Source organism: Bacillus sp. AF23 (genome assembly GCF_020861455.1).
GTDB classification, from domain to species: Bacteria; Bacillota; Bacilli; order Bacillales; family Bacillaceae; genus Bacillus; species Bacillus halotolerans.
This window is the reverse complement of record NZ_JAJHVY010000015.1, coordinates 403,700-461,012: the sequence shown is the minus strand read 5'-3', so window position 1 is coordinate 461,012 and position 57,313 is coordinate 403,700. Positions and strand designations below refer to the sequence as shown.

Annotated in this window: 65 protein-coding genes (2 of these 65 cut by a window edge); 64 read left to right on the top strand and 1 reads right to left on the bottom strand. The window is 42.7% G+C overall.

Annotation, left to right across the window (positions count from 1 at the left end):
* From recG to ftsY, 9 genes are all read left to right on the top strand, one after another.
* On the top strand, positions 1 to 201 hold the final stretch of the coding sequence (gene recG, locus LNN34_RS07570; RefSeq protein ID WP_044155924.1) for an ATP-dependent DNA helicase RecG. The gene continues 1,848 nt to the left of window position 1, outside the view; 201 of the gene's 2,049 nt are visible here — the last part of the coding sequence; its start codon lies beyond the left edge, outside the window; it ends in the stop codon at positions 199 to 201.
* 107 nt (positions 202 to 308) lie between these two features.
* Positions 309 to 875 carry a transcription factor FapR gene (gene fapR, locus LNN34_RS07565; RefSeq protein WP_024121372.1) on the top strand — a complete coding sequence of 189 codons (567 nt, stop codon included), beginning with the start codon at positions 309 to 311 and terminating at the stop codon, positions 873 to 875.
* A gap of 13 nt (positions 876 to 888) precedes the next feature.
* Complete coding sequence (plsX, locus tag LNN34_RS07560; RefSeq protein WP_059335803.1) at positions 889 to 1,887, top strand: phosphate acyltransferase PlsX; 999 nt, start codon at positions 889 to 891, stop codon at positions 1,885 to 1,887.
* Positions 1,888 to 1,905: 18 nt separating this feature from the next.
* Entirely contained in the window at positions 1,906 to 2,859 is a 954-nt protein-coding gene (gene fabD, locus LNN34_RS07555; RefSeq protein WP_229043054.1) for an ACP S-malonyltransferase, read from the top strand.
* Positions 2,852 to 3,592 (top strand): 3-oxoacyl-[acyl-carrier-protein] reductase, encoded by a 741-nt coding sequence (gene fabG / locus LNN34_RS07550; RefSeq protein ID WP_024121375.1) that lies wholly within the window; start codon positions 2,852 to 2,854, stop codon positions 3,590 to 3,592. Before fabD ends, fabG begins: the two co-directional genes overlap by 8 nt.
* 83 nt (positions 3,593 to 3,675) lie before the next feature.
* On the top strand, positions 3,676 to 3,909 hold the full coding sequence (gene acpP / locus LNN34_RS07545; RefSeq protein WP_003154310.1) for an acyl carrier protein: 234 nt from the start codon (positions 3,676 to 3,678) through the stop codon (positions 3,907 to 3,909).
* 139 nt (positions 3,910 to 4,048) lie between these two features.
* Positions 4,049 to 4,798 (top strand): ribonuclease III, encoded by a 750-nt coding sequence (gene rncS / locus LNN34_RS07540; RefSeq protein ID WP_010334220.1) that lies wholly within the window; start codon positions 4,049 to 4,051, stop codon positions 4,796 to 4,798.
* Positions 4,799 to 4,898: 100 nt separating this feature from the next.
* A complete protein-coding gene (gene smc, locus LNN34_RS07535; protein ID WP_229043053.1) occupies positions 4,899 to 8,459 on the top strand; it encodes a chromosome segregation protein SMC in 3,561 nt (1,186 codons plus the stop codon).
* Between the two features lie 19 nt (positions 8,460 to 8,478).
* Complete coding sequence (ftsY, locus tag LNN34_RS07530; protein WP_044155917.1) at positions 8,479 to 9,468, top strand: signal recognition particle-docking protein FtsY; 990 nt, start codon at positions 8,479 to 8,481, stop codon at positions 9,466 to 9,468.
* 39 nt (positions 9,469 to 9,507) lie between these two features.
* Here ftsY and LNN34_RS07525 read toward each other — a convergent pair whose 3' ends face one another.
* Positions 9,508 to 9,993 carry an Ig-like domain-containing protein gene (locus tag LNN34_RS07525; RefSeq protein ID WP_044155916.1) on the bottom strand — a complete coding sequence of 162 codons (486 nt, stop codon included), beginning with the start codon at positions 9,991 to 9,993 and terminating at the stop codon, positions 9,508 to 9,510.
* 176 nt (positions 9,994 to 10,169) lie between these two features.
* Here LNN34_RS07525 and LNN34_RS07520 point away from each other — a divergent pair, with 176 nt between their 5' ends.
* From LNN34_RS07520 to tsf, 55 genes are all read left to right on the top strand, one after another.
* Positions 10,170 to 10,502, top strand: a complete 333-nt coding sequence (locus LNN34_RS07520; RefSeq protein WP_044155914.1) for a putative DNA-binding protein — start codon at positions 10,170 to 10,172, stop codon at positions 10,500 to 10,502.
* Positions 10,503 to 10,515: 13 nt separating this feature from the next.
* The gene (gene ffh, locus LNN34_RS07515) at positions 10,516 to 11,856 is read left to right on the top strand and encodes a signal recognition particle protein (protein ID WP_044155913.1); all 1,341 of its coding nucleotides are present in this window, start codon (positions 10,516 to 10,518) and stop codon (positions 11,854 to 11,856) included.
* Positions 11,857 to 11,961: 105 nt separating this feature from the next.
* Entirely contained in the window at positions 11,962 to 12,234 is a 273-nt protein-coding gene (gene rpsP, locus LNN34_RS07510) for a 30S ribosomal protein S16 (RefSeq protein ID WP_003220815.1), read from the top strand.
* Positions 12,234 to 12,479: a KH domain-containing protein gene (locus tag LNN34_RS07505; RefSeq protein ID WP_024121381.1), complete on the top strand. Its 246-nt coding sequence runs from the start codon at positions 12,234 to 12,236 to the stop codon at positions 12,477 to 12,479. The genes rpsP and LNN34_RS07505 overlap by 1 nt, the downstream gene beginning before the upstream one ends.
* Positions 12,480 to 12,600: 121 nt before the next feature.
* Positions 12,601 to 12,987 carry a YlqD family protein gene (locus LNN34_RS07500; RefSeq protein ID WP_044155912.1) on the top strand — a complete coding sequence of 129 codons (387 nt, stop codon included), beginning with the start codon at positions 12,601 to 12,603 and terminating at the stop codon, positions 12,985 to 12,987.
* 4 nt (positions 12,988 to 12,991) lie between these two features.
* Positions 12,992 to 13,516: a ribosome maturation factor RimM gene (gene rimM, locus LNN34_RS07495; RefSeq protein WP_044155911.1), complete on the top strand. Its 525-nt coding sequence runs from the start codon at positions 12,992 to 12,994 to the stop codon at positions 13,514 to 13,516.
* Positions 13,513 to 14,244, top strand: coding sequence for a tRNA (guanosine(37)-N1)-methyltransferase TrmD (gene trmD / locus LNN34_RS07490; RefSeq protein WP_024121384.1), 732 nt, complete (start codon positions 13,513 to 13,515; stop codon positions 14,242 to 14,244). Before rimM ends, trmD begins: the two co-directional genes overlap by 4 nt.
* Positions 14,245 to 14,382: 138 nt before the next feature.
* Positions 14,383 to 14,730: a 50S ribosomal protein L19 gene (gene rplS / locus LNN34_RS07485; protein ID WP_010334229.1), complete on the top strand. Its 348-nt coding sequence runs from the start codon at positions 14,383 to 14,385 to the stop codon at positions 14,728 to 14,730.
* Between the two features lie 144 nt (positions 14,731 to 14,874).
* Entirely contained in the window at positions 14,875 to 15,723 is an 849-nt protein-coding gene (ylqF, locus tag LNN34_RS07480) for a ribosome biogenesis GTPase YlqF (RefSeq protein WP_010334231.1), read from the top strand.
* A gap of 70 nt (positions 15,724 to 15,793) precedes the next feature.
* Positions 15,794 to 16,561, top strand: coding sequence for a ribonuclease HII (locus LNN34_RS07475; RefSeq protein ID WP_059335800.1), 768 nt, complete (start codon positions 15,794 to 15,796; stop codon positions 16,559 to 16,561).
* A gap of 29 nt (positions 16,562 to 16,590) precedes the next feature.
* Complete coding sequence (locus LNN34_RS07470) at positions 16,591 to 18,321, top strand: hypothetical protein (protein ID WP_229043072.1); 1,731 nt, start codon at positions 16,591 to 16,593, stop codon at positions 18,319 to 18,321.
* Positions 18,318 to 18,599, top strand: coding sequence for a FlhB-like flagellar biosynthesis protein (locus LNN34_RS07465; RefSeq protein WP_229043052.1), 282 nt, complete (start codon positions 18,318 to 18,320; stop codon positions 18,597 to 18,599). The genes LNN34_RS07470 and LNN34_RS07465 overlap by 4 nt, the downstream gene beginning before the upstream one ends.
* A 173-nt stretch (positions 18,600 to 18,772) precedes the next feature.
* Positions 18,773 to 19,930, top strand: coding sequence for an ADP-forming succinate--CoA ligase subunit beta (gene sucC, locus LNN34_RS07460; RefSeq protein WP_019714397.1), 1,158 nt, complete (start codon positions 18,773 to 18,775; stop codon positions 19,928 to 19,930).
* Positions 19,931 to 19,958: 28 nt separating this feature from the next.
* The gene (sucD, locus tag LNN34_RS07455) at positions 19,959 to 20,861 is read left to right on the top strand and encodes a succinate--CoA ligase subunit alpha (protein ID WP_024121388.1); all 903 of its coding nucleotides are present in this window, start codon (positions 19,959 to 19,961) and stop codon (positions 20,859 to 20,861) included.
* 60 nt (positions 20,862 to 20,921) lie between these two features.
* Positions 20,922 to 21,821, top strand: coding sequence for a DNA-processing protein DprA (dprA, locus tag LNN34_RS07450; protein WP_059335799.1), 900 nt, complete (start codon positions 20,922 to 20,924; stop codon positions 21,819 to 21,821).
* Positions 21,822 to 22,009: 188 nt separating this feature from the next.
* Entirely contained in the window at positions 22,010 to 24,085 is a 2,076-nt protein-coding gene (gene topA / locus LNN34_RS07445) for a type I DNA topoisomerase (RefSeq protein WP_044155905.1), read from the top strand.
* A gap of 75 nt (positions 24,086 to 24,160) precedes the next feature.
* A complete protein-coding gene (gene trmFO / locus LNN34_RS07440) occupies positions 24,161 to 25,468 on the top strand; it encodes an FADH(2)-oxidizing methylenetetrahydrofolate--tRNA-(uracil(54)-C(5))-methyltransferase TrmFO (protein ID WP_024121391.1) in 1,308 nt (435 codons plus the stop codon).
* A 67-nt stretch (positions 25,469 to 25,535) separates the two neighbouring features.
* Positions 25,536 to 26,450, top strand: a complete 915-nt coding sequence (gene xerC / locus LNN34_RS07435) for a tyrosine recombinase XerC (protein WP_059335797.1) — start codon at positions 25,536 to 25,538, stop codon at positions 26,448 to 26,450.
* A gap of 12 nt (positions 26,451 to 26,462) precedes the next feature.
* Positions 26,463 to 27,008: an ATP-dependent protease subunit ClpQ gene (clpQ, locus tag LNN34_RS07430; RefSeq protein WP_014663962.1), complete on the top strand. Its 546-nt coding sequence runs from the start codon at positions 26,463 to 26,465 to the stop codon at positions 27,006 to 27,008.
* A 16-nt stretch (positions 27,009 to 27,024) separates the two neighbouring features.
* The gene (gene hslU, locus LNN34_RS07425) at positions 27,025 to 28,428 is read left to right on the top strand and encodes an HslU--HslV peptidase ATPase subunit (RefSeq protein ID WP_229043051.1); all 1,404 of its coding nucleotides are present in this window, start codon (positions 27,025 to 27,027) and stop codon (positions 28,426 to 28,428) included.
* Positions 28,429 to 28,466: 38 nt separating this feature from the next.
* The gene (gene codY, locus LNN34_RS07420; protein WP_003220850.1) at positions 28,467 to 29,246 is read left to right on the top strand and encodes a GTP-sensing pleiotropic transcriptional regulator CodY; all 780 of its coding nucleotides are present in this window, start codon (positions 28,467 to 28,469) and stop codon (positions 29,244 to 29,246) included.
* A gap of 382 nt (positions 29,247 to 29,628) precedes the next feature.
* A complete protein-coding gene (gene flgB / locus LNN34_RS07415; RefSeq protein ID WP_044155900.1) occupies positions 29,629 to 30,018 on the top strand; it encodes a flagellar basal body rod protein FlgB in 390 nt (129 codons plus the stop codon).
* Positions 30,018 to 30,470, top strand: coding sequence for a flagellar basal body rod protein FlgC (flgC, locus tag LNN34_RS07410; protein WP_044155899.1), 453 nt, complete (start codon positions 30,018 to 30,020; stop codon positions 30,468 to 30,470). Before flgB ends, flgC begins: the two co-directional genes overlap by 1 nt.
* A 10-nt stretch (positions 30,471 to 30,480) precedes the next feature.
* The gene (gene fliE / locus LNN34_RS07405) at positions 30,481 to 30,801 is read left to right on the top strand and encodes a flagellar hook-basal body complex protein FliE (protein WP_024121395.1); all 321 of its coding nucleotides are present in this window, start codon (positions 30,481 to 30,483) and stop codon (positions 30,799 to 30,801) included.
* A 45-nt stretch (positions 30,802 to 30,846) separates the two neighbouring features.
* Entirely contained in the window at positions 30,847 to 32,457 is a 1,611-nt protein-coding gene (gene fliF / locus LNN34_RS07400; RefSeq protein WP_059335795.1) for a flagellar basal-body MS-ring/collar protein FliF, read from the top strand.
* 12 nt (positions 32,458 to 32,469) lie between these two features.
* Positions 32,470 to 33,486, top strand: a complete 1,017-nt coding sequence (fliG, locus tag LNN34_RS07395; protein WP_003231981.1) for a flagellar motor switch protein FliG — start codon at positions 32,470 to 32,472, stop codon at positions 33,484 to 33,486.
* Positions 33,479 to 34,231: a flagellar assembly protein FliH gene (gene fliH / locus LNN34_RS07390; RefSeq protein WP_229043050.1), complete on the top strand. Its 753-nt coding sequence runs from the start codon at positions 33,479 to 33,481 to the stop codon at positions 34,229 to 34,231. The genes fliG and fliH overlap by 8 nt, the downstream gene beginning before the upstream one ends.
* Positions 34,228 to 35,544 carry a flagellar protein export ATPase FliI gene (gene fliI, locus LNN34_RS07385; RefSeq protein ID WP_229043049.1) on the top strand — a complete coding sequence of 439 codons (1,317 nt, stop codon included), beginning with the start codon at positions 34,228 to 34,230 and terminating at the stop codon, positions 35,542 to 35,544. The genes fliH and fliI overlap by 4 nt, the downstream gene beginning before the upstream one ends.
* Positions 35,545 to 35,547: 3 nt before the next feature.
* Positions 35,548 to 35,991: a flagellar export protein FliJ gene (gene fliJ / locus LNN34_RS07380; protein WP_229043048.1), complete on the top strand. Its 444-nt coding sequence runs from the start codon at positions 35,548 to 35,550 to the stop codon at positions 35,989 to 35,991.
* Between the two features lie 11 nt (positions 35,992 to 36,002).
* Positions 36,003 to 36,617, top strand: a complete 615-nt coding sequence (locus tag LNN34_RS07375) for a MotE family protein (RefSeq protein WP_106294753.1) — start codon at positions 36,003 to 36,005, stop codon at positions 36,615 to 36,617.
* 11 nt (positions 36,618 to 36,628) lie between these two features.
* Positions 36,629 to 38,095, top strand: a complete 1,467-nt coding sequence (locus LNN34_RS07370) for a flagellar hook-length control protein FliK (RefSeq protein WP_229043047.1) — start codon at positions 36,629 to 36,631, stop codon at positions 38,093 to 38,095.
* Positions 38,092 to 38,517: a flagellar hook assembly protein FlgD gene (flgD, locus tag LNN34_RS07365; protein ID WP_024121401.1), complete on the top strand. Its 426-nt coding sequence runs from the start codon at positions 38,092 to 38,094 to the stop codon at positions 38,515 to 38,517. Before LNN34_RS07370 ends, flgD begins: the two co-directional genes overlap by 4 nt.
* A 21-nt stretch (positions 38,518 to 38,538) precedes the next feature.
* Entirely contained in the window at positions 38,539 to 39,333 is a 795-nt protein-coding gene (gene flgG / locus LNN34_RS07360; RefSeq protein WP_024121402.1) for a flagellar basal body rod protein FlgG, read from the top strand.
* Between the two features lie 39 nt (positions 39,334 to 39,372).
* Positions 39,373 to 39,588, top strand: coding sequence for a flagellar FlbD family protein (locus LNN34_RS07355; protein ID WP_010334253.1), 216 nt, complete (start codon positions 39,373 to 39,375; stop codon positions 39,586 to 39,588).
* Entirely contained in the window at positions 39,585 to 40,007 is a 423-nt protein-coding gene (gene fliL / locus LNN34_RS07350) for a flagellar basal body-associated protein FliL (RefSeq protein ID WP_044155887.1), read from the top strand. The genes LNN34_RS07355 and fliL overlap by 4 nt, the downstream gene beginning before the upstream one ends.
* A 33-nt stretch (positions 40,008 to 40,040) precedes the next feature.
* Positions 40,041 to 41,039: a flagellar motor switch protein FliM gene (fliM, locus tag LNN34_RS07345; protein WP_010334255.1), complete on the top strand. Its 999-nt coding sequence runs from the start codon at positions 40,041 to 40,043 to the stop codon at positions 41,037 to 41,039.
* Positions 41,029 to 42,165: a flagellar motor switch phosphatase FliY gene (fliY, locus tag LNN34_RS07340; RefSeq protein ID WP_044155886.1), complete on the top strand. Its 1,137-nt coding sequence runs from the start codon at positions 41,029 to 41,031 to the stop codon at positions 42,163 to 42,165. The genes fliM and fliY overlap by 11 nt, the downstream gene beginning before the upstream one ends.
* 26 nt (positions 42,166 to 42,191) lie before the next feature.
* The gene (cheY, locus tag LNN34_RS07335) at positions 42,192 to 42,554 is read left to right on the top strand and encodes a chemotaxis protein CheY (RefSeq protein ID WP_010334256.1); all 363 of its coding nucleotides are present in this window, start codon (positions 42,192 to 42,194) and stop codon (positions 42,552 to 42,554) included.
* A gap of 14 nt (positions 42,555 to 42,568) precedes the next feature.
* Positions 42,569 to 43,228 (top strand): flagella biosynthesis regulatory protein FliZ, encoded by a 660-nt coding sequence (fliZ, locus tag LNN34_RS07330; RefSeq protein ID WP_229043046.1) that lies wholly within the window; start codon positions 42,569 to 42,571, stop codon positions 43,226 to 43,228.
* On the top strand, positions 43,221 to 43,886 hold the full coding sequence (gene fliP, locus LNN34_RS07325) for a flagellar type III secretion system pore protein FliP (RefSeq protein WP_024121406.1): 666 nt from the start codon (positions 43,221 to 43,223) through the stop codon (positions 43,884 to 43,886). The genes fliZ and fliP overlap by 8 nt, the downstream gene beginning before the upstream one ends.
* Positions 43,887 to 43,900: 14 nt before the next feature.
* The gene (fliQ, locus tag LNN34_RS07320) at positions 43,901 to 44,170 is read left to right on the top strand and encodes a flagellar biosynthesis protein FliQ (RefSeq protein WP_010334259.1); all 270 of its coding nucleotides are present in this window, start codon (positions 43,901 to 43,903) and stop codon (positions 44,168 to 44,170) included.
* A gap of 7 nt (positions 44,171 to 44,177) precedes the next feature.
* Complete coding sequence (fliR, locus tag LNN34_RS07315) at positions 44,178 to 44,957, top strand: flagellar biosynthetic protein FliR (protein WP_024121407.1); 780 nt, start codon at positions 44,178 to 44,180, stop codon at positions 44,955 to 44,957.
* Positions 44,957 to 46,039 carry a flagellar biosynthesis protein FlhB gene (flhB, locus tag LNN34_RS07310; RefSeq protein WP_059292779.1) on the top strand — a complete coding sequence of 361 codons (1,083 nt, stop codon included), beginning with the start codon at positions 44,957 to 44,959 and terminating at the stop codon, positions 46,037 to 46,039. The genes fliR and flhB overlap by 1 nt, the downstream gene beginning before the upstream one ends.
* A gap of 32 nt (positions 46,040 to 46,071) precedes the next feature.
* Complete coding sequence (flhA, locus tag LNN34_RS07305; RefSeq protein ID WP_044155881.1) at positions 46,072 to 48,105, top strand: flagellar biosynthesis protein FlhA; 2,034 nt, start codon at positions 46,072 to 46,074, stop codon at positions 48,103 to 48,105.
* Complete coding sequence (flhF, locus tag LNN34_RS07300) at positions 48,105 to 49,202, top strand: flagellar biosynthesis protein FlhF (protein WP_059292778.1); 1,098 nt, start codon at positions 48,105 to 48,107, stop codon at positions 49,200 to 49,202. Before flhA ends, flhF begins: the two co-directional genes overlap by 1 nt.
* Complete coding sequence (locus tag LNN34_RS07295; RefSeq protein WP_229043045.1) at positions 49,193 to 50,089, top strand: MinD/ParA family protein; 897 nt, start codon at positions 49,193 to 49,195, stop codon at positions 50,087 to 50,089. Before flhF ends, LNN34_RS07295 begins: the two co-directional genes overlap by 10 nt.
* Position 50,090: 1 nt before the next feature.
* Positions 50,091 to 51,158 (top strand): protein-glutamate O-methylesterase CheB, encoded by a 1,068-nt coding sequence (gene cheB, locus LNN34_RS07290; RefSeq protein ID WP_229043044.1) that lies wholly within the window; start codon positions 50,091 to 50,093, stop codon positions 51,156 to 51,158.
* Positions 51,159 to 51,163: 5 nt separating this feature from the next.
* Positions 51,164 to 53,179 carry a chemotaxis protein CheA gene (gene cheA, locus LNN34_RS07285; RefSeq protein WP_059352913.1) on the top strand — a complete coding sequence of 672 codons (2,016 nt, stop codon included), beginning with the start codon at positions 51,164 to 51,166 and terminating at the stop codon, positions 53,177 to 53,179.
* 21 nt (positions 53,180 to 53,200) lie between these two features.
* Positions 53,201 to 53,671, top strand: a complete 471-nt coding sequence (cheW, locus tag LNN34_RS07280; protein WP_024121414.1) for a chemotaxis protein CheW — start codon at positions 53,201 to 53,203, stop codon at positions 53,669 to 53,671.
* An 18-nt stretch (positions 53,672 to 53,689) separates the two neighbouring features.
* A complete protein-coding gene (gene cheC, locus LNN34_RS07275) occupies positions 53,690 to 54,319 on the top strand; it encodes a CheY-P phosphatase CheC (protein WP_024121415.1) in 630 nt (209 codons plus the stop codon).
* Entirely contained in the window at positions 54,316 to 54,816 is a 501-nt protein-coding gene (gene cheD / locus LNN34_RS07270) for a chemoreceptor glutamine deamidase CheD (protein ID WP_044155874.1), read from the top strand. Before cheC ends, cheD begins: the two co-directional genes overlap by 4 nt.
* A gap of 22 nt (positions 54,817 to 54,838) precedes the next feature.
* A complete protein-coding gene (sigD, locus tag LNN34_RS07265; RefSeq protein WP_010334270.1) occupies positions 54,839 to 55,603 on the top strand; it encodes an RNA polymerase sigma-28 factor SigD in 765 nt (254 codons plus the stop codon).
* Between the two features lie 29 nt (positions 55,604 to 55,632).
* Positions 55,633 to 56,154 (top strand): hypothetical protein, encoded by a 522-nt coding sequence (locus LNN34_RS07260; RefSeq protein ID WP_059335789.1) that lies wholly within the window; start codon positions 55,633 to 55,635, stop codon positions 56,152 to 56,154.
* Positions 56,155 to 56,297: 143 nt separating this feature from the next.
* Entirely contained in the window at positions 56,298 to 57,038 is a 741-nt protein-coding gene (gene rpsB / locus LNN34_RS07255; protein WP_024121418.1) for a 30S ribosomal protein S2, read from the top strand.
* 99 nt (positions 57,039 to 57,137) lie between these two features.
* Positions 57,138 to 57,313: the 5' portion of a translation elongation factor Ts gene (tsf, locus tag LNN34_RS07250; protein WP_024121419.1), read on the top strand. 706 nt of this gene lie beyond the right edge of the window; the window shows 176 of its 882 coding nt (coding positions 1–176); it begins with the start codon at positions 57,138 to 57,140; its stop codon lies beyond the right edge, outside the window.

Sequence of the window (57,313 nt, the reverse complement as noted above, 5' to 3'; positions counted from 1 at the left end):
GATTTCTTTGGAAAAAAACAAAGCGGAATGCCTGATTTTAAGGTGGCGGACATGGTTCATGATTACAGAGCGCTTGAAACGGCAAGGCAGGACGCTGCAAATCTGGTGGCTTCGGAAGCGTTCTGGAACGACCCTGAATATGGGGCGCTAAGAGAGCATTTGCTGAAAAGCGGAGTCATGGACGGGGAAAAATTGAGCTGAGGCAAGAAGTTTTTGGTGTTTAGCCAGAAACAATCATTGCATTCCAATCTATGAAATTATATACTACTATTAGTACCTAGTCTTAATTTGCCGGATGGTGTTTAGATATGAGAAGAAATAAGAAAGAACGCCAGGAATTACTTCAGCAGACGATCAAAGCAACCCCATTTATTACAGATGAAGAATTAGCGGGAAAATTCGGAGTTAGCATACAGACGATTCGTTTGGACCGCTTGGAGCTTTCCATACCGGAGCTGAGAGAAAGAATTAAGAACGTGGCAGAGAAAACGCTTGAAGATGAAGTGAAGTCCCTGTCACTAGACGAAGTCATCGGAGAAATTATTGACCTTGAGCTGGATGATCAGGCGATTTCTATTTTAGAAATAAAACAGGAGCATGTATTCAGCCGGAATCAAATTGCAAGAGGACACCATTTATTTGCTCAGGCGAATTCTTTGGCCGTTGCAATTATAGATGACGAATTGGCGCTGACTGCAAGTGCAGACATCCGCTTTACCAGGCAGGTAAAGCAGGGTGAGCGCGTCGTTGCGAAAGCGAAAGTGACGGCGGTTGAGAAAGATAAAGGAAGAACGGTTGTCGAAGTGAACAGCTATGTTGCAGAGGAAATTGTTTTTTCTGGACGCTTTGACATGTACCGTTCAAAACATTCATAAAGGTGGAGCATGCATGAGAATAGCTGTAGATGCAATGGGAGGAGACCACGCTCCCAAAGCTGTTATTGACGGAGTTATGAAGGGTATAGAGTCATTTGATGATCTTCATATTACACTTGTCGGTGACAAGACAACAATAGAATCGTATTTAACAACATCATCAGATCGCATCACGGTGCTGCACGCAGATGAAGTGATTGAGCCTACGGACGAACCGGTCCGCGCCGTGCGGAGAAAAAAGAACTCTTCTATGGTTCTGATGGCGCAGGAAGTTGCAGAAGGCAGAGCTGACGCCTGCATTTCAGCAGGAAATACCGGCGCGTTAATGACAGCCGGCCTGTTTATTGTGGGAAGAATTAAAGGAATTGACCGCCCTGCGCTTGCACCGACACTGCCAACTGTATCAGGCGGCGGATTTCTGCTCCTTGATGTCGGCGCCAATGTAGATGCCAAGCCTGAGCATCTCGTTCAATACGCCATTATGGGTTCTGTTTATTCCCAGCAAGTCCGAGGCGTGACTTCACCGAGAATCGGTCTTTTGAATGTCGGAACAGAAGATAAAAAAGGAAACGAATTGACGAAGCAGACGTTCCAATTATTAAAAGAGGCAAACATCAACTTTATCGGAAACGTGGAAGCACGGGACCTTTTAGACGATGTAGCAGATGTCGTAGTAACGGACGGATTTACCGGGAATGTTACACTCAAAACGCTTGAAGGCTCTGCGATGTCCATTTTTAAAATGATGAGAGAAGCGCTCACGTCAAACTTTACATCTAAGCTTGCGGCCGCTGTGCTGAAGCCGAAGATGAAGGAAATGAAAATGAAAATGGATTATTCCGAATACGGCGGAGCAAGTCTTTTCGGTTTGAAAGCGCCGGTAATCAAGGCACACGGCTCTTCTGATGCCCGTGCGGTTTACCATGCGATCCGCCAAGCCAGAGAGATGGTCAGCCAAAACATGGCTGCGCTCATTCAGGAAGAAGTAAAAGAAGAAAAAACAGATGAATAGTCTGGAGGTTTTTACATCATGAGTAAGATTGCATTTTTATTCCCTGGTCAGGGATCTCAATTTATCGGCATGGGGAAAGAGCTTTATGATCAGGTTCCAGCTGCAAAACGTCTGTTCGATGAAGCGGACGAAACATTGGAAACAAAGCTTAGCTCACTGATTTTTGAAGGTGATGCCAAAGAATTAACCCTTACATACAATGCGCAGCCTGCTTTGCTGACGACTAGCATTGCTGTGCTTGAAAAGTTTAAAGAATCAGGCATTACACCTGATTTCACAGCCGGACACAGCCTTGGAGAATATTCTGCACTGGTGGCGGCTGGCGCAATGAGCTTTAAAGACGCTGTTTATACTGTCAGAAAACGCGGTGAGTTCATGAACGAAGCGGTGCCGGCCGGAGAAGGAGCGATGGCTGCCATTCTCGGCATGGATGCCGACGCATTGAAACAAGTAACCGATAAAGTCACTGAGGATGGCCACCTTGTGCAGCTTGCCAACCTCAACTGTCCCGGACAAATCGTTATTTCCGGAACGGCAAAAGGAGTAGAGCTTGCATCTGAACAGGCAAAAGAGAACGGCGCTAAACGTGCGATCCCGCTTGACGTAAGCGGTCCGTTCCATTCTGAACTGATGAAGCCTGCCGCTGATAAGCTGAAGGAAGTCTTGGACTCCTGTGAACTGAAAGACGCAGGCGTGCCGGTGATCTCAAATGTTTCTGCAGATGTGATGACAGATAAGGCAGACATTAAAGAGAAACTCATTGAGCAGCTGTACTCCCCGGTTCGTTTTGAGGAAACTGTTAACAAGCTGATCGCAGAGGGTGTTACGACGTTTATTGAAATCGGTCCCGGCAAAGTGCTTTCAGGCCTTGTGAAAAAAGTAAACAGACGCTTAAAAACCATTGCCGTATCAGACCCGGAAACGATTGAACTGGCAATTCAAACGCTTAAGGAGGAGAATGAGAATGCTTAATGAAAAAACAGCTGTTGTCACTGGCGCATCCCGCGGAATCGGCCGTTCAATCGCCCTTGACTTGGCCAAAAACGGTGCAAACGTTGTCGTTAACTACTCAGGCAGCGAAGCGAAAGCAAATGAAGTCGTAGATGAAATCAAATCAATGGGCAGAAAAGCAATTGCTGTCAAAGCCGATGTATCAAATCCTGAAGATGTACAAAACATGATAAAAGAAGCGATTTCTGTTTTCTCTACAATTGACATTCTAGTGAACAACGCCGGAATTACAAAAGACAATCTCATCATGAGAATGAAAGAAGATGAGTGGGATGATGTTATTAACATTAACCTGAAGGGTGTTTTCAACTGCACGAAAGCTGTGACAAGACAAATGATGAAGCAGCGTTCAGGCCGGATTATTAACGTATCGTCTATCGTCGGCGTCAGCGGAAATCCTGGACAAGCCAACTACGTGGCTGCAAAAGCAGGTGTGATCGGCTTAACAAAGTCTTCAGCTAAAGAGCTCGCAAGCCGCAACATCACAGTTAATGCGATTGCGCCTGGATTTATCTCAACTGATATGACAGATAAGCTTGCCAAAGACGTTCAAGATGAAATGCTGAAACAAATTCCGCTCGCTCGCTTTGGCGATCCCGGAGATGTCAGCAGCGTCGTCACGTTTCTTGCTTCAGAGGGAGCGCGTTACATGACAGGCCAGACGCTTCATATTGACGGCGGAATGGTAATGTAAGTTTTTTCTCGAAAATTTCATCATAGTTACTCTAGTTTTTTAAAAACGAATCCACTATAATACTTGAGGGGAGGTGAATTGCTATGGCAGATACATTAGAGCGTGTAACGAAAATCATCGTAGATCGCCTTGGCGTTGATGAAGCAGACGTCAAACTTGAAGCTTCTTTCAAGGAAGACTTAGGTGCTGATTCCCTGGATGTAGTTGAGCTTGTTATGGAACTTGAAGACGAGTTTGATATGGAAATTTCTGACGAAGATGCTGAAAAGATTGCAACAGTCGGCGACGCTGTGAACTACATACAAAACCAGCAATAAGCTGATGCTAAAAGTCCCGCTGAAATGCGGGGCTTTAGCCCTTTATTCGTGCAGTTATTACAGCATGCCGCTTTTACGCGCGCTGTATCCGGTTTAGTCAGAGAAGCGCGGTGAACCTGATGTGCCTATGGAGGTTACTATGTCAAAACACTCACATTATAAAGATAAGAAAAAGTTCTATAAAAAAATAGAACAATTTAAAGAGTTTCAAGAACGGATCTCGGTTCACTTTCAAAATGAAAAGCTTTTGTATCAAGCATTTACACATTCATCTTATGTGAATGAGCATCGGAAAAAGCCGTATGAAGATAATGAAAGGCTTGAATTTTTAGGTGACGCTGTTTTGGAACTGACGATCTCCAGATTCTTATTTGCCAAGTATCCGGCTATGAGTGAAGGAGATTTGACGAAATTGAGAGCCGCGATTGTATGCGAACCGTCTCTCGTTTCATTGGCTCACGAACTGTCATTCGGCGATCTTGTCCTATTAGGGAAAGGCGAGGAAATGACGGGCGGCAGAAAACGTCCTGCACTTTTGGCGGATGTCTTCGAAGCATTTATCGGAGCCTTGTATCTTGACCAGGGATTAGAGCCGGTCGAAAGTTTCTTAAAAGTCTATGTGTTCCCTAAAATAAACGATGGTGCTTTTTCTCATGTGATGGATTTTAAAAGCCAGCTGCAGGAATACGTGCAGCGGGACGGCAAGGGCTCGCTGGAGTATAAAATATCCAACGAAAAAGGACCTGCCCATAACCGTGAATTCGAAGCCATCGTATCTCTAAAAGGTGAACCACTCGGAGTCGGAAACGGCCGTTCAAAGAAAGAAGCCGAACAGCACGCTGCTCAGGAAGCTCTAGCTAAATTGCAAAAACACCATACGAAACAATAAAATCCCCCTGAGTTATAAGGGGGATTTCAGTATGTTTGCCGTCTTATTTCATCCATGTTTATGATAAAATTGAAATACTTATTACATAAGGAGGATCGCTATGTTCCTCAAACGTTTAGACGTTATAGGATTTAAATCATTTGCAGAACGGATTTCCGTTGATTTTGTAAAAGGCGTCACTGCGGTTGTCGGCCCGAACGGAAGCGGAAAAAGCAATATCACAGACGCTATTCGCTGGGTTCTTGGAGAACAATCAGCACGTTCCCTTCGCGGCGGGAAAATGGAAGATATTATTTTTGCCGGCAGTGATTCGAGAAAACGGTTAAATCTTGCCGAAGTTACACTTACGCTTGATAATGACGATCATTTTTTGCCGATTGACTTCCATGAGGTCAGTGTCACAAGACGTGTGTACAGATCTGGCGAGAGTGAATTTTTAATTAACAATCAGCCGTGCCGCTTAAAAGATATTATTGATTTATTTATGGACTCAGGACTTGGAAAAGAAGCATTTTCGATTATCAGCCAAGGGAAAGTGGAAGAAATCCTGAGCAGCAAAGCGGAGGATCGCCGCAGTATCTTTGAAGAAGCAGCAGGGGTGCTCAAATACAAAACGAGAAAGAAAAAAGCAGAAAACAAGCTGTTTGAAACCCAGGATAATTTAAACCGGGTAGAAGATATATTACATGAGCTGGAAGGCCAGGTTGAACCTCTTAAAATACAGGCCTCAATTGCGAAAGACTACCTGGAGAAAAAGAAAGAGCTTGAGCACGTTGAAATTGCGCTGACCGCTTACGATATTGAAGAGCTGCACGCCAAATGGTCAAGCCTTCAGGAGAAAGTGCAAGCCGCTAAAGAAGAAGAGCTCGCTGAATCGTCTGCTATCACAGCAAAAGAAGCGAAAATTGAAGATGCGCGAGACAAAATTCAAGCGCTCGATGAATCAGTGGACGAGCTCCAGCAAGTCTTGCTTGTGACAAGTGAGGAGCTTGAAAAGCTGGAAGGGCGCAAAGAAGTACTGAAAGAACGCAAAAAAAACGCTGTGCAAAACCGAGAGCAGCTTGAAGAAGCCATCGTACAGTTTCAGCAAAAAGAAGCTGTGCTGAAAGAAGATCTTGCGAAGCAGGAAGCTGTTTTCGAAGCGCTTCAGACAGAAGTGAAAGATTTAAAAGCACAGGTGAAGGAAAAGCAGCAGGCTCTCAGTCTTCATAATGAAAATGTCGAAGAGAAAATTGAACAGCTGAAAAGCGATTACTTTGAGCTGTTAAACAGCCAGGCGTCGATTCGCAATGAGCTCCAGCTGCTTGATGACCAGATGTCCCAATCAGCCGTTACCCAGCAGAGGCTAGCTGATAATAATGAAAAGCATCTGCAGGAACGGCGCGATATTTCCGCCCAAAAAGCTGCATGTGAAACCGAGTTTGCCCGCATAGAGCAGGAGATTCACAGCCAAGTCGGCGCGTATCGTGAAATGCAGGTCAAATACGAGCAGAAAAAGCGTCAATATGAGAAAAATGAATCTGCTCTTTACCAAGCATACCAATACGTCCAGCAGGCGAGATCGAAAAAAGACATGCTTGAGACGATGCAGGGAGATTTCTCCGGCTTTTATCAAGGTGTTAAAGAGGTGCTGAAAGCGAAAGAGCGGCTTGGCGGTATTCGCGGGGCAGTCCTTGAGCTGATTTCAACAGAACAAAAGTATGAAACGGCCATTGAAATAGCACTCGGAGCTTCAGCACAGCATGTCGTAACCGATGATGAACAGTCCGCCCGTAAAGCGATTCAATATCTGAAACAGAATTCGTTCGGCCGGGCGACATTTCTGCCGCTTTCTGTCATCAAAGACCGTCAGCTTCAAAGCAGGGACGCGGCAACTGCGGAGCAGCACCCGTCATTTCTCGGGGTTGCCAGTGATCTTGTCACATTTGATCCTGCGTATCGCCGTATCATTCAAAACCTGCTTGGCACCGTTCTGATTACAGAGCATTTAAAAGGCGCAAATGAGCTTGCGAAGCTGCTTGGACACCGTTACCGCATTGTTACTCTCGAGGGCGATGTCGTGAATCCTGGAGGTTCAATGACGGGGGGCGCCGTTAAAAAGAAAAACAATTCCCTGCTAGGAAGAAGCCGGGAACTAGAGGATGTCACCCAGCGGCTCGTTGAGATGGAAGAAAAAACAGCGCAGCTTGAACAAGAGGTCAAAACCCTTAAGCAATCCATTCAGGAGATGGAGAAAAAACTGGCTGAATTAAGAGAGGCCGGGGAAGGCTTAAGAGTAAAGCAGCAGGATGTGAAAGGCCAGCTGTATGAGCTTCAAGTCGCTGAGAAGAATATCAATACTCACTTAGAGCTCTATGATCAAGAGAAATCAGCTCTGTCAGAAAGCGATCAAGAGAAGAAAGCGCGCAAACGCGAGCTGGAAGAAAAGCTTTCTTCCGTATCCGAAAAGATGAAACAGCTTGAAGAGGATATTGATAGACTGACAAAACAAAAACAGACACAGTCCTCTACAAAAGAGTCTCTCTCCAATGAGCTGACTGAGCTGAAGATCGCAGCAGCGAAAAAAGAGCAAGCATGTAAGAGCGAAGAGGACAACCTCGCTAGATTAAAGAAAGAGCTCCAAGAAACAGAGCTTGCTTTAAAAGAGACGAAAGAGGACCTAAGCTTCTTAACGTCAGAAATGTCATCAAGCACAAGCGGCGAAGAAAAACTGGAAGAGGCCGCGAAACATAAATTGAATGACAAAACAAAAACAATTGAATTGATTGCGTTAAGGCGTGACCAGAGGATCAAACTTCAGCAGGGGCTTGATACGTATGAGCGCGAGCTGAAAGAAATGAAGCGCCTGTATAAACAAAAAACAACGCTCTTAAAAGACGAAGAAGTAAAACTAGGCCGAATGGAAGTCGAGCTTGATAATTTGCTGCAATACTTGCGGGAAGAATACAGCTTGTCCTTTGAGGGAGCTAAAGAGAAATACCAGCTTGAAACAGATCCCGAGGAAGCACGAAAGCGCGTGAAGCTGATTAAACTCGCAATAGAAGAGCTTGGATCGGTAAACCTCGGAAGCATAGATGAGTTTGAGAGGGTTAACGAACGCTATCAATTCTTGTCAGAACAAAAAGAAGATTTAACAGAAGCAAAAAATACCCTGTTCCAAGTGATTGAGGAAATGGACGAAGAGATGACGAAACGCTTTAACGACACATTCGTCCAAATCCGCTCTCACTTTGATCAAGTCTTCCGCTCCTTATTCGGAGGAGGACGAGCGGAATTAAGGCTCACCGATCCGAATGATCTGCTGCATTCCGGAGTGGAAATTATCGCGCAGCCGCCGGGGAAAAAACTGCAAAACTTAAACCTTTTGTCTGGCGGAGAGCGTGCGCTTACTGCTATTGCGCTCTTATTCTCAATTTTAAAGGTGCGCCCTGTGCCGTTTTGTGTTTTAGACGAGGTAGAAGCCGCGCTTGACGAAGCAAATGTGTTCCGGTTTGCGCAGTATTTGAAAAAATACAGTGCGGATACCCAGTTTATTGTGATTACCCACAGAAAAGGCACAATGGAGGAAGCTGATGTGCTTTACGGAGTGACGATGCAGGAATCCGGTGTTTCTAAGGTCATCTCAGTGAAGCTGGAAGAGACAAAAGAATTCGTTCAGTAACGAGGAAAGAGGTTATAAGATGAGCTTTTTTAAAAAATTAAAAGAGAAAATCACAAAACAGACAGATTCCGTATCTGAAAAGTTTAAGGACGGCCTTGAAAAAACGAGAAACTCCTTTCAAAACAAAGTGAATGATCTCGTGTCCCGTTACCGTAAAATTGATGAGGACTTCTTCGAAGAGCTTGAAGAGGTCCTGATCAGTGCTGATGTCGGTTTTACAACGGTTATGGAGCTGATAGACGAGCTCAAAAAAGAAGTGAAACGCAGAAATATTCAAGATCCGCAGGAAGTGCAGTCTGTTATTTCTGAGAAGCTGGTGGAGATTTATAACAGCGGAGACGAACAAATTTCTGAGCTGAACATTCAGGAAGGTCGTTTAAATGTCATTCTCCTAGTCGGCGTAAATGGAGTCGGCAAAACGACAACGATCGGAAAGCTTGCTCATAAACTAAAGCAAGAAGGAAAGTCTGTTGTACTCGCTGCCGGAGACACTTTCAGAGCAGGAGCGATTGAACAGCTTGAAGTATGGGGAGAACGTACGGGTGTGCCTGTCATTAAGCAGGCGGCCGGCAGCGATCCTGCGGCTGTCATCTATGATGCTGTTCACGCTGCCAAAGCGAGAGAAGCCGATGTATTGATTTGTGATACGGCAGGGCGTCTTCAAAATAAGGTAAACCTGATGAAGGAGCTCGAAAAGGTGAAGCGCGTTATCGAAAGAGAAGTGCCTGAAGCGCCTCATGAGGTGCTGCTCGCCCTTGATGCCACCACTGGACAAAACGCAATGGCACAGGCGAAGGAGTTCTCTAAAGCAACAAACGTTACAGGAATTGCTTTAACAAAGCTTGACGGCACTGCAAAAGGCGGCATTGTCCTTGCAATTCGCAACGAGCTTCATATTCCGGTTAAATTAGTCGGTTTAGGAGAAAAAGTTGATGATCTTCAGGAGTTTGACGCTGAATCTTACGTATACGGGCTCTTTTCAGATTTAGTGGAAAAAGCGGAGGATTAAAAAGACAGACAGCCCCCAAAAGCCTTGGGGGCTGTTTTGTTATCGTCTCACTTGATAGGCGAAATGATAAAGGCTGTTATCAGTGGATAGCAATCTCGCATCACCTGAATAAACCCTGAATGGAATAATGTCATAGTAATGGACGGAAACAGATGTGTAATACGTGTAGTATCCAGCAGCAGGTCCTAAATACATCGGAACGTTAAACTTTCCGTTTTCATCAGTTGTTCCCGCAGCTGTCTGTGTTGTATTCCCGACTTTTGTATCTGCTTCAAAGCTGACTGGTGTGTTTGGCACTGGCGCTCCTTTTTCGTCGAGCAATGTACCGCTTATCGTAATATTGTACTTGACTCGCCAAAATTGGCCCTGTCCGTAATTGATTTTACCGTACACGCCTCCGTCCGTGCTAATATTTGAGATGGAGGCCTTATAAGGGGCTCCGGCCGCAGCTGCTTGCTGGGCGGGAAAAATAAATGGTAACACGGCAGCCAAGCATAACATAACCAATAAACCGATTTTTTTCATGAGAATCCTCCTTTAAAATAGGATCATATACAATATCGGAATAAATCAGATGATGTTTGGATAATATTGGAAAAAGTGATCGTTGCTTTGACAAGATAAAAACTTGACACTCACATTAAAACCATGTAAACTAAGTTATCGTAAAGGGATTTGACTTAACAAAGGGGAGAGCTCATATGTCGCTCGAAAAGACAACGAGAATGAATTATCTGTTTGATTTTTATCAGTCGTTGTTGACGTCTAAACAGAAGAGCTATATGTCTCTTTATTATTTGGACGATTTCTCCCTTGGCGAAATAGCCGAAGAGTATGAGGTTTCAAGACAAGCTGTTTATGATAACATCAAACGAACAGAAGCGATGCTTGAACAATATGAAGAAAAGCTGCTCCTTTTGAAAAAGTTTCAGGAGCGTAAAGAGATGTTTAATAAGCTGAAGGAGCTTGCTTCCGGTACTGAAGAAAAGGAAGAAATTACAGCTCTGATTGAAGCGCTTGAGAAATTAGATTAGGAGGCGGCAAACTATGGCATTTGAAGGATTAGCCGACCGACTGCAGCAGACGATTTCTAAAATCCGCGGAAAAGGGAAAGTCAGCGAACAAGATGTAAAAGATATGATGCGTGAGGTTCGTCTTGCGCTGCTTGAGGCTGACGTTAACTTTAAAGTAGTCAAGGATTTTGTCAAAAAAGTAAGTGAACGCGCTGTAGGCCAAGACGTCATGAAAAGTCTGACGCCCGGCCAGCAGGTCATTAAAGTCGTTAAAGAGGAACTGACTGAGCTGATGGGCGGCGAAGAGAGCAAAATCGCCGTTGCGAAGCGGCCGCCGACTGTTATTATGATGGTCGGTCTCCAGGGTGCCGGTAAAACGACAACGAGCGGTAAGCTTGCAAATCTGCTGCGCAAAAAGCATAATCGCAAACCGATGCTGGTTGCTGCCGATATTTACCGTCCTGCTGCAATCAAGCAGCTGGAAACGCTAGGCAAGCAGCTCGACATGCCTGTTTTTTCCCTTGGTGATCAGGTCAGCCCTGTAGAAATAGCCAAGCAGGCTATCGAAAAAGCCAAGGAAGAACACTATGATTATGTCATTTTGGATACAGCAGGCCGTTTGCATATCGACCATGAGCTTATGGATGAACTCACCCAAGTGAAAGAAATCGCGAATCCGGAAGAAATCTTTCTGGTTGTCGATTCAATGACCGGGCAGGATGCCGTGAATGTAGCCAAAAGCTTTAACGAACAGCTCGGTTTAACCGGTGTTGTGTTAACGAAGCTTGATGGAGACACGCGCGGGGGTGCTGCACTTTCCATTCGTGCGGTGACAAACACGCCGATTAAATTCGCCGGTTTAGGCGAAAAACTTGATGCATTAGAAGCATTCCATCCTGAACGCATGGCATCAAGAATTCTCGGCATGGGTGACGTGTTAACATTGATTGAAAAAGCTCAGGCAACCGTCGATGAAGACAAGGCCAAAGAGCTGGAACAAAAAATGAGAACAATGAGCTTCACATTGGATGATTTTCTGGAGCAGCTCGGACAGGTCAGAAACATGGGGCCTTTGGATGAGCTTCTGCAAATGATGCCGGGTGCAGGTAAGATGAAAGGCTTGAAAAATATTCAAGTTGATGAAAAGCAGCTGAATCATGTGGAAGCGATCATTAAATCGATGACCGTTCTTGAAAAAGAACAGCCGGATATCATTAATGCCAGCCGGCGCAAGCGGATTGCGAAAGGAAGCGGGACGTCCGTGCAGGAAGTCAACCGTCTGCTTAAGCAGTTTGACGAAATGAAAAAAATGATGAAGCAGATGACAAACATGTCAAAAGGAAAGAAAAAAGGATTTAAGTTACCTTTTATGTAATCGGTTATACATGATAAAACCGTTGTTAAGAAAAAACACTTTACAAACACTTTTATCATTGTTAATATACTATCTTGTTGAAATATTTTCGGAGGTGCTAGTAAAATGGCAGTAAAAATTCGTTTAAAACGTATGGGAGCAAAAAAATCTCCTTTCTATCGTATTGTTGTAGCAGATTCTCGTTCACCGCGTGACGGCCGTTTCATCGAAACAGTCGGCACTTACAACCCGGTTGCAAAACCAGCGGAAGTAAAAATCGATGAAGAGCTTGCTCTTAAATGGCTTCAAACTGGAGCGAAACCATCTGATACAGTTCGCAACTTGTTCTCTAGCCAAGGAATCATGGAAAAATTCCACAACGCTAAACAAGGCAAGTAATGACTGATCAACACTTGGAAGATTTGATTGTCACGATTGTGACGCCGCTTGTTGATCATCCAGATGACATTCGGGTCATAAGAGAAGAAACCGATCAAAAGATTGCGCTGCGCTTATCTGTTCATAAGTCAGATACCGGTAAAGTTATCGGGAAGCAAGGCCGGACTGCAAAAGCGATTCGAACAGCTGTATTTGCAGCTGGCGCACAGTCTTCTAAGAAAGTTCAATTTGAAATATTTGACTAAAAGGGAGAGGGCCGGCACCTCCCCTTTTTTTACACGCAAAAAACGGGTAAACTGATAGAAGATAAGACAAGATAGAAAAGTCTGGTCTTGAAAAAGTTTTAAAAGCAGGGAGCTTGGTGCGATGCAAATTATTCACCGTGTAGTCGTTATGCAAGTCTTAACCGAGCGCAGCAAAGAAAAGCTTTTATCTACTTTCACAGAAAAGAAGCAAATGCTTGAACGAGAATGCAGCCAGCTCTATTTTCAGCTTAGAAAACATGAAAAAGAACAGCAGAACCCAGATGTAATTGAACAATTTAAAAAGGCAATAGAAAAACGAAAAGATAATATGAAAATGATCGATTTTCAAATTACCCAAGTACATACATTACCGCTTGGCAGTGAAATGAAAGAAAAGGAAATCGATGCGCTGCTGACCATTGAAGTCGGAGATGACTGGCATGAGAAAACAGCAGCAAACACCATCGTCATAAAAGACGGAACAGTAATTGAAATTCGCCAGAGGTGATCATATGACAAAGCGATGGTTTAATGTCGGTAAAATTGTAAATACCCACGGAATTAAAGGTGAGGTGCGGGTCATTTCAAAAACGGATTTTGCCGAAGAACGGTACAAGCCGGGCAACACGCTGTATTTGTTTATGGACGGACGCCAAGAACCGATAGAGGTAACGGTAAACACGTACAGGCTGCATAAGCAATTTCATCTGCTGCAGTTTAAAGAAAGACAAAGCCTGAATGAAGTAGAGGAACTGAAAAACGCCATCATCAAAGTTCCTGAAGAGGATTTGGGTGAGCTGAATGAAGGAGAATTTTATTTCCACGAAATTATCGGCTGTGAAGTTTTTACCGAAGAAGGCGAACTGATCGGAAAGGTGAAAGAAATTTTAACACCGGGAGCCAATGATGTATGGGTAATCGGTCGTAAAGGTAAAAAAGACGCGCTGATCCCTTACATTGAATCAGTCGTCAAACAGATTGATGTCAGCGAAAAGAAAATTGAGATTCAACTCATGGAAGGATTAATAGACGAATGAAAATCGATTTTTTGACGCTGTTTCCTGAAATGTTTGAAGGGGTGCTCGGTTCATCCATTCTTCAAAAAGCCCAAGAAAAAGAAGCAGTGCAGTTCCAGATCGTCAATTTCCGGGAGTATTCTGATAACAAGCATAATACAGTGGATGATTATCCTTACGGCGGCGGAGCAGGTATGGTTCTGAAGCCTCAGCCTGTTTTTGACGCGGTTGAGGATCTGGCCTCAAAAGCCGACAGTCCGCCGCGCGTTATCCTTGTCTGCCCGCAAGGTGAGCGTTTCACCCAAAAAAAAGCCGAGGAATTGGCAAAGGAAGAGCATTTGCTGTTTATCTGCGGCCATTATGAAGGCTATGATGAGCGAATCCGCGAGCATTTGGTGACAGATGAAATATCAATTGGCGACTTCGTTCTGACAGGCGGTGAGCTGCCTGCGATGATGATTGCTGACAGTGTCGTCAGGCTGCTTCCGGGTGTGCTTGGCAAAGAGGCTTCCCACATAGAGGATTCGTTCAGTACGGGGCTCTTGGAGCATCCGCATTATACAAGACCGGCAGATTATAAAGGTTTAAAAGTGCCTGAAACACTTCTATCAGGAAACCATGCTAAAATCAAAGAATGGCGGAATAAAGAATCGATCAGAAGAACCTATTTAAGACGCCCGGATCTTCTGAAAGACTATCCGCTTACAGAGCAAGAAAGAAAATGGATTTCTGAATGGGAAAAAGAATAGATTTTATTGCATAGGCTATGAAATTGTGATAAGATACTACTTGTGGCTTGAACGGGCTTATCCGTTTAAGCTTGAAAACGATGTTCCGCTGTGCCGGGTTTTGTGGCCAAGAGCATCTGTTGGAAGGAGTTGAAAACGATGCAAAAACTAATTGAAGATATCACAAAAGAACAGCTTCGTACTGATCTTCCTACGTTCCGTCCTGGTGACACTTTACGTGTACACGTAAAAGTTGTTGAGGGTAACCGTGAGCGTATCCAGATCTTTGAAGGTGTTGTGATTAAGCGTCGTGGTGGTGGAATCAGCGAAACGTTCACAGTTCGTAAGATTTCTTACGGTGTTGGCGTTGAACGTACTTTCCCTGTACACACACCAAAAATCGCGAAAATCGAAGTTGTACGTTACGGTAAAGTACGCCGTGCTAAGCTTTACTACCTGCGTGAACTTCGCGGAAAAGCGGCTCGTATTAAAGAAATCAGACGATAATGATAACGAACGAAAAGAGCTTGTTACCAGTAACAAGCTCTTTTTTTATACAGAATTTGAAAATGCCGGTCAGGCATCGTAAAATACATAAAGAACAACTAAGAATCTTGCACACTCAGAAGATAAAGGCGGTGTTCGTGTCACATGACAATCCAATGGTTCCCTGGCCATATGGCAAAGGCAAGACGGGAAGTAACCGAAAAATTAAAATTAATCGATATTGTATATGAATTGGTAGATGCCAGAATCCCGATGTCATCAAGAAACCCAATGATTGAAGACATCTTAAAAAATAAGCCGAGAATTATGCTGTTAAATAAAGCTGACAAAGCAGATGCGGCAGTCACACAGCAGTGGAAAGAGCACTTTGAGAACCAAGGAATCCGCTCTCTGTCCATTAATTCTGTAAACGGCCAAGGATTAAATCAAATTGTTCCGGCTTCAAAAGATATCCTGCAGGAGAAATTTGACCGGATGAGAGCAAAAGGTGTAAAGCCAAGAGCGATCCGGGCGCTGATCATCGGCATTCCGAACGTCGGAAAATCAACGCTTATCAACCGGCTGGCAAAGAAAAACATTGCGAAAACCGGAGACAGACCCGGTATCACAACATCTCAGCAATGGGTCAAAGTCGGGAAAGAATTAGAGCTTTTAGACACTCCGGGGATTTTATGGCCTAAATTTGAGGACGAGCTTGTCGGGTTGAGGCTGGCAGTCACGGGTGCTATTAAAGACTCGATTATCAATCTTCAGGATGTTGCCGTGTTTGGCCTCCGTTTTCTCGAAGAACATTATCCTGAACGGCTTAAAGAACGCTACGGGCTCGATGAGATACCTGAAGACATCGCGGAGCTGTTTGATGCAATAGGTGAAAAACGCGGCTGCCTCATGAGCGGTGGGCTTATTAACTACGATAAAACGACTGAAGTGATCATTCGTGATATCCGCACAGAAAAGTTCGGGAGGCTGTCATTCGAACAGCCGACGATGTAAAGACGCGCAGAAATGCGGGTCTTTATTTTTTCCTGACAGGACCGATACATACAGTAAGGGAGAAGAGAAAGTGAATACATTAACCGTAAAAGACATTAGAGACCGTCTGCAAGAGGTAAGAGATGACCAGGACCCATTTCTTGCCCAGTGTGAAAATGATCCGAGAAAAAGCGTACAAGCGCTTGTAGAGCAATGGCTGAAAAAGCACGCAAAGGAAAAAGCGCTAAAAGAACAGTGGGTGAATATGACCTCCTATGAAAGGCTTGCGAGAAACAAGGGGTTTCGTTTTATTGCAGGAGTAGACGAAGTAGGCCGGGGCCCATTGGCAGGACCGGTTGTCGCCAGCGCAGTCATCCTGCCTGAGGAATGCGAAATACTTGGGCTCACAGACTCAAAAAAGCTTACAGAAAAAAAGCGTGAGGAATATTACGATCTCATTATGAAAGAAGCTGTGGCAGTCGGCATAGGAATTGTAGAAGCAGCTGTTATTGATGAGATCAATATTTATGAAGCCTCAAAATTGGCAATGGTCGAAGCAATCCGCGATTTGTCCGATACACCCGATTATTTGCTCGTTGACGCGATGACACTGCCGCTCGATACGTCTCAGTCTTCAATTATAAAAGGTGATGCCAAGAGCGTGTCTATCGCAGCAGGTGCGTGTATTGCGAAAGTAACGAGAGACCGGATGATGAGCGCATACGCCGAAAAGTATCCGCAGTACGGCTTTGATAAAAATAAAGGCTATGGGACAAAAGAGCATCTTGAAGCGCTCGCAGCTTATGGACCGACCGACTTGCACCGGAAAACTTTCGCTCCTGTTCAATCTTACAGATAATCTAATGGACAAGGAGGCACCTTTTGAAAATGAACATACGAAATGATGTACAGCAGGCGCTCAAAAACCTTTTTGGAAACACTGCAGCTCCGCAGGAAACATCACATACAACCGACGAATCAAATGCCGTAAAGCGTCTCCTTTTAGGGAAAGTGCTTCGTTTATTAGGGGACCAGCATGCACTGATCCAAGTAGGGAATCAAACGATTCAAGGCAAACTTGAAACCCAGCTTCGTCCTCAGGCGTATTACTGGTTTTCCTACGAAAAAAAACCAGCGGAACAGACAGGCCGTCTCCAGGTTGTGCAAAGCTTTGACCAAAATCCCAAAACCATTCAGGATGCAGCGGGCAAGCTTCTAAACGCTATTTCAGTGAAGCCGTCAAACGCATCCCTTATGATGGCTGGCGCAATGCTGAAAAGCAAAACACCCATCACAGAAAATGATATCAAAACAGCCGTCCGCTGGATGGACACGCTGCCTGCGACAGACACAAAAAAAGCCATCGAAACAGTTTTATTTGCCTTAAAGCGGGATCTCCCCGTTCACCCCGATGTTTTGAGCGGAGTTCATGCTGTCAAATCGCCTGTACCGCTCCATCAGCACCTATCTCAGCTGATTCAGGCTATTCATCAAAATCCTCAGCCGAGCCAGGCGCTGACAAAGCTAAAAGAAGCCGTTACGGCACTTTTTAATAGCGAAACAGATGTCCATGCAGAACGTCTTATCGAGAAGCTTATCTCGTTAACGGATCATAACAGATCTGCCTCTTCAGTCAGTACAGCTGGAAACCGGGAGCTTAGCGCAGCAGACGGCTCCGCAGGAAAGGCAAACTGGGCGCCTGCAAACCCGCAGGAGCAGCAGCGAAACACACGAGACGGTGCCGCTAAAACTGTCTCAGACATTTCAATGAAAGAAGCAGGAAGGCTGCTGGCCACTCTGACGGAAGCTGCGGATAAAAACGGCAATCCAATCGTAAAAGAAGCAGCGAATTGGATAAAGGCTGTTGTTTCCTCTAGTCAAAATAAGCCTGAGGCAGCAGCATCTGCTTTACAGGCCGCGCAAGTCACGGATCAAGAAGCAGAAGTGTTTTTAAAGGCTGTTCAGCAAACAGCTCCTAATTTGGCGGATAAGGCAGATGTTCTTTCTTTCTTATCCAAAGTGAAAATGGCAATAGGCGCTCGAGATGAGCTTGCATTTATTAAAGCGTTAGAACAAGGTGCCGCAGTGCTGCCTGATGATATTCAATCAGTTAAGATGGCTCTTCATGCTGCCAGAGCGTCACGTGAGTTAGCGGAACCTGTCAAACAGGAAGCGGATCAGCTCTTCCATAAATTAAACGGTCAGCTTCTCATGCAGCAGGATCATCCTTCCTACAGCCAAATTGTGATGTCATTTCCGATGTTTTCAAAATCGGGGATTCAGGACATGACTGTTCTGTTTAAAGGACAAAAAGAAGCGGATGGAAAGCTCGATCCTTCCCATTGCCGGCTCTTGTTTTTACTGCAATTGGATACGTTAAAAGAAACAGTTGTCGACTGCCTGATACAGCAGCAAGTCATGACGATTACAATTGAGACGGACTTTGAACTTCAGTCGGCAATCGATCCGATGGTGCCCGCCCTCAAGCAATCGCTCAAAGAAATGGGCTACAGTCTTTCAGGAGTTAACGCTAAAAAACGCCTTCAATCTGATGAAAAGGCTACAATTGATCAATACATAACAAGCATCAGTGATCAGGGAGTGGATGTGAAAATATGAACGAGCAAACGCCTTTAAGGAATGCCGTAGCTCTCCATTATGACGAAAAAAAAGACAAGGCGCCAAGAGTAATTGCAACCGGGAGGGGCCATGTTGCTGACAACATTATCAAAGAAGCCAAAAAGGCGGGGGTTCCGATCCAAGAAGATCGGACCCTTGTCGAATTAATGCGCCATTTGACTGTGGATGACCAGATCCCGGAAGCACTTTATGAAACGGTAGCCGAGATTTTTTCTTTCATTTACAGATTGGACGAAAGTGTAAAAAATAAAAAATAGCTAAAATATTCCCCATTCTCCGCTTGAAATTTATGTTTTTAATAAAATAAAAGTTTGAATGTTTAGAAGGATTTTAAGATTTTGCATCGAACTCTAGACAATTCTTCCAGTATTATATAGAATGAAAGCGCAGTCTATTTTTAGTTTTGTTACATAAGTTAGGAGGATGGGAAATGAATATCCATGAGTACCAGGGAAAAGAAGTCCTCAGAAAATATGGGGTATCTGTTCCTGAAGGTAAAGTGGCTTTTACAGCAGAAGAAGCAGTTGAAAAAGCAAAGAACTTATCCAGCTCGGTTTATGTCGTAAAGGCTCAAATTCATGCTGGCGGTCGAGGCAAAGCTGGTGGGGTAAAAATAGCAAAATCATTAGACGAAGTAAAAGCGTATGCCGAAGAACTTTTAGGTAAGACCCTCGTTACGCATCAGACGGGTCCGGACGGGCAAGTAATAAAACGCTTACTTATTGAAGAAGGCTGCGATATTAAAAAGGAATACTATGTGGGATTAGTGCTTGACCGTGCCACTTCAAGAATTGTTCTGATGGCCTCTGAAGAAGGCGGAACAGAAATTGAAGAAGTAGCAGAGAAAACACCGGAAAAAATCAAAAAGGCTGTCATTGATCCGGCTGTTGGCCTCCAAGGCTATCAAGCTAGAGAAATTGCATTCGCTATCAATATTCCAAAAGAGCTTGTGGGGAAAGCTGCTAAATTTATGCTTGGACTATACAAAGCGTTTGTTGAGAAAGACTGCTCAATCGCCGAAATCAATCCTCTCGTTGTAACTGGAGACGGGAATGTGATGGCGCTTGATGCGAAATTAAATTTTGACAGCAACGCATTATACAGACAAAAAGATATTATGGAATACAGAGATTTGGACGAAGAAGATCCAAAAGAAATTGAAGCGTCTAAATACGATCTGAGCTACATTTCCCTTGATGGAAATATCGGATGCATGGTAAACGGCGCTGGACTAGCAATGTCCACGATGGATATCATTAAACATTATGGAGGAGAACCGGCCAACTTCCTTGATGTCGGGGGCGGCGCAACCGCAGAAAAAGTCACGGAAGCATTTAAAATCATTCTTTCTGATCAAAATGTTAAAGGGATTTTCGTCAACATTTTCGGAGGCATTATGAAATGTGATGTCATCGCAGAAGGGGTTGTGGAAGCGACAAGACAAGTCGGTTTAACATTGCCGCTTGTCGTCCGTCTTGAAGGAACAAACGTGGATCTAGGGAAGAAAATCCTTAGTGAATCAGGATTAAATATTACATCTGCGGAATCCATGGCTGACGGTGCGCAGAAAATCGTATCTTTAGTATAGGAAAGAATGAAAGGCAGGGGACCAAATAATGAGTGTTTTTATCAATAAAGATACAAGAGTTATTGTACAAGGGATTACAGGTTCTACCGCTTTATTCCATACGAAGCAGATGCTTGAATACGGCACAAATATCGTGGGCGGTGTGACACCTGGAAAAGGCGGAACTGAAGTGGAAGGGGTACCTGTATTTAATACAGTGGCTGATGCAGTTCATACGACTGGCGCAAATGCGTCTGTTATCTATGTTCCGGCACCGTTTGCAGCTGATGCAATTATGGAAGCAGTAGATGCGGAGCTTGATCTGGTCATTTGCATTACAGAGCATATCCCGGTTTTAGATATGGTAAAAGTGAAACGCTTCATGGAAGGCAAGAAAACGAGATTAATAGGACCGAACTGTCCTGGCGTCATTACGCCTGATGAATGTAAAATCGGCATTATGCCCGGATATATCCATAAAAAGGGTCATGTAGGCGTTGTATCGCGTTCAGGAACATTAACATACGAAGCAGTGCATCAGCTGTCAGAAGCGGGTGTAGGACAGTCTACAGCCGTTGGAATCGGCGGCGATCCTGTAAATGGAACCAACTTCATTGACGTTTTAAAAGCGTTTAACGAAGATCCTGAAACACACGCTGTCATCATGATCGGCGAAATCGGCGGTACAGCTGAAGAGGAAGCTGCTGAGTGGGTAAAAGCCAACATGACAAAACCGGTAGTCGGATTCATTGGCGGTAAAACAGCACCTCCAGGGAAACGAATGGGACATGCAGGCGCCATCATTTCCGGCGGAAAAGGCACGGCTGATGAAAAAATCAAAACACTTAATGAATGCGGAATCGAAGTTGCAGAGACACCTTCTGTCATGGGAGAAACATTAATTAAAGTGTTGAAAGAAAAGAATTTATTTGAAACGTGCAAAACTCATTAATAGAGAAGGGACAGCCATCTTGGCTGTTCCTGCTTTTGCTGTTAAAAGGAGGTTCTCATATTGGATCAGGCCGCTGCCTGTTTAATCACTTGCAGAATCAACCAATTACTACCCCCGTCTCTTCTATTAAAATGGTGGAAAGCTGATCCGTCAATGTCACTGACAAATCCTTCATGTGCATTAGAAACAGCTTCACGCGGCAAAGTAAGGGCTGCGGCTCTAAAAAATAAAATAGAAGAACAATATCCAAAACTTCAGCATTTACTCTCTGTATATCATCAGCAAGGCATTAATGTCATCCCAATATCCTCAGATCAATATCCATTCTGGCTGAAAACCATTTATGATCCGCCTCCCGTGCTGTTTGCAAAAGGTGATATATCTCTTCTTTCTCAAGGGAGAAAAATAGGAATTGTAGGTACGAGACATCCGACAGCTTATGGAATTCGGGTTGTCAATCATCTTACAATAGAGCTTTGCCATAAAAAGTGGGTGATTGTCAGCGGGCTGGCGTCTGGGATTGACGGATTGTCCCATGCTGCAAGTATTAAGGCGAAGGGGCGGACAATCGGAGTCATCGCAGGCGGATTTCAGAACATTTATCCTCGAGAAAATCTTCAATTAGCAGAACACATGGCTAAACACCATCTTCTTCTGTCAGAGCATCCACCTGAAACCAAACCCCAAAAATGGCATTTCCCTATGAGAAACCGTATCATCAGCGGGTTAAGTGAGGGCATTATTGTTGTGCAGGGCAAAGAAAAAAGCGGTTCTTTGATTACCGCATACCAAGCGCTGGAACAAGGGAGAGAAGTATTTGCCGTACCCGGTTCTGTATTTGATCCTTACGCCGGAGGTCCTATAAAATTGATTCAAGAGGGGGCTAAAGCCATATGGTCAGCAGAGGATATTTATGCAGAGCTTCCTGAGAAAAACGTTCAATATACGGAACCCTTTTGAATTATCGTTTGACAAACAGCATTGTAATATTTAATAATAGTGAGGATTTAAAGTTGCATATTGTTTTCTATTTAAATAATCGTTCATCATAAAGAATGAAATGTTGAAAGCCAAATAAAGACAGCTGCAAATATAAAATAAAATTTGAAATACTTGAAGAGAGAGAACACCTCTTGAGGGGGATGAAAATGTCTGATTATCTAGTCATCGTGGAATCGCCCGCTAAGGCGAAAACGATTGAACGTTACTTAGGTAAAAAATATAAAGTGAAAGCATCAATGGGACATGTCCGGGATCTTCCAAAAAGTCAAATGGGAGTTGACATAGAACAAAATTTCGAACCGAAATATATAACCATTCGAGGTAAAGGTCCGGTACTAAAAGAGCTGAAAACGGCTGCCAAAAAAGCTAAAAAAGTTTATCTCGCAGCCGACCCCGACAGAGAAGGGGAAGCGATTGCATGGCACTTGGCCCACAGCCTTGATCTGGATCTTCATTCAGACTGCCGTGTTGTGTTTAACGAAATTACGAAAGATGCAATTAAAGAATCATTTAAGCATCCCCGTATGATCAATATGGATTTGGTGGATGCACAGCAGGCGAGACGTATATTAGACAGGCTCGTCGGATATAAAATCAGCCCGATTCTTTGGAAAAAAGTCAAAAAAGGACTCAGCGCTGGCCGTGTTCAATCTGTTGCCCTCCGGTTAATTATTGATCGTGAAAAGGAAATTAACGACTTTAAGCCAGAGGAATATTGGACAATAGACGGCACGTTCTTAAAAGGACAGGAGACGTTTGAAGCGGGCTTTTTCGGTAAAAACGGCAAAAAACTTCCTTTAAAGAGTGAAGCGGATGTAAAGGACATACTTTCTCAGCTCAAAGGCAATAAGTATACAGTTGAAAAAGTAACTAAAAAGGAACGTAAACGTAATCCGGCCTTGCCATTTACAACTTCCACCCTTCAGCAGGAAGCAGCGCGTAAGCTCAATTTCAGAGCGAAGAAAACGATGATGATTGCGCAGCAATTATATGAAGGAATTGATCTTGGAAAAGAAGGAACTGTCGGTCTGATCACATATATGAGAACGGATTCAACACGTATTTCCAATACAGCAGTTGATGAAGCGGCAGCGTTTATTGATCAAACATACGGAAAAGAGTACTTAGGCGGCAAAAGAAAGCCCGCTAAAAAGAATGAAAATGCTCAGGATGCCCACGAAGCGATCCGTCCGACGTCGGTTCTCAGAAAACCAAGCGAATTAAAAGCAGTCCTTGGCAGAGATCAGCTGAGACTGTATAAATTAATTTGGGAGCGCTTTGTTGCCAGCCAAATGGCATCTGCTGTTTTAGATACAATGAGTGTTGATTTGACAAACAACGGTTTGACTTTTCGTGCAAACGGAAGTAAAGTCAAGTTTTCCGGCTTTATGAAAGTGTATGTTGAAGGCAAAGACGATCAATTGGAAGAAAAAGACCGGATGCTGCCTGACTTACAAGAGGGAGACACTGTTTTATCTAAGGACATAGAACCGGAACAGCATTTTACCCAGCCGCCTCCGCGCTATACTGAGGCCCGTTTGGTTAAAACGCTTGAAGAACTCGGGATCGGCCGTCCTTCCACTTATGCTCCGACGCTTGATACGATTCAGCGGCGCGGGTACGTTGGTTTGGATAATAAACGGTTTGTTCCCACAGAATTAGGGCAGATCGTGCTTGAGCTGATCATGGAATTTTTCCCTGAAATCATAAACGTTGAGTTTACGGCAAAAATGGAAAAAGACCTTGATAATGTTGAGGAAGGCAATATAGAATGGGTACAGATTATTGATAACTTCTATACCGATTTTGAAAAGCGCGTGAAAAAAGCCGAATCAGAAATGAAGGAAGTTGAAATTGAACCAGAATATGCTGGAGAAGATTGTGAATTATGCAGTTCTCCTATGGTATATAAAATGGGCCGATACGGTAAATTCTTAGCTTGCTCCAATTTCCCCGATTGCCGGAATACAAAGCCGATTGTCAAACAAATCGGTGTGAAGTGTCCGAGCTGCGGAGAAGGAAATATTGTTGAGCGAAAATCGAAAAAGAAACGGGTTTTTTACGGCTGTGACCGTTATCCGGACTGTGAATTCGTTTCCTGGGACAAACCAATTGAACGAAAATGTCCGAAATGCGGAAAAATGCTTGTTGAGAAAAAGCTCAAAAAAGGCATACAAGTCCAATGCGTGGAATGCGATTATAAGGAAGAACCACAGAAGTAGCGGTGAGCAGGGTCTTGCTCACCTTCTTTGTGTGTTAAAAGAAGACAATGAATAATAAACTAGGAGATGTGAAAGATGAACCAACAAACAGTGAATGTAATCGGAGCCGGACTCGCAGGCAGTGAAGCGGCGTGGCAGCTTGCCAAACGGGGGATTCAAGTCAGATTATATGAAATGCGCCCAGTCAAACAGACGCCTGCCCATCATACTGATAAATTTGCAGAACTGGTATGCAGCAACTCTTTACGCTCCAATACACTTGCTAACGCTGTAGGTGTACTAAAAGAAGAAATGCGTGCACTTGATTCAGCAATTATTGCTGCGGCTGACGAATGCTCAGTGCCTGCCGGCGGCGCACTCGCGGTAGACCGGCATGAATTTGCGGCAAGTGTGACAAACCGGGTGAAAAACCATCCCAACGTTACCGTCGTTAATGAAGAAGTAACAGAAATACCTGAAGGACCAACGATTATCGCAACTGGTCCGTTAACTTCAGAATCATTGTCTGCACAGTTAAAAGAGCTTACTGGAGAGGACTATTTATACTTCTATGATGCAGCGGCGCCTATCGTAGAGAAAGACAGCCTTGACATGGATAAAGTGTATTTGAAATCCCGTTATGACAAGGGAGAAGCGGCTTATCTAAACTGCCCGATGACAGAAGAAGAGTTTGACCGTTTTCATGAAGCTTTGACATCAGCGGAAACTGTGCCGTTAAAAGAGTTTGAAAAAGAGATTTTCTTTGAAGGCTGCATGCCGATTGAAGTAATGGCAAAACGAGGAAAGAAAACAATGCTTTTCGGACCGATGAAGCCAGTGGGATTAGAGCATCCTGTTACCGGAAAACGTCCATATGCAGTCGTTCAGCTCAGACAGGATGATGCGGCGGGAACTCTCTATAATATTGTAGGATTCCAAACTCATTTAAAATGGGGAGACCAGAAGGAAGTCCTCAAATTGATTCCCGGACTTGAAAATGTGGAAATCGTCAGATACGGTGTTATGCACAGAAATACATTCATTAATTCTCCAAGCTTGTTAAAGCCGACTTACCAATTTAAAAAACGGAACGATTTGTTCTTCGCAGGACAAATGACGGGAGTAGAAGGATATGTGGAATCGGCTGCTTCTGGACTTGTAGCAGGTATTAATGCGGCTAAACTCGTTTTAGGAGAAGAGCTTGTCACTTTTCCTCAGGAAACAGCAATAGGCAGTATGGCTCACTATATTACAACAACAAACCAGAAGAACTTCCAGCCGATGAATGCAAACTTTGGGCTTTTGAAAGATTTGCCTGTTAAAATTAAAAATAAAAAAGAGCGTAATGAACAGTACGCAAATCGGGCGATCGAGACAATTCAAACAATTTCGAAAACAATATAGGTATTGATTGCAACTTGATCGCGATTTGTGATACCATTTAAAAGCCCTTCCTGGGGAGGTATTTGGCATGGAGAATGTTAAGAATTTCGTAAAGTTATTCGTTGAATATTTACAAATTGAAAAAAATTATTCACAATATACTATTGTGAATTATGTGGATTCAATTGAAGAATTCGAGACTTTCCTGCGCGTTCAAGGTATAAATGGATTTGAAGAAGTTGCATATCAAGATACTAGAATTTTTTTGACGGAAGCCTATGAAAAGGGTTTATCGAGAAGAACAATCAGCAAAAAAATTTCTGCATTGAGAAGTTTTTACAAATTTCTGATGCGAGAAAAGCTTGTTGATGATAATCCGTTCCAGCTTGTTCATCTGCCGAAACAAGAGAAACGGATACCGAAGTTTCTATATCAAAAAGAGCTTGAGGAACTGTTTGAAGTTTCAGATATAAGCCAGCCGACCGGCATGAGGGATCAAGCGCTATTAGAGCTTCTCTATGCCACCGGAATGAGGGTCAGTGAATGCTCTTCCATAAGTGTTCATGATCTTGATTTATTTATGGATACAGTGCTTGTTCACGGGAAAGGCAAGAAGCAGCGTTATATCCCTTTTGGGTCTTACGCCCGCGAAGCGTTGAAGTTATATATGAATAGCGGAAGACAGTGCTTGCTGAAAAAAGCAAAAGAACCTCATGATCTATTATTCGTGAATCAAAGAGGCGGACCGCTTACAGCCCGAGGCATTAGACACATTTTAAACGGGCTTGTCAAAAAAGCGTCCGGCACTTTACATATCCATCCGCATATGCTTCGACATACGTTCGCCACTCATCTATTAAACGAAGGAGCAGATTTGAGGAGCGTTCAAGAACTGCTCGGGCATTCCAATCTGTCTTCGACACAGATATACACGCACGTTTCGAAGGAAATGTTGAGAAACACATATATGTCTCACCATCCAAGAGCTTTTAAGAAAAATTAAAGGAGGCCCTTTATGTCATCTTTTCATGCGACCACAATCTTTGCAGTACAGCATAAGGGACGAAGCGCAATGTCCGGAGACGGTCAAGTTACATTTGGTCAGGCTGTTGTAATGAAACATACTGCGAGAAAAGTAAGAAAACTGTTTAACGGCAAGGTTCTCGCAGGATTTGCGGGATCTGTTGCAGACGCTTTCACTCTATTCGAAAAGTTCGAAGCGAAACTTGAAGAATATAATGGCAACTTAAAACGGGCTGCTGTTGAGCTTGCAAAGGAATGGCGAAGCGACAAAGTACTTAGAAAGCTTGAAGCCATGCTGATCGTTATGAATCAAGATACCTTGCTTCTCGTGTCGGGAACTGGTGAGGTTATCGAGCCGGATGACGGCATTCTGGCAATTGGATCAGGCGGCAACTACGCTTTGGCAGCCGGAAGAGCGCTGAAAAAGCATGCCGGGGAGAGCATGACTGCAAGTGAGATTGCTAGAGCTGCGCTGGAAACAGCGGGCGAAATTTGTGTATACACGAACGATCAAATCATACTGGAAGAGCTTGAATAGAAAGGACTTGAGGCGCATGGAAAAAACACCGTTAACACCGAGACAGATTGTAGATCGGTTAGACCAATACATCGTCGGTCAGCAAAACGCGAAAAAAGCTGTCGCCGTGGCATTAAGAAACCGCTATAGAAGAAGTCTCCTGGATGAAAAGCTGAAAGACGAGGTCGTTCCGAAAAACATTTTAATGATGGGGCCTACCGGGGTAGGGAAAACTGAAATTGCCAGACGAATCGCTAAGCTTTCAGGTGCGCCATTTATCAAAATTGAAGCAACAAAATTTACAGAAGTCGGCTATGTAGGCAGAGACGTTGAATCAATGGTCAGAGACCTTGTGGAAACTTCTGTTCGTCTTATAAAGGAAGAAAAAATCAACGACGTGAAGGAACAGGCAGAAGAAAATGCAAATAAACGCATTGTTCGCCTGTTAGTTCCAGGGAAGAAAAAACAATCAGGCGTTAAAAACCCGTTTGAAATGTTTTTCGGCGGCAGCCAGCCAAACGGCGAGGACGAAACGGAAAGCCAGGAAGAAGCAAACATTGAAGAAAAAAGAAAACGCATGGCTCATCAGCTGGCATTAGGAGAGCTCGAAGACCACTATGTTACTGTAGAAGTTGAAGAGCAGCAGCCTTCTATGTTTGACATGCTGCAGGGCTCGGGTATGGAGCAGATGGGCATGAATATGCAGGATGCACTGAGCGGATTGATGCCAAAGAAAAAGAAACGCCGTAAAATGACAGTCAGAGAAGCCAGAAAAGTCCTGACGAATGAAGAGGCAAGCAAACTCATCGATATGGATGAAGTCAGCCAGGAAGCTGTCCATCGGGCAGAAGAGAGCGGAATTATCTTTATCGACGAGATTGATAAAATTGCAAAAAACGGTGGCGCGTCATCTTCAGCTGATGTATCAAGAGAAGGTGTTCAGCGTGATATTCTCCCAATCGTTGAGGGTTCTACCGTTGTCACTAAATACGGTTCAGTTAAAACAGACCATGTATTGTTTATAGCAGCGGGAGCATTTCATATGGCCAAACCGTCTGATCTGATTCCTGAACTGCAAGGGCGTTTTCCAATTCGTGTAGAACTGAGCAAACTGACGGTTGACGATTTCGTGAGAATTTTGGTTGAACCCGATAACGCGCTCTTGAAACAATATCAGGCATTATTGCAGACAGAGGGTATATCTCTTGAATTTTCTGACGAAGCTATTCATAAGATTGCTGAAGTCGCCTATCATGTGAACCAGGAAACAGATAATATCGGTGCGAGACGCCTTCATACAATACTCGAACGTCTGTTAGAAGATCTCTCTTTTGAAGCTCCGGATGTAACAATGGAGAAAATAACGATTACACCGCAGTATGTGGAAGAAAAACTCGGAACGATAGCTAAAAACAAAGATTTAAGTCAATTTATATTGTGAAAATTTAATAAGAGGAATGTTTAGGAGGATCATTTATCATGGCTTTATTACAAAAAACAAGAATTATTAACTCCATGCTGCAAGCTGCGGCAGGGAAACCGGTTAACTTTAAAGAAATGGCGGAAACGCTTCGGGATGTAATTGATTCCAATATTTTCGTTGTAAGCCGCAGAGGAAAACTTCTCGGCTACTCTATCAACCAGCAAATTGAAAATGACCGTATGAAAAAAATGCTTGAGGATCGCCAATTCCCAGAGGAATATACGAAGAATCTGTTCAACGTCCCTGAAACATCTTCTAACCTGGACATCAATAGTGAGTACACTGCTTTCCCTGTTGAAAACAGAGACTTGTTCCAAGCTGGTTTAACAACAATTGTGCCGATCATCGGAGGCGGAGAAAGATTAGGTACACTCATTCTTTCACGTTTACAGGATCAATTTAATGATGATGATTTAATTCTTGCTGAATACGGCGCTACAGTTGTCGGAATGGAAATTCTGAGAGAAAAAGCAGAAGAAATTGAAGAAGAAGCAAGAAGCAAAGCTGTCGTACAAATGGCAATCAGCTCTCTTTCTTATAGTGAGCTTGAAGCAATTGAACACATCTTTGAAGAGCTTGACGGAAACGAAGGTCTCCTTGTTGCAAGTAAGATTGCAGACCGTGTCGGCATTACCCGCTCAGTTATTGTTAACGCACTCAGAAAGCTTGAAAGCGCCGGTGTAATTGAGTCAAGATCATTAGGAATGAAGGGTACTTATATTAAAGTGCTGAACAACAAATTCCTGATTGAATTAGAAAACCTGAAATCCCATTAATGAAAAGAAGAACCCCTTTTTTAAGGGGTTCTTCTTTTCGTTCAAATAAAGGAAATCAATAAGCTTTATTTCCTGGGTGAAAAGTCTTTCTTTGTAATAATTTTAATAAAGTTTATTATTTTCTTCATAAAAACAGAAAAATGACGAAATAAATGGGGAAAATACAGAAATTAAGCTATTTTCAGCCTTATATAAATGTAAAAAATGTAGTTCAAATAATCTAGGACTATGTACCTAGTTATAAAATAGATATATATGAGGACATTTTTTTACACGAACTTCATAGACTTTATGCCTGTTATTTCTTACAATAAGCATATGGTTTTACAAATCTCGACAAGGATATTGAGGGTGAAAAAAACTGAAATGGAGGTAAGTGGATTTGAGCTTATTTTCTGGAACGATACAAAATCTTGAAAATGCCTTGGGCAGAGCGAATATTAAGCAAAAAGTCATAACTAATAATATTGCTAATATAGATACACCGAACTATAAGGCGAAAAAAGTCTCTTTCCAAAATTTATTGAATCAAGAATCCTCTCGTCTCGAATCTATAAAAACAGACTATCGGCATGTTGATTTTTCTGATGCTGATTCAAATTATTCAATTGTAACGAGCGGAGATACATCTTATCAGCAAAATGGAAATAACGTTGACGTTGACAAAGAGATGACAGAACTAGCTGAAAATCAGATTAACTATCAAGCTTTAGTTGAAAGAATGAACGGCAAATTCAATTCTCTGAAGACCGTGCTAACAGGAGGGAAATAATGACAGCTTTTCAAAGCTTAAATGTTTCAGCATCAGCTTTAACAGCTCAGCGCCTCAGAATGGATGTTGTATCGTCTAACTTGGCGAATATGGATACGACAAGAGCCAAGCAGGTAAACGGTGAGTGGGTGCCTTACAGAAGGAAAATGGTTTCGCTTCAGTCAAAAGGTGAATCGTTCTCATCGATTTTGAATTCTAAAATGAGCGGAAGCGGCAATGTCGGAAATGGGGTAAAGGTTACAAAAATCACTGAAGATAACTCTGATTTTAATCTGGTCTATGATCCGACTGACCCTGATGCAAACGCTGAAGGATATGTTCAAAAGCCAAATGTTGATCCATTAAAAGAAATGGTTGATCTTGTCAGCAGTACGAGATCATATGAGGCCAATGTCACAGCAATGAATGCCTCAAAGGGAATGCTGATGAAGGCTCTAGAAATCGGAAAGTAAGGTGATGAATGTGATCAATGCAATTTCTCCTTTTCAGGTTCAAAATACTCAAAACACTCAAAATGCAACAAATCAATTAAACAATAGCCAAAAAACAGACTCTTCAAATCAAACAAGCTTTTCGGAGCTTTTAAAAAACTCTATAAGTTCGTTAAATGAGTCCCAAGTAGCTTCTGACAATATGACTAATGCCTTGGCTGCAGGAAAAGATGTGAATCTTGATGAGGTCATGATCGCCGCTCAAAAAGCAAGCATCTCTCTGACTGCTGCAACTGAGTTCCGCAACAAAGCTGTGGAAGCATACCAGGAGATTATGAGAATGCAAATGTAGGGGGTCTGACGAGAAAGAGAAAGAGTGGAATGACCGGGGGTTAACATGAATCGTACTCTAATGCAAATGAAAAACAAAACAAGTGAGTTTTGGAAAAATAGATCTAAATTACAAAAGGTTTTAATGATTAGTGCTTTAGCGGCAATTATCATTCTTGCCATTATTATCAGTATTTTTTCTTCTAATCAGAAAATGGCGCCGCTGTACAAAGATTTGTCAGCTGAAGAAGCCGGACAGATCAAAGAGGAATTGGATGCAAAAAAAGTGCCTAGCGAACTTTCAAATGGCGGTACGGTCATTAAGGTTCCGGAAGATCAGGTTGATTCACTGAAAGTTCAGCTGGCGGCAGAAGGGCTTCCTAAAACCGGATCAATTGATTACTCATTTTTTGGACAGAACGCCGGCTTTGGTTTAACAGATAATGAATTTGATATGGTGAAAGTCAAAGCCACACAAACGGAACTATCCAATCTGATTAATGAAATGGACGGTATCAAAAATTCAAAAGTAATGATTAACCTTCCGAAAGACGCTGTCTTTGTCGGTGAAGAGCAATCAGCAGCATCTGCTTCAATCGTCCTGCAGACTCAGCCTGGCTACACTCTGGACCAAAGCCAGATCAACGGATTATATCATCTGGTATCGAAAAGTGTGCCGAACTTAAAAGAAGATAACATCGTCATCATGGACCAGAACTCTACATACTATGACAAAACAGACAGCGGTTCAGGATCCTACGCTGATAGTTATTCTTCGCAGCAGGGAGTTAAATCCCAAGTTGAAAAAGACATTCAAAAACATGTTCAGTCATTGCTCGGAACGATGATGGGGCAGGACAAAGTTGTTGTTTCTGTCACGGCTGATATTGACTTTACAAAAGAAAATCGCACAGAAGACATCGTCGAGCCTGTTGACAAAGAAAACATGGAAGGCATCGCGGTCAGTGCTGAAAAAGTATCGGAAACATATCAGGGAGACGGCGCAGCTAATGGCGGAACTGCCGGAACCGGTGATGAAGATGTAACAAACTATCAGGCTGACGGTGAAAATACCGAAAGTGGGAACTACGAAAAAAGCAGTAATAAAATCAATTACGAGGTTAACCGAATCCATAAAGAAATAGCTGAAAGCCCTTATAAGGTAAGGGATTTAGGGATTCAAGTAATGGTAGAGCCGCCTGATGCCAAAAACACAGCGTCGCTATCAACTGAAAGACAGGATGATATACAAAAAATCCTTTCAACTGTTGTCAGAACATCATTGGATAAGGATGAAACACAGAACCAGAACCTTTCTGATGAAGATATCAATAATAAAATTGTTGTCTCCGTTCAGCCTTTTGACGGAAAAGTAAGTCTAGATACTGATACGGAAAAATCCTCCGGTATCCCAATGTGGGTGTATATCGTAGGGGGCGTATTGATCGCAGTTATCATCATTCTGATCATTATGTTTATCAGAAAGAAACGCGCTCAAGAGGATGAATTTGAGGAATACACGTACGAAGTGCCTCAGGAGCCTATCAATTTGCCTGATATTAATGAAGAAGAAAATGAAACAGAGGAAACAGTCAGACGGAAACAGCTTGAAAAGATGGCGAAAGATAAGCCTGAAGACTTTGCAAAACTGCTGAGAAGCTGGCTGGCCGAGGATTAGGAGGGATTAGAAATGGCTAGACGTGATCAAGACAAGCTTACAGGAAAACAAAAAGCAGCCATTCTCATGATTTCCTTAGGTTTAGATGTGTCAGCTTCTGTATATAAGCATTTAACCGATGAAGAAATTGAAAGGCTTACCCTTGAAATATCAGGAGTTAGAAGTGTCGATCATCAAAAAAAGGATGAAATTATAGAGGAATTTCATAATATAGCGATTGCGCAAGATTATATTTCTCAGGGCGGTTTAAGCTATGCCAGACAAGTTCTTGAGAAGGCGCTGGGAGAAGATAAGGCTGAAAACATACTAAACAGGCTGACTTCTTCTCTGCAAGTTAAACCATTTGACTTTGCCAGAAAAGCAGAGCCTGAACAAATTTTAAATTTCATCCAACAAGAGCATCCGCAAACGATGGCTTTAATCTTGTCTTACCTTGACCCTGTGCAGGCCGGACAAATTTTATCCGAGCTGAATCCTGAGGTACAGGCAGAAGTCGCAAGAAGGATTGCGGTAATGGACAGAACGTCACCTGAAATTATTAATGAAGTAGAACGGATTCTGGAACAGAAATTATCCTCCGCATTTACTCAGGATTATACGCAAACCGGCGGAATCGAAGCTGTTGTTGAAGTGTTAAACGGTGTAGACAGAGGAACAGAAAAGACGATATTGGATTCCTTGGAAATTCAGGATCCTGATCTTGCTGAAGAAATCAAGAAGCGGATGTTTGTCTTTGAGGATATTGTTACCCTTGATAACCGAGCAATTCAACGGGTTATACGCGATGTTGAAAACGACGATCTGCTCCTTTCATTAAAGGTGGCAAGCGAGGAAGTCAAAGAAATTGTATTCAACAATATGTCACAGCGTATGGTTGAAACATTCAAAGAAGAAATGGAATTTATGGGCCCTGTACGTTTGAAGGATGTAGAAGAGGCTCAATCAAGAATTGTAAGCATCGTCAGAAAGCTTGAAGAAGCCGGTGAAATTGTTATAGCAAGAGGCGGAGGAGACGATATTATTGTCTAATATCATTAAACAAGAATCATCTTTTTCCCCACAGCAGGAAAGAAGAAAGCTTTCTTTACAAGAGGTTCGGATCGATCATTCACATCTTTTACAGACTGAAGAAAATCCGGAAGCGTTAATGGCCCGGATCAAAGAAGAAGCTGATCGGATTTCCGAGCAAGCGAACAGCCAGATGGAAGACATCCGCCGTCAAATTGAGCAGGAAAAAAATGATTGGGCGGCTGAAAAACAGCAGCTTATTGAAGAAGCGAAAACAGAAGGTTTCGAACAAGGTGTGACATTAGGGAGAGCTGAAGCCTTACAACAGTATGCTGAGCTGATCAATCAGGCAAACAGCATAACAGAGATGTCCAGAAAAGCTGTAGAGGATAAGCTTGAAGATGCCTCCGGAGAAATTGTTGAGCTTGCCGTTGCGTTAGCTAAAAAAGTATGGCAGCAAAAATCTGATGATAAAGAGGCCTTTATCCTGCTTGTGAAACAGGTGGTAAACGAAGTAAAGGAATATGACGATATATCAATATATGTGGACCCTTATTACTATGAAACAGTTTTTCAGCATAAAGACGAAATCCAGCAGCTTCTTTACAAAGAATGCCGGCTAGGTTTATACGCAGACGAAAAAGCTGAAAAAGGATCATGTTATATAGAAACTCCTTTTGGAAGAGTGGATGCAAGCATTGATACCCAGCTGGTGCAACTGAAGCATAAGCTCCTTTCAGCACTGGAAGCAGGTGCGGATCAATGAAGACACAGAGTCTGATAGATTGCATAGAAATGACAGACTCGTATAAGCGTTATGGAAAAGTAAAACGGGTGATCGGCTTGATGATCGAATCAAAGGGGCCGGCAAGCTCAATAGGCGACCTGTGCCTGATTTATACAAAAGGTCAATCAGGTAAAGTCATCAAAGCTGAAGTTGTTGGCTTTCAGGAAGAAAATATTTTGTTAATGCCCTATTTAGAGGCTGCAAGCATTGCCCCCGGGAGCATTGTTGAAGCCACCGGTGAATCTCTTCGTGTAAAGGTAGGAGCCGGTCTGATCGGACAAGTCATTGATGCGTTTGGCGAACCGCTCGACGGAAAACTTTTGCCGAAAGGACTTTCGCCTGTATCGACGGAGCAATCACCTCCTAACCCGATGAAACGCCCGCCTATCAGGAAAAAAATGGGCGTTGGCGTCAGGTCTATTGACAGTCTGCTGACTGTCGGAAAAGGCCAGCGGATTGGTATTTTCGCAGGAAGCGGCGTCGGGAAAAGCACATTAATGGGAATGATCGCTAAACAGACTGAAGCTGATTTGAACGTAATTGCACTCGTCGGAGAACGCGGTCGAGAGGTTCGGGAGTTTATTGAAAAAGACTTGGGAGCAGAGGGTCTGAAGCGGTCAATTGTAGTTGTTGCTACCTCAGACCAGCCTGCATTAACGAGGTTGAAAGCCGCATATACGGCGACAGCCATTGCTGAGTACTTTCGTGATAAAGGGCAAAATGTCATGTTTATGATGGATTCTGTCACAAGGGTGGCGATGGCTCAGAGGGAGATCGGACTTGCCGCTGGAGAGCCCCCGACGACAAAAGGATATACACCCTCTGTGTTCGCTATTTTACCTCGTTTACTAGAGAGAACAGGTGCAAATGAACACGGAACAATCACAGCGTTTTATACAGTGTTAGTCGACGGGGATGACATGAATGAGCCTATTGCTGATACTGTTCGCGGAATCTTAGACGGACACATTGTGTTAGACAGGGCTCTTGCTAATAAAGGCCAGTTTCCTGCCGTCAATGTGTTAAAAAGCATCAGCAGGGTGATGTCGAACATCTCGACAAAACAGCACTTAGACGCAGCGAATAAATTCCGTGAACTTTTATCAACGTATCAAAATTCTGAAGATCTCATTAATATAGGAGCTTACAAAAGAGGGTCCTCAAGAGAAATTGATGAGGCGATACAATTTTATCCGCAGCTTATTCAATTTCTGAAGCAGGGAACAGAAGAATCAGCATCATTGGAAGAAAGCATTGCTGCATTAACTAGTTTGACAGGAAATGAGGAATAGAACGTGGCCTATCAATTTAGATTCCAAAAGCTGCTGGAACTAAAAGAGAACGAAAAAGACCAGTCTTTGTCTGAGTATCAGCAATCAGTTTCTGAATTTGAAACTGTAGCGGAGAAACTATATGAGAATATGAGCAAAAAGGAATTGCTTGAGCACAATAAAGAAAACAAACTGAAAAGCGGGATGAGCGTTCAAGAGATGAGGCATTATCAGCAATTTGTCTCAAATCTTGAAAACACAATTTATCACTACCAAAAGCTCGTCATTATGAAAAGGAATCAAATGAACCAAAAGCAAGAAGTGTTAACAGAAAAAAATATTGAAGTGAAGAAGTTTGAAAAGATGCGTGAAAAACAGTTTAAAATGTTTGCTCTTGAAGACAAAGCTGCAGAGATGAAAGAAATGGACGATATTTCGATCAAGCAGTTTATGATTCAGGGCCATTAGGAGCGAATGTAATGTCCGGCAAAAAGAAAGAATCAGGTAAGTTCCGATCGGTTTTGCTGATCATTATCCTTCCGCTGATATTTCTGCTTATAGCAGGGGGGATTGTTCTCTGGGCGGCTGGTGTCAATGTCTTAAAGCCGATACAGGAAGCTGCAGCCAAAACGCCAGTTCTTAAAGAATTGGTTCCTGAGACCGAAGATAAAAAAGATACATCATCAGCAGCTAAGAATAACAGTAATACGGCGGCCTTGGAAAAAACCATTAAGGATCAAAAAAGTGAGATCAGTATATTGAATAAAGATTTGGATACAAGCAAATCTGAAATAGACAGGCTGAATCAAAAAATTCGTTCTCTTGAAAAAACAGCGGAAGACCAAAAAAAGACATCGAAGGATCACACAGAAGGTTCATCAAGTTCTGATAAAGCTTCTGATGATAAAGTCATCAGTGTTTATAAAAGCATGGACAGCGGAAAGGCTGCTAAAATCATTGCCCAATTAAAGGAAAAAGAAGCGCTGAAAATATTGAATGGACTGAGCAAAAAGCAGCTTGCTGAAATTTTGGCAAAAATGACTCCTGAGCAAGCGGCAACATATACAGAAAAAATTGCTGCCAGCCAAGAATAGGGGGAATAAAGGTGAAGCTGCTTGAATTAGCCGGACCTCGGCTGCAAACTACAGCAGGAACAGCTGCTAAAACAATCAAAAATAGCCAGGGAGTTTTTCAAAATTGGCTTATGTCTGAAGCCGGCTCGAAAGAACCTTCATCACAAGGAAATGGGACTCTGACTGACGATCAGCTTTTAAAAGATGCATGTAAAAAGATCAGTGATTGGCTAAAAGCAACTCCTGAAAACCAAGACAAGCAAAAAGCCGATCTTCTGCAAACGTTAAGTAAACTAACAGGAAAGCAGCTGGATGAATCCGCTCAGCAAATGTTACAGAATCTGCTGCAAGAAGTTGAATTAAAATTGGCTGACGGAACTGATCAACTGCACATGGGGCAAATACTTGCAGACAAAACCATTTCTGAAGAGAAAACTGCTCTGACTGCAAAGAATTCAGCTGGTGATGCCGCTACTGATGAACTCAAGTCTGATAGCGAGCAAGAAGTTCAGGAAAATGATGCATCAGCAGAAGATGTTAAAACGCTTATTCATATCCAAATGCTTATCAGTCAGCTTTTAGAAGGAAATAAAATGACTGACCGTGATCATCAAGCTCATATTGTCTACAAAAATGGAGATGAATTTCTTTCGGCATTAGATAAAAAGGGCATATCGGAACAGCTTATTCAGGATCTTAGACAGCAGATATTTACAAAAGACGAGTCAAGTTCAAAGCTTTATACGATGTCAAAGTCAGAGCTGAAAAGTTTTCAAAGCTTAATGGAACAGATGTCAGTGCTTCCTCAAAAAGGGACGAAGGAATGGAATATAGCTGAAAGTCAGCTGAAAGCTTTCTTGTTATCGAAATCATCCGAATCGTCACTAGAGGTCGGAAAACGTGCCCTTTCGCCGGACACTCTGACGTCAGGTAATAAAAGTACGGCAGATTTCTCTGTAAGTATTCAGCCCATAGATAGTAAGTCAGGAATTCAAATGATGTTTTCAGGCTACCGGAGCACCGGAGGAGTTCAGGCACTGGATTTGCAGCTTTCATCTGATTTGCATGCAGCCGAAACGAAAACGGTTGCTGATCAAGTGATCAGTGCATGGAAGCAGATGAAATATACACCCTTTGGGAGGTCAACCGGCAGTTTTACAATTCGGCTGAACCCTGAACATTTAGGATTTGTCACAATTAAGCTGACAAATGAAAATGGAATGTTCCAGAGTAAAATCATTGCATCCAGCCAATCTGCAAAAGAGCTGCTCGAACAACATCTGCCTCAGCTGAAGCAATCACTGCCGAATATGGCTGTCCAAGTTGACCGTTTTACATTGCCGATTCAAAGCGGAGACCAGCCGATATATGGCCAGCTTGCTGATGAACAGAAACAGCAGCAAGAGGGACAGAAGCAGCAAAGACAGAAAAAACAATCAAACGAGTTTGGCGACTTGCTTGATGAAGTGTCAATGGTTGAATTGGAGGAAGAAGAATGACATCAATAAGCTCAGAATATAAATTGCCTGAAAAAACAAGCAGCACTGCCGCTGCAAGCAACAGCAGCCTGGGAAAAGACGAGTTTTTAAAAATATTAATGACTCAAGTCCAAAACCAAGATCCGCTTAATCCGGTTGATGACAAAGAATTTATCAGCCAGATGGCGACTTTTTCAAGCCTGGAACAGATGATGAATCTGAATACGACGATGACTAAATTTGTTGAAAACCAAGATCCGTTTACAACGTATGTTGATTGGATGGGAAAAGAAGTATCTTGGACTGATGGTAAAAGTGCAACAGATAAAACAGGCACAGTAAGCTCTGTTAAACATTCTAAAGGAAATTATTATCTCGTTCTTGATGATGGGACTGAGATCAGTCCGGCGAATGTCATGTCTGTGGGACAATCTTCTAAATAAAAACATCTGGGGGAATATATTATGTTACGTTCACTTTATTCTGGAATCAGCGGTATGAAAAACTTTCAAACAAAACTTGATGTTATCGGCAATAACATTGCCAACGTAAATACAGTGGGATTCAAAAAGAGCCGGGTTACCTTTAAAGATATGGTAAGTCAAACGATTGCCGGCGGTTCTGCTGCTGGTGCAACAATCGGCGGAACAAACTCTAAGCAGATCGGTTTAGGTTCATCATCTGGCACAATTGATACCATCCATTCAACAAGCGCAACACAAAGCACAGGAAGAACGCTTGATTTAGCGATTGACGGCGACGGTTATTTTCAAATCGATACAGGTGATGGAACGGCTTACACAAGAGCCGGAAACTTCTATTTAGATAATACCGGAACATTGGTGACTGGTGACGGCTACCATGTGTTAAATATGACGGGAGGAACAATAAAAATTCCTCTTGATGCTCAAAGTTTTAGTATCGGATCCGATGGAAAAGTGTCAATTGTTGATGCTGGCGGTAAACCACAAGATGGCGGTCAGATCGGGATTGTTACTTTTGCAAACAGTGACGGTTTAGATAAAATCGGAAGCAACTTGTATCGTGAATCTTTGAACTCTGGAACTGCTAGTGCAGCTAATCAGCCTGGTGATGGCGGTACAGGTGCCTTGAAGTCAGGATTTATAGAAATGTCTAACGTTGATTTAACTGACGAGTTTACTGAAATGATTGTTGCTCAGCGCGGATTCCAATCAAACTCCAAGATTATTACAACATCGGATGAAATCCTTCAAGAGCTGGTTAACCTTAAACGTTAAGGAGGGAGGGGAGGCGAGTAATCGCTTCTCCGCTGTTTTATGATTAAAGTAACCCGTTTAAATGGGCAGCCCTTTACGCTGAATGCGTTATTTATTGAACAGATTGAATGCTTTCCGGATACTACAATCACACTGTCGAACGGTAAGAAGTTTGTAGTAAAAGAAGATGAAGAAGCTGTTCTGGAGAAGATCGTGTCTTTCTATCAAAAAATACAAATATTTTCAATGGACCATGGAATAGAGGAACCGGAATGAAGAAAAAATTATTGATCATTTTACTAATTATTCTTATCGTAATTGGTGCTCTCGGGGCGGCGGCTTATTTTGTATTAGGCGGAAAGTCCGAAAAAAATGAGGCAAAACGAAGTATTGATGAAATCGTTGCATCTTCTGTTGATGTCGCAGAAATCACAACGAATTTAAAGTCCGATAACATTATTCGCTTAGCGATTAAACTTGAAACTGACTCTGATAAATCAAAAGAAGAGCTTGAAAAACGTGATTTTCAAGTGAAAGATGCTGTTATATCACTGCTGGCTGATACGAATGCTGATGAGATTGAGGGAGACAAGGGAAAAGAAACCTTTAAGAAGGAACTAAAAGATAAAGTGAATAGCTACCTCCAAGAAGGAAAAGTAGAAAAAGTGTATATTACCTCTTTTAATCTGCAATAAAGCATAATTTGACAGAATACGGAGGTGAGGAAAATGTCAGGAGAAGTTCTCTCCCAAAATGAAATAGATGCACTGCTTTCTGCAATATCAACGGGTGAAATGGATGCTGAAGAGCTGAAAAAAGAAGAAAAAGAGAAAAAAGTAAAGGTTTATGATTTCAAACGCGCGCTGCGGTTTTCTAAAGACCAAATCCGCAGTTTAACAAGAATTCATGACAATTTTGCAAGACTGCTTACAACTCACTTTTCTGCTCAGCTTAGAACGTATATCCATATATCGGTCAGCTCTGTTGATCAGGTTCCATACGAGGAATTTATCCGATCCATACCGAATATGACGATCCTGAATTTATTCGATGTCCATCCGATGGAAGGCAGAATTATGATGGAGGTTAATCCGACAATTGCCTATACGATGATGGATCGTGTGATGGGGGGCATCGGGATCAGTCATAATAAGGTTGATAGTTTAACAGAAATTGAAACAAAAATTATTTCTAATTTATTTGAAAATGCACTGGGAAATTATAAAGAAGCTTGGCAGTCTATTGCTGATATTGAACCCGAAATGACTGAGTTTGAAGTGAATCCGCAATTTGTTCAGATGGTATCTCCTAATGAAACGGTTGTTGTTATTTCACTCAACACCCAAATCGGCGAAATCAGCGGTGTCATTAATCTTTGTATCCCGCATATCGTCCTCGAGCCGCTCATACCAAAGCTTTCGGTCCATTATTGGATGCAATCAGAAAGAAATGAACCGAAACCTGAGGAAACAAAGTCGCTTGAAAAACGTATCATGACAGCACAAATACCTGTCGTGGCCGAACTCGGCACATCTGAACTGACAATAGAAGAGTTTTTAAGTTTAGAAGTCGGAGACTGCATAACTTTGGACAAATCAGTAACAGATCCTCTTACTGTATTGGTCGGAGATAAGCCGAAATTTTTAGGACAAGCCGGCCGGGTGAATCGAAAACAGGCAGTGCAAATTTTAGACCACGACATAAGAGGTGAACAAGATGGAGAATAACAGATTATCTCAAGATGAGATTGACGCGCTTCTTAACGGCACGAGCAGCACACCTGACGAGCCTGAGGCTACGGAAGTGCATGACTTATCGGACATGGAGCGTGATGCGATCGGTGAAATCGGAAATATTTCATTCGGCAGTTCAGCGACAGCTTTATCCACGCTTTTAAATCAAAAAGTTGATATTACGACTCCAAACGTAACTGTCATCCCAAGAAGCAAAATCAGTGATGCGTTTCCTGAACCGTATGTTGCAATTGAAGTGAATTATACGGAAGGTTTCAGCGGCAGCAACCTGCTAGTCGTCGAACAAAGTGACGCGGCGATTATTGCGGACCTAATGATCGGGGGAGACGGGAAAGGTGCAGATCCTTCACTTGGAGAGATCCATTTGAGCGCGGTTCAAGAAGCGATGAACCAAATGATGGGGTCGGCAGCAACGTCAATGTCTACTGTATTCAGTAAAAAAATTGATATTTCACCCCCACGTGTAGAACTGCTTGATGTAAATGAAGAAAAAGGAACAGACCGTATTCCTGCTGATGAAATGCTGGTTAAAGTTTCTTTCCGCTTGAAGGTGGGCGAGTTAATAGACTCTAACATCATGCAGCTATATCCGCTGACATTTGCTAAAGATTTGATCTCGAGCCTTATGAACACGGAGGAAAGTCCAGCTGAAGAAACAACGCCGGAGCCTGAGGTTACATATGAACAGCCGAAAGAGCCTGTGATGCCCGAGCCGCGGAACGAACCGCAGCAGCAAGCGCCGGCTAAAAGGCAGGGGAAACCGAAAAAAGCCGCGCCTGTTCAAGTTTCACCAGTGGAATTTTCATCATTTGATCCAAATGAGAGCACACAAGCTCCTATAAACAATCTGGATATGCTTTTGGATATCCCGCTTTCGATCACTGTTGAACTCGGCAGAACGAAAAGAAGCGTAAAAGAAATTTTAGAACTTTCAGCCGGAAGTATTATTGAGCTTGATAAATTAGCCGGTGAGCCGGTAGATATTTTAGTGAATCAGCGTATCGTCGCCAAAGGCGAAGTCGTGGTCATTGAGGAAAACTTCGGAGTAAGGGTCACTGACATATTAAGCCAGGCAGAACGCATTAATAATTTAAAATAAAGAAACACGAGGAGAGAGAAAAAATTATGGCACATAGAATTTTAATTGTAGATGACGCAGCATTTATGAGAATGATGATCAAAGATATTTTGGTAAAAAACGGTTTTGACGTAGTGGCAGAAGCCGAAAATGGCGCTCAGGCTGTAGAAAAATTTAAAGAGCATTCTCCTGACTTAGTTACAATGGATATCACAATGCCAGAAATGGACGGTATTACTGCACTAAAAGAAATTAAACAAATTGATGCTCAAGCTAAAATCATTATGTGTTCTGCCATGGGACAGCAATCAATGGTTATCGATGCTATTCAAGCCGGTGCTAAGGATTTTATCGTAAAACCTTTCCAGGCGGACCGTGTGCTTGAAGCAATCAACAAAACATTAAGCTAAAGGGTGTACGACTGTTGAAAAAGAGTCAATGTTTTATTGCTTTTATATGTTTTTTCATTTTATTCAGTGTGCATCCGCTTGCTGCTGATGCGGCGGCATCTGATGATTCAACTGTAAACGAATGGTTTCAAAAGAAAGAGGAAAAGACCGCAGATAAGCCAGAGCAAAAGAAAGAAAAAACGACACAAACTGCTGATGAGACGGAGGGAGCTGCTGCTCCTTCTGTTTCAGCTTTTGATTTTGTGAAGATGATTTTCGCTTTATTGTTTGTCATCGCGCTGATTTACGGGCTTGTTAAGCTTATGAACAAAAGAAACCGGCTGCTAAAGCCTTTTCAATATGTTGAAAATATCGGCGGAACATCGGTTGGCCAAAACCGATCTATCCAATTGATTAAAGTCGGCAACAGTGTTCTCGTCGTTGGGGTAGGAGAGACGATCCAGCTCCTTAAAGAAATTGAGGATGAAAAGGAAATCGAAGTCATACTCAGCCAGCATGAAGAGGCGATGTCAAGCAAAATAGAGTGGCAAAAGCTTGTCAAACCCCTAAAGGGTTCTGAGAATCAGCCGCAGCAAAAGCTGCCTTCATTTTCTAAAGCATTAAAAGAGCAGCTTGAAGAGCTAAAACAAAACCATTCAGAAGGAAAAAAGAAAGGCCCACGTCATCATGAATGAGTTTATAAATATTTTCAGTTCTAGCGATCCGGGTAACGTCAGTTCAACTGTTAAATTACTATTATTGTTAACTGTATTTTCAGTGGCGCCTGGAATATTGATTCTTATGACTTGTTTTACCCGCATCGTCATCGTTCTGTCGTTTGTCAGAACTTCACTGGCGACGCAATCAATGCCGCCCAACCAGGTCCTTATCGGCCTTGCGCTATTTTTAACATTTTTTATTATGGCTCCTACTTTTTCAGAGATTAATAAAGAAGCGCTGACACCATTGATGGACAATAAAATCAGTTTGGACGAAGCGTATACAAAAGCTGAGGAACCGATTAAAGAATTTATGAGTAAGCACACAAGGCAGAAGGATTTGGCACTGTTTATGAATTACGCGAAAATGGATAAACCCGAATCATTAAAAGATATTCCTCTTACAACGATGGTTCCCGCTTTTGCCATTTCGGAGCTCAAAACAGCGTTTCAAATAGGCTTTATGATTTTTATCCCCTTTTTAATTATTGATATGGTAGTGGCGAGCGTTCTGATGTCAATGGGGATGATGATGCTCCCTCCAGTTATGATTTCTCTGCCCTTTAAAATTTTACTTTTTGTTTTAGTAGACGGCTGGTATTTAATTGTGAAATCTTTGCTTCAGAGCTTTTAGGGTAGGTGCTAAACGTGAATTCAGAATTTGTAATTTCTATGGCGGAAAAAGCCGTATATGTAACGCTGATGATCAGCGCGCCTCTGCTTGCGATCGCCTTATTGGTCGGATTAATCGTCAGCATCTTTCAGGCGACAACTCAAATCCAGGAACAGACTTTGGCGTTTATTCCCAAAATCGTGGCAGTCCTCTTGGCACTGATTTTTTTCGGGCCATGGATGCTGTCGACCATCCTTTCGTTCACAACAGAGCTGTTTTCTAATTTAAATCGTTTTGCAGGGTAATACAGTGATGAATTCGATTATTGATTTATTTCCTGCTTTTTTATTGGTTTTTATTAGAATCTCTGCTTTTTTTGTAACGGTTCCGCTATACGGCCACAGAAACGTTCCGGCTGTTCATCGTATCGGATTTGCTTTTTTTCTTGCAGTCATTTGCTTCAGCACGATTGATAAACCTCCGTCTTTGGAGGTTGACGAGCAATATATGCTGCTGGCGTTTAAAGAAGCTTTGGTGGGTCTGTGTCTTGGTTTGATTGCTTATATGATGATTGCTGCTGTTCAGATAGCCGGTTCGTTTATTGATTTTCAGATGGGTTTTTCAATTGCGAACGTTATCGATCCGCAAACGGGCGCACAGAGTCCATTGATCGGCCAGTTTATCTATACGATGGCTCTTTTGTTTATGCTGAGTGTCAATGCGCATCATTTGCTGCTGGACGGTATTTACTACAGCTTTCAGTATATTTCGGTTGACCAGGCATTTCCGAATTTTGGCGATGAAAAGTTTGCTTATCTTATCGCCAAAAGCTTTAATGCAATGTTTATTATTGCATTTCAAATGTCGGCGCCGGTTGTGGCCAGTTTGTTTCTTGTGGATCTTGCATTAGGCATCGTGGCCCGGACAGTTCCGCAATTAAATGTATTTGTCGTCGGTCTGCCTTTAAAGATTGCTGTCAGTTTTATCATGCTCATCGTGTGTATGTCCGTTATCTTCGTCGTTGTTCGGAATGTTTTCGGCTTAACGATTGAAACGATGCGGAATCTTTTAGCATTGGTCGGTGTTTCTTAATGAAGCTCAGAATTGACCTCCAATTTTTTGCGGGAGAAAAAACAGAGAAAGCCACTCCGAAAAAACGGAAGGATACTAGAAAAAAAGGGCAGGTTGCAAAAAGCTCTGATGTGAATACTGCCGTTTCGTTATTAGTCATCTTCCTTTCGTTTATTGCGATCGGCCCGTATATGAGAGACAGGCTGCTGTCATTTATAGAGACATTTTACACGGAGTCACTCACAATGAAGCTCTCAGAATCAAATGTGCACATCCTGTTTATCAGCTTATTAAAGGATACTGGCATCGTACTTGCTCCGATTCTGCTTGTTGCCCTTGTTGCAGGAGTTGTAAGCAACTATATGCAGGTGGGATTTTTATTTTCTGCGGAAGTGATCCAGCCTAAGCTTGAAAAATTGGATCCGATAAAAGGCTTTAAACGGATATACAGCATGAGGGCGATTGTAGAGCTGCTTAAATCGATTCTGAAAATTGCTGTTGTAGGGTTTGCGGCGTTTGTTGTGCTTTGGATGCACTATGGAGAAATTCTCCGCCTCCCGCTTCTGACACCTGAAGAGGCACTTTCCTTTGTTTCAAAACTCACCCTGTGGATGGGGCTGAGCGGAGCAGGGGCTTTGTTGATTCTTGCCGGACTCGATTATTTGTATCAGAGATTTGACTATGAGAAAAATATCAAAATGTCAAAGCAGGATATAAAAGATGAGTACAAAAAATCTGAGGGAGATCCGATTATTAAGTCTAAAATTAAGCAACGACAGCGGGAAATGGCGATGAGGCGGATGATGCAGGAAGTGCCGAAAGCTGATGTCATCATCACAAACCCGACTCACTATGCGATCGCACTTAAATATGACGAAGAAAAAATGGATGCACCATACATTGTTGCAAAAGGTGTTGACCACCTTGCATTGAAAATAAGGAAGATTGCTAAAGAGCATGATGTCATGATGGTAGAAAACAGACCGCTTGCCCGTGCGTTATATGATCAGGTTGAAATTGATCAGGCAGTGCCGGAAGAGTTTTTTAAAGTCTTGGCAGAAATCCTGGCTTACGTATTTAAAACGAAACAAAAAGTAAATTGAATTTTACGATTCAAAAGGAGAGAAAAAACAGCATGTCAACAAGAGATTTATCCGTTTTAATAAGTGTTGTCCTCATTGTGGCAATGCTGGTGATACCATTTCCTCCATGGCTGTTAAGTATTTTGATCATTATTAATATTTCTCTTGCGTTGATCGTGCTTCTGACCACAATGAATATGCAAGAACCGCTGCAGTTTTCGATTTTTCCATCACTGTTGCTGCTTTTGACCTTATTTCGTCTGGGCTTGAATGTGTCAACGACGCGTTCGATCCTTTCGCACGGTGAAGGAGGGAAGGTTGTTGAGACCTTCGGTAACTTCGTTGTCGGCGGAAATGTTTTAGTCGGACTTGTTGTATTTATTATCTTAATTATTATTCAGTTTATCGTCATCACAAAGGGCGCGGAACGTGTTTCCGAGGTTGCGGCAAGATTTACGCTTGATGCAATGCCAGGGAAGCAGATGAGTATTGATGCTGATTTAAACGCAGGTATGATTAACGAACAAGAAGCAAAACACCGCCGTGAAAAAGTAGCTCGAGAAGCAGACTTTTACGGTGCGATGGACGGTGCCAGCAAATTTGTGAAAGGTGATGCAATTGCCGGAATTATTATTGTGATGATCAATATCATTTTCGGAATCATTATCGGTATGCTGCAGCAAGGCATGGGGATACAAGAGGCAGCCTCTCGTTTTACGATGCTGACTGTAGGAGATGGAATTGTATCGCAAATTCCGGCGCTGTTAATTTCTACAGCTACAGGTATTGTCGTGACAAGAGCAGCCTCCGAAGGAAACTTAGGTCATGACATCACAGGCCAGCTGTTCGCTTATCCAAAGCTCTTATATGTTACAGCAGCAACTATTTTGCTTCTTGGCTTGTTTACTCCAATTGGTATTCTCCTAACAGGGCCGCTTGCAGGGCTGCTTGCTTTTGGCGGTTATACGCTATCTAAAACAGGTAAGGAAAAAGAAGAAGTGGAAGAGATTCTTGAGGAAGAGGCTGAAGTTGACGAGCTCAAAAGCCCCGAAAGTGTTGTGCAGCTTCTGCATATAGATCCGATAGAATTCGAGTTTGGCTATGGTCTGATTCCGCTGGCGGATGCTAATCAGGGCGGGGATTTATTAGACCGAATTGTGATGATTCGCCGTCAGCTGGCGCTGGAACTTGGGCTTGTCATTCCTGTTGTGCGTATCAGAGACAATATCGCTTTGCAGCCTAATGAATACCGATTGAAAATTAAAGGAAATGAAGTAGCAAAAGGCGAGCTATTACTAGATCATTATCTAGCAATGTCGCCTACGCCTGAAGACGACCTGATTGAAGGGATCGAAACAGTGGAACCGTCGTTTGGGCTTCCAGCCAAATGGATTGGCGAATCGGTGAAGGATGAAGCTGACATGCTGGGCTATACAGTTGTAGATCCGGCTTCAGTTGTCTCAACACATATTACAGAGAAAATTAAGCAGCATGCTCATGAATTAATCGGCAGACAGGAGACGAAACAGCTTATTGATCATTTGAAAGAAACGTATCCGGTCTTGGTGGAAGAGGTCACGCCAAATCCATTATCTGTCGGAGATATTCAGAAGGTGCTGGCTAAACTGTTAAAAGAAAAAGTTTCAATCCGCAATTTGGTAACCATTTTTGAAACGCTCGCCGATTACGGAAAACTGACAACAGACTCTGATCTTTTGACAGAGTACACAAGACAGGCGCTTGCTAAGCAAATTACTGCCCAGTTTGCCAAAGAAAATGAAGTGTTAAAAGTGATCACTTGTTCCGGCCGTGTAGAAAAGGCAATTGCTGACGGCGTACAGCAAACAGAACATGGGAACTATTTGTCGCTTGAACCAGATGTGTCGGAAAGCATTGTGCGTTCTGTTGCAAAAGAAGCCGAACAGCTCTCAATACGGCAAGAGACTGCGATTCTTCTTTGCTCGCCTCCTGTAAGGATGTATGTGAAGCAGCTTCTGGAACGATATTTTCCGGATCTTCCTGTTCTTTCTTATAACGAGCTTGAGGCTAATGTCGAAGTTCAAAGCATTGGAGTGGTGGATATTTAATGAAAATCAAAAAATTTACTGCTGCTTCAATGCAAGAAGCGGCACAGCTTATCAGAAAAGAACTAGGCAATGAAGCGGTTATACTAAATTCCAAAAAAATCAATAAGCGTAAATGGTTCGGGCTTTTAAAAAAACCGGCTGTTGAAGTGATTGCCGTATTGGATCAAGATTTTCTTGAGAAAAAAACAGCTGAAAAGGCAGCAGAGCCGAAACAAACGTCAAAACCTCCTGTCAGCAGTCCGAAAATAGAGGAGAGGATAATCTCTCAAATTCCGGCTCAATCTGAGCCAGGCGATTTTTCAGCATATCAATCCGTACTTCCTGAACCGCTCAGAAAAGCTGAACAGCTTTTGGGAGTAACCGGCGTTAATGAATCAATTAAGACCAGTACTATGAAAAAAATACTGCGATTCTCTGTTGAATCGGGCGGACTGACGGAAGAAAACGTGGCCGGTAAACTTCAGGATATACTGTGCGAGGCACTACCTCCAGCAGACAAGTGGCAGGAGCCCATTCGTTCGAAGTATATCGTGCTGTTTGGTTCGACGGGCGCGGGTAAAACAACAACGCTTGCAAAACTAGCAGCGTCTTCTCTGCTTGAAAAACAGAAAAAAATTGCTTTTATTACAACAGATACTTACCGGATTGCAGCAGTTGAACAGTTGAAAACATATGCCGAGCTGCTGCAGGCTCCTCTGGAAGTCTGTTATACAAAAGAGGAATTTCAGCGGGCGAAAGAGTTATTTGCTGAATATGATCATGTATTTATCGATACAGCAGGAAGAAACTTCAGAGAACAGCAATATATCGATGAACTGAAAGAGACGATTCCTTTTGAAAGCAGTATTCAGTCATTTCTCGTTTTGTCAGCGACTGCAAAATATGAAGATATGAAACAAATTGTCAGACGTTTTTCATCTGTTCCTGTCAATCAGTTTATTTTTACGAAAATAGATGAGACTGCTTCCTTAGGCTCTGTATTCAGTATACTGGCAGAATCAAAGATAGGCGCCGGATTTATCACAAACGGCCAGAATGTGCCGGAGGATATACAGACAGTCTCGCCGAGGGAGTTTGTAGGGATGCTGTGCAGATGAACAGATTTGACCAAGCAGCAACTTTACGGGCGAAAATGAAGAAGCGTGAGCGCGATCTGCCGATTGTTTTTGCACAGAAAGCTAAAACACTTGCAGTCATCAGCGGCAAGGGCGGTGTCGGAAAATCCAACATCACTTTAAATATGGCTCTTGCGCTGCAGGATAAAGGCAAGAAGGTACTGCTTATTGATCTTGATATCGGAATGGGGAACATTGATATATTAATGGGAAACTCGTCTTCCACGACTATTATTGACGTTCTAACTGAGCGCAAGCCTTTTATGCAATCCATATCTACTGGGCCAAAGGGTCTTCGGTATATATCTGGCGGAACTGGGCTGGATATGATGTTTCAGCTGGACCAGAAAAAATGGACCTTTTTTGCTAATGAGCTTTCTCATGCGTTAAGTCAGTTCGATTATGTACTGTTTGACATGGGGGCGGGCTTATCAAAAGACCAGCTGCCTTTTATTTTATCAGCAGAAGACATTTTGATCATAACAACCCCAGAGCCTACAGCCATTATGGATGCATACAGCGCTGTCAAACATTTAGCTTTGACAGGAAATCAGCTTTCTATGAAAGTAGCTGTCAATCGGTGCCGTGATCAAAAGGAAGGGCTTGACGCTTTTACCCGCCTTTCCCGGACCATTCACATGTTTTTAGGCGAAGCGGTTCAGTTTGCCGGTTCAGTCCCTGACGACGGGATCGTGAGCAAAGCAGTTGTCGAACAGGTTCCTTTTTTATTAAAAAGTCCTCAGGCAAAAGCCAGCCGGTCAGTCCGTCTCCTAGCGGACGCCTTGTTTGAAAGAGAAGAAACTAGACACAAAGAAGAAAAACAGACATTTATTGAGAAATTATCTTCTTTTTTAATGAGGAGGGCTTAATTTGATTCGTGTGCTTGTAGTTGATGATTCGGCTTTTATGAGAAAAATGATAAGTGATTTTCTAACCGAGGAAAAGCAGATAGAAGTAATCGGAACTGCGAGAAACGGAGAAGAGGCACTTAAAAAGATAGAATTGCTGAAACCGGATGTTATCACACTTGATATCGAAATGCCGGTGATGAATGGAACAGACACACTGCGGAAAATTATTGAGCTTTATCAGCTGCCGGTCATTATGGTTTCAAGCCAGACCCAGCAAGGAAAAGAGTGTACGATTAACTGTTTAGAGATAGGCGCCTTTGATTTTATCACAAAGCCATCTGGTTCTATATCTTTAGATTTATACAAAATTAAAGAACAATTAGTTGAGCGGGTCATCGCGGCTGGGCTTTCCGGCCAGCAAAAAGCTGCGGCTCCGGCGGTCATTCGGCCTGAGCCTAAACGCATCGCTAAGCCTGCAGTGAGCCAGTCAAAATCTGGAACAGGCCGACATATTGTTTGTATCGGTACGTCAACAGGCGGACCAAGGGCGCTTCAAAAGGTGGTACCAAAGCTTCCTAAGGATTTAAACGCGCCTGTAGTCGTTGTACAGCACATGCCTGAAGGCTTTACTGCTTCTCTGGCTGATCGGCTGAACCATCTGTCTGACATTCATGTAAAGGAAGCAAAAGATGGCGAAGCAGCTCTTAACGGCTGTGTGTACATAGCTCCGGGGGGAAAAAACATATCCGTTATCAAAAACAGCGGCGGTCTTAAAATCGTTCTTGATAATCACGATACGCCAAGCCGTCATAAACCATCAGCAGACTACTTGTTCCGTTCTGTTGGCAAACTTGCAGACTATGAAAAAGTAGCGGTCATTATGACCGGAATGGGCAGTGACGGTACTGCCGGTCTTAAGGACATGCTTGCGTCCGGCAATGTGAAAACCATTGCAGAGTCTGAAGAATCTTGTGTTGTATTTGGGATGCCGAAAGCAGCCGTTAAGGCGGGCCTTATTCATGAAATTAAACATGTGGAAGATATCGCAGCATCCATCACAAGCTGTGTGAAAAAAGAGAGGGTGTGATTCAAATGGATATGAATCAATATTTAGATGTCTTTATTGATGAAAGTAAAGAACATTTACAAACATGTAATGAAAAGCTTCTCCTTTTAGAGAAAGACCCGACAGATCTTCAGCTCGTCCACGATATATTCAGGGCTGCCCATACACTAAAAGGTATGAGCGCAACGATGGGGTATACGGATTTAGCCCATTTAACCCATCTGCTTGAAAACGTATTGGATGCTTTTCGAAACGGAGATATGGCAGTTACATCAGACTGGATGGATATCTTGTTTGAAGCCCTGGATCATCTGGAAGCAATGGTTCAGTCTATTATTGACGGCGGGGATGGTAAAAGAGATATCTCTGAAGTGAGCGCAAAGCTTGACGTGAACGGTGCGCATGCTGAGACTGCTGCTTCAGCGGAACCTGCTGAAGCGAAGGGTTCAGCATCTGATTGGGGATATGATGAGTTTGAACGAACAGTGATAGAAGAAGCGGAGGAGCAAGGTTTCAAACGGTATGAAATCACAATTTCTCTGAAAGAAGACTGTATGTTAAAAGCGGTTCGTGTATATATGGTTTTTGAGAAGCTCAATGAGATCGGAGAAGTAGCCAAAACAATACCGAGTGCGGAAGTGCTTGAGACGGAAGATTTCGGCACTGACTTCCAGGTTTGCTTCTTAACGAATCAAACGGCTGAAGACGTTGAACAGATCATCAACGGAGTTTCAGAGGTCGAGCATGTTGAAATTATTCAGGGCTCGCCTATACAACCAGCTGAAAAACCGGAGGAGCCTCAGGCGGATACACCAGCTGCTGCACAGGCACCTGTTAAGCAGGATAAACAAAAGCAGCCTGCTAAAAACGATGAACAGTCGAAGCATACAGGCGGATCTAAAACGATTCGTGTCAATATCGACAGGCTTGATTCTTTAATGAACTTATTTGAAGAGCTTGTCATTGACCGCGGACGTCTTGAGCAGATTGCAAAAGAGCTTGAGCACAATGAATTGACTGAAACAGTCGAGCGAATGACGAGAATTTCCGGCGATTTGCAGTCTATTATTCTCAACATGAGAATGGTTCCGGTTGAAACTGTTTTTAACCGTTTCCCAAGAATGATTCGCCAGCTTCAAAAAGAGCTGAATAAAAAAATCGAACTCTCCATCATCGGTGCGGAAACAGAACTCGATCGAACAGTAATTGATGAAATTGGAGATCCGCTCGTTCACTTAATCAGAAACAGTATTGACCATGGAATTGAGTCTCCGGAAACACGTTTGCAAAAAGGAAAACCTGAGTCTGGAAAAGTTGTGCTGAAAGCTTATCACAGCGGAAATCACGTCTTTATTGAAGTAGAGGATGACGGGGCAGGTCTTAATCGCAAAAAAATCCTTGAAAAAGCGCTTGAGCGCGGTGTCATTACAGAAAGAGAAGCTGAAACTTTAGAAGACAATGAAATTTATGAATTGATATTTGCTCCGGGGTTCTCTACAGCTGATCAAATTTCGGATATTTCCGGGCGGGGTGTCGGGCTTGATGTTGTGAAAAATAAACTCGAGTCACTCGGCGGTTCAGTCAGTGTGAGATCTGCAGAAGGACAAGGATCACTATTCAGCATTCAGCTTCCGCTTACATTGTCCATTATTTCAGTTCTGCTGATCAAATTGGAAGAAGAGACATTTGCGATTCCGATTTCTTCTATAATTGAAACGGCAGTTATAGACAGAAAAGATATTCTGCAAACGCATGACCGTGAAGTAATTGATTTTAGAGGGCATATTGTCCCTGTCGTATATTTAAAAGAAGAGTTTAAAATAGAAGATACAAGACAAGATGCAGAACAGCTCCATATCATTGTCGTGAAGAAAGGCGACAAACCTACTGCATTTGTGGTGGACTCCTTTATTGGCCAGCAGGAAGTTGTGCTGAAATCACTCGGAGATTATTTAACAAACGTCTTTGCAATTTCCGGAGCTACTATTTTAGGAGACGGAGAAGTAGCGCTCATTATCGATTGTAATGCACTGATTATTTAACCATACGAGGAGGTGTCTCACATGACTGCAGAAATTAAAACAGGCGAAAAAATGATTGTCTTTATGGTAAATGGCAAAGAATATGCCATTTCTGTCACTCAGGTGAAATCAATTGAGAAATGGCAAAAGCCAACGAGAGTGCCAGGCGTTGAACCTTATATTTGCGGAGTGATCAATTTGCGCGGCGTGGTGACTCCGGTTATTGATTTAAGAAAGCGTCTCAGCTTGCCTGAGTATGAAATTACCGATGAAACACGAATTATCATTATTGCTTATCGTGATATTGAAGTCGGCTGGATCGTGGATGAAGCAAATGATGTCATAACAGTTCATGAAAGTGAAATAGAGTCCGCTCCGGAAAGTGTTCAAAAAGACACGTATGTGTCGATCAAACAAATTGTAAAACAAGAGAACAGGCTCTTAAATATTATTGATGCAAATGCGGTTTTGGATAAAGAATCATCTCAGTCCGCTGTGCCCGATCAAGCTTAATCTTAAAGGGGTTATGACATGAGTATTTTTAATGGAATCAAAGAAGAGCAGATGGACATTTTGCGGGAAGTCGGCAATATCGGAGCCGGCCACTCTGCTTCTGCAATGGCCCAGCTGTTAAATAGAAAGATTGATATGGAAGTCCCGTTTGCAAAGTTACTGTCGTTTGATGAACTTGTAGACTTTTTCGGCGGAGCAGAAATGCCGGTCGCCAGTATCTTTTTAAGAATGGAAGGCGATTTGACGGGCTCAATGTTCTTTATAATGCCTTTTTATCAGGCGGAGCAGTTTATCAGAGAGCTGATCGGCAACCCGGATTTTGATATAGAAAACCTGGGTGAAGATCATATGAGTTCTTCCGCTTTGCATGAACTGGGCAATATTTTAGCAGGATCATATTTAACGGCATTGGCTGATTTGACGAAACTCCAGCTTTACCCGAGTGTTCCAGAAGTTTCACTGGACATGTTCGGTGCTGTCATCAGTGAAGGTCTGATGGAGCTCAGCCAGGTTGGAGAACATGCAATTGTTGTTGATACGTCAATTTTTGACCAAAGCCATCAGCAGGAGCTAAAAGCGCATATGTTTATGCTGCCGGACTATGATTCATTTGAAAAGCTCTTTGTCGCCTTGGGTGCTTCATTATGAGTACAACTGAGGCTGCTGTTGTAAAGGTTGGAATAGCGGACGTGAAGATCGCCCGCTTCCCGGATTCAATCCGGACGTCTGGTTTAGGGTCGTGTGTAGGGCTGGTGCTTTACGATAAAGAAAAGCAAACGGCGGGGCTTGTCCATGTCATGCTGCCAGATTCGACGTTATCAAAAACAGCTGAACTCAATCGGGCAAAATATGCCGATACCGCTGTAAAAGCTACGATTGATATGCTGGTAGAAGCGGGCTGCCGAAAGTTTGCGTTAAAAGCAAAGCTTGCCGGCGGATCAGAGATGTTTAAATTTAAAATGACGAATGATTTGATGAAGATCGGACCGAGAAATGTCTTAGCGATAAAGGAACAGCTGTCATTATATAAAATTCCGATTATCAGTGAAGATACGGGAGGCTCAAGCGGCCGTACGATAGAATTTGAACCGAAGTCCTGTATGCTGCATATTCGAACTGTTAAACAAGGTGAAAAAACGATTTAATTAAGGTATTAGGGGGATAACAATGCAATCCTTGAATTATGAAGATCAGGTGCTTTGGTCGCGCTGGAAAGAGTGGAAAGATCCTAAGGCCGGTGATGATTTAATGCGCCGTTACATGCCGCTTGTCACATATCATGTAGGCAGAATTTCTGTCGGACTGCCAAAATCAGTGCATAAAGACGATCTTATGAGCCTTGGTATGCTTGGTTTATATGATGCCCTTGAAAAATTTGACCCCAGCCGGGACTTAAAATTTGATACCTACGCCTCGTTTAGAATTCGCGGTGCAATTATTGACGGGCTTCGTAAAGAGGATTGGCTGCCCAGAACCTCGCGTGAAAAAACAAAGAAGGTTGAAGCGGCGATTGAAAAGCTTGAACAGCGCTATCTTCGGAATGTATCGCCCGCAGAAATTGCAGAGGAACTCGGAATGACGGAACAGGATGTAGTGTCAACAATGAATGAAGGTTTTTTTGCAAATCTGCTGTCAATTGACGAAAAGCTTCATGATCAGGATGACGGGGAAAACATCCAGGTCATGATCAGAGATGACAAAAATGTCCCGCCGGAAGAAAAGATCATGAAAGATGAGCTGATTGCGCAGCTTGCGGACAAAATTCACGAACTCTCTGAAAAAGAACAGCTTGTGGTCAGTTTGTTCTATAAAGAGGAATTGACATTGACAGAAATCGGACAGGTATTGAATCTTTCTACGTCCCGTATATCACAAATACATTCAAAGGCACTATTTAAATTAAAGAATCTGCTTGAAAAAGTAATTCAATAAAGAATTCTCATGATTAGCGAGTGAAAAACATGTCAACACTATTATGGCTTTTAAGCTTCACGCTTCACGGCGTTCTTCTGTACGCTGTCATTATCCTGTATATGAGGCTCGCAGCTGTGAAAGAAACAGAAAAACAGCAAAAGAAGCTGCTGGAAGAGACGGAGAACACACTTGCGGCATTTCTTCTTGAACTAAAAGAAGAAAATGAGAAGTTGATAGACAACTTGGATGTACCTTCTGTTCAAACTGAAGAAAAACAGAAGGAAGAGCATCAGCAGGCAGAACAGCATCAGCAGGCAGAACAACATTCAGAGCGAGGTGCTGTTCAGGAAGAAAACAACGCTCTTCCCGAGCATATCGAAGGTCTGATCAACGAGGTTGAGAGGGCGGAAGAGAACGTAAACAGCGATGCCCGTTCATTTGAAGATGAAGTTATGTCATTATATGAACAGGGATATTCAGCTGGTGAAATTGCTCAGAAATTGAAGAGCGGAAAGACAGAAATCGAGCTATTTCTAAAATTTCGCTCCAAAGCTGTAAAGGATTCTTGATTGTCGCATAAAGCTGTGTTATATTATGTCTTGGTGTTAAATACACACGCTTAACGATTTATGCAGAGGGTGCTGCAGGCGGCAGTTCTGCACAAAAATGACCTAAGCGGAGGAAAAAAACCATTATATTAGGAGGAAATAACATGTCAGTCATTTCTATGAAGCAATTGCTTGAAGCTGGTGTTCACTTCGGTCACCAAACACGCCGTTGGAACCCAAAAATGAAGCGTTATATTTTCACGGAGCGTAACGGAATCTACATCATTGACCTTCAAAAAACAGTCAAAAAAGTAGAGGAAGCTTACAACTTCACTAAAAATCTTGCTGCTGAAGGCGGAAGAATCCTTTTCGTAGGTACAAAAAAACAAGCTCAAGATTCTGTTAAAGAAGAAGCTCAACGCTCTGGCATGTACTATGTCAACCAACGCTGGTTGGGCGGTACATTAACAAACTTTGAAACAATCCAAAAACGTATTAAACGTCTTAAAGACATTGAAAAAATGCAAGAAAACGGTACGTTTGAAGTACTTCCTAAAAAAGAAGTCGTTCAATTGAAAAAAGAATTAGAGCGTCTTGAAAAATTCCTAGGCGGAATTAAAGAAATGAAGGATCTTCCTGATGCATTGTTCATCATCGATCCTCGCAAAGAGCGCATTGCTGTTGCGGAAGCTCGCAAATTAAACATCCCTATCATCGGAATTGTAGATACTAACTGTGATCCTGATGAAATCGATGTTGTTATTCCTGCGAACGATGACGCTATCCGCGCTGTTAAACTTCTAACTTCTAAAATGGCAGATGCAATCTTAGAAGCGAAGCAAGGCGAAGAAGAAGCGGAAGTTGCTGAAGAAACTGCACCAGAAACTGAAACAACAACTGCGTAACCTATTCAAAAGGTGATAAGAGGGACTGCCTTTTATCACCTTTTTTCAAGAAAAATGTCATGATACATATCTTGTTTAAACATATAAGGAGGAATACAAATGGCTATTACTGCACAGCAAGTAAAAGAACTGCGTCAAAAAACTGGCGCGGGTATGATGGATTGTAAAAAAGCGTTAACTGAAACTGATGGAGATATGGACAAAGCAATTGACCTTCTTAGAGAAAAAGGAATTGCAAAAGCAGCGAAAAAAGCTGACCGTATCGCAGCAGAAGG

Coding starts and splice junctions, on each gene's coding strand:
- fapR (WP_024121372.1), top strand. CDS start 309: ATGAGAAGAAATAAGAAAGAACGCCAGGAATTACTTCAGCAGACGATC.
- plsX (WP_059335803.1), top strand. CDS start 889: ATGAGAATAGCTGTAGATGCAATGGGAGGAGACCACGCTCCCAAAGCT.
- fabD (WP_229043054.1), top strand. CDS start 1,906: ATGAGTAAGATTGCATTTTTATTCCCTGGTCAGGGATCTCAATTTATC.
- fabG (WP_024121375.1), top strand. CDS start 2,852: ATGCTTAATGAAAAAACAGCTGTTGTCACTGGCGCATCCCGCGGAATC.
- acpP (WP_003154310.1), top strand. CDS start 3,676: ATGGCAGATACATTAGAGCGTGTAACGAAAATCATCGTAGATCGCCTT.
- rncS (WP_010334220.1), top strand. CDS start 4,049: ATGTCAAAACACTCACATTATAAAGATAAGAAAAAGTTCTATAAAAAA.
- smc (WP_229043053.1), top strand. CDS start 4,899: ATGTTCCTCAAACGTTTAGACGTTATAGGATTTAAATCATTTGCAGAA.
- ftsY (WP_044155917.1), top strand. CDS start 8,479: ATGAGCTTTTTTAAAAAATTAAAAGAGAAAATCACAAAACAGACAGAT.
- LNN34_RS07525 (WP_044155916.1), bottom strand. CDS start 9,993: ATGAAAAAAATCGGTTTATTGGTTATGTTATGCTTGGCTGCCGTGTTA.
- LNN34_RS07520 (WP_044155914.1), top strand. CDS start 10,170: ATGTCGCTCGAAAAGACAACGAGAATGAATTATCTGTTTGATTTTTAT.
- ffh (WP_044155913.1), top strand. CDS start 10,516: ATGGCATTTGAAGGATTAGCCGACCGACTGCAGCAGACGATTTCTAAA.
- rpsP (WP_003220815.1), top strand. CDS start 11,962: ATGGCAGTAAAAATTCGTTTAAAACGTATGGGAGCAAAAAAATCTCCT.
- LNN34_RS07505 (WP_024121381.1), top strand. CDS start 12,234: ATGACTGATCAACACTTGGAAGATTTGATTGTCACGATTGTGACGCCG.
- LNN34_RS07500 (WP_044155912.1), top strand. CDS start 12,601: ATGCAAATTATTCACCGTGTAGTCGTTATGCAAGTCTTAACCGAGCGC.
- rimM (WP_044155911.1), top strand. CDS start 12,992: ATGACAAAGCGATGGTTTAATGTCGGTAAAATTGTAAATACCCACGGA.
- trmD (WP_024121384.1), top strand. CDS start 13,513: ATGAAAATCGATTTTTTGACGCTGTTTCCTGAAATGTTTGAAGGGGTG.
- rplS (WP_010334229.1), top strand. CDS start 14,383: ATGCAAAAACTAATTGAAGATATCACAAAAGAACAGCTTCGTACTGAT.
- ylqF (WP_010334231.1), top strand. CDS start 14,875: ATGACAATCCAATGGTTCCCTGGCCATATGGCAAAGGCAAGACGGGAA.
- LNN34_RS07470 (WP_229043072.1), top strand. CDS start 16,591: ATGAACATACGAAATGATGTACAGCAGGCGCTCAAAAACCTTTTTGGA.
- LNN34_RS07465 (WP_229043052.1), top strand. CDS start 18,318: ATGAACGAGCAAACGCCTTTAAGGAATGCCGTAGCTCTCCATTATGAC.
- sucC (WP_019714397.1), top strand. CDS start 18,773: ATGAATATCCATGAGTACCAGGGAAAAGAAGTCCTCAGAAAATATGGG.
- sucD (WP_024121388.1), top strand. CDS start 19,959: ATGAGTGTTTTTATCAATAAAGATACAAGAGTTATTGTACAAGGGATT.
- topA (WP_044155905.1), top strand. CDS start 22,010: ATGTCTGATTATCTAGTCATCGTGGAATCGCCCGCTAAGGCGAAAACG.
- trmFO (WP_024121391.1), top strand. CDS start 24,161: ATGAACCAACAAACAGTGAATGTAATCGGAGCCGGACTCGCAGGCAGT.
- xerC (WP_059335797.1), top strand. CDS start 25,536: ATGGAGAATGTTAAGAATTTCGTAAAGTTATTCGTTGAATATTTACAA.
- clpQ (WP_014663962.1), top strand. CDS start 26,463: ATGTCATCTTTTCATGCGACCACAATCTTTGCAGTACAGCATAAGGGA.
- hslU (WP_229043051.1), top strand. CDS start 27,025: ATGGAAAAAACACCGTTAACACCGAGACAGATTGTAGATCGGTTAGAC.
- codY (WP_003220850.1), top strand. CDS start 28,467: ATGGCTTTATTACAAAAAACAAGAATTATTAACTCCATGCTGCAAGCT.
- flgC (WP_044155899.1), top strand. CDS start 30,018: ATGACAGCTTTTCAAAGCTTAAATGTTTCAGCATCAGCTTTAACAGCT.
- fliF (WP_059335795.1), top strand. CDS start 30,847: ATGAATCGTACTCTAATGCAAATGAAAAACAAAACAAGTGAGTTTTGG.
- fliG (WP_003231981.1), top strand. CDS start 32,470: ATGGCTAGACGTGATCAAGACAAGCTTACAGGAAAACAAAAAGCAGCC.
- fliI (WP_229043049.1), top strand. CDS start 34,228: ATGAAGACACAGAGTCTGATAGATTGCATAGAAATGACAGACTCGTAT.
- LNN34_RS07375 (WP_106294753.1), top strand. CDS start 36,003: ATGTCCGGCAAAAAGAAAGAATCAGGTAAGTTCCGATCGGTTTTGCTG.
- flgD (WP_024121401.1), top strand. CDS start 38,092: ATGACATCAATAAGCTCAGAATATAAATTGCCTGAAAAAACAAGCAGC.
- flgG (WP_024121402.1), top strand. CDS start 38,539: ATGTTACGTTCACTTTATTCTGGAATCAGCGGTATGAAAAACTTTCAA.
- LNN34_RS07355 (WP_010334253.1), top strand. CDS start 39,373: ATGATTAAAGTAACCCGTTTAAATGGGCAGCCCTTTACGCTGAATGCG.
- fliL (WP_044155887.1), top strand. CDS start 39,585: ATGAAGAAAAAATTATTGATCATTTTACTAATTATTCTTATCGTAATT.
- fliM (WP_010334255.1), top strand. CDS start 40,041: ATGTCAGGAGAAGTTCTCTCCCAAAATGAAATAGATGCACTGCTTTCT.
- fliY (WP_044155886.1), top strand. CDS start 41,029: ATGGAGAATAACAGATTATCTCAAGATGAGATTGACGCGCTTCTTAAC.
- cheY (WP_010334256.1), top strand. CDS start 42,192: ATGGCACATAGAATTTTAATTGTAGATGACGCAGCATTTATGAGAATG.
- fliP (WP_024121406.1), top strand. CDS start 43,221: ATGAATGAGTTTATAAATATTTTCAGTTCTAGCGATCCGGGTAACGTC.
- fliR (WP_024121407.1), top strand. CDS start 44,178: ATGAATTCGATTATTGATTTATTTCCTGCTTTTTTATTGGTTTTTATT.
- flhB (WP_059292779.1), top strand. CDS start 44,957: ATGAAGCTCAGAATTGACCTCCAATTTTTTGCGGGAGAAAAAACAGAG.
- flhA (WP_044155881.1), top strand. CDS start 46,072: ATGTCAACAAGAGATTTATCCGTTTTAATAAGTGTTGTCCTCATTGTG.
- flhF (WP_059292778.1), top strand. CDS start 48,105: ATGAAAATCAAAAAATTTACTGCTGCTTCAATGCAAGAAGCGGCACAG.
- cheA (WP_059352913.1), top strand. CDS start 51,164: ATGGATATGAATCAATATTTAGATGTCTTTATTGATGAAAGTAAAGAA.
- cheW (WP_024121414.1), top strand. CDS start 53,201: ATGACTGCAGAAATTAAAACAGGCGAAAAAATGATTGTCTTTATGGTA.
- cheC (WP_024121415.1), top strand. CDS start 53,690: ATGAGTATTTTTAATGGAATCAAAGAAGAGCAGATGGACATTTTGCGG.
- cheD (WP_044155874.1), top strand. CDS start 54,316: ATGAGTACAACTGAGGCTGCTGTTGTAAAGGTTGGAATAGCGGACGTG.
- sigD (WP_010334270.1), top strand. CDS start 54,839: ATGCAATCCTTGAATTATGAAGATCAGGTGCTTTGGTCGCGCTGGAAA.
- LNN34_RS07260 (WP_059335789.1), top strand. CDS start 55,633: ATGTCAACACTATTATGGCTTTTAAGCTTCACGCTTCACGGCGTTCTT.
- rpsB (WP_024121418.1), top strand. CDS start 56,298: ATGTCAGTCATTTCTATGAAGCAATTGCTTGAAGCTGGTGTTCACTTC.